Here is a 56,321-nt window from a genome sequence, read left to right on the forward strand (position 1 = left end):
CGATCACCTCGGCGGCCTCTTTCACCGTCGAGCCCCAACCCAACAGAACCCAGAACAGCATCCGCACCTCATGGGTGTACACCGGACGTCCCATCGCAACCATCCCTCAATGATCAGGCACGTTGCGATGACTGCTTGAGACCGCCGTACAGCGGGCTATACATTCGCGCGCACGTGCGGCGAAGCCGCTTATCACCATCTGCGGGTGATGACCCGACCCCCGCTACCAGGCACTCTGGGAAGCGACACTCGAAGTGCGGATCCGAGAAGGAGCGGCACCATGGCGCAGCAGGCCGACGCCTATCCAGGAGGGGTCCGTTACGAATTCGTCGTCGAAGGTTCGTTGTCCGAACGCGCGATGGCCGCGTTCCCGGACCTGGCCGTCTCCTCGATTCCGCAGCCCTACACCCGCCTGTTCGGTCCGTTGGACGACGAGACCGCCCTCCGCGGAATGTTGGCTCGATTCGACGCTCTCGGCCTCACGCTCGTCGAGCTCAGGCGGCTTCCGGACTGATCTGCGAGCCAACCCGACCGTCGAAGGCTTGTGTCCGGTAGTACACTCGCACTCATGCAGCGCGCGCTTCTTCTTGATCGCCGCGACGGGGTCTGATCCAGACTGGCTTCCCGTCGCGGGGTTTCATCGCGCCGGTCGATCATCAAATCAGCTTTGAACCTCGGAGATGAGACCATGTCACCAGCTGACGCATTCACGTCCGGATCGCGCACCATCACCCCGCCGTCGCGCCCCGCGCCCAGCGACCAGCCTGTGTGGAACACACAGAAGAACTCGTCGATGCCGACGTACCGTTACCGCCCGTTCGCGGAAGAGGTAGAGCCCGTCACGCTCCCCGACCGCACGTGGCCCGACAAGGTCACCGACCGTGCACCCCAGTGGTGCGCCGTCGACCTGCGTGACGGCAATCAGGCGCTGATCGACCCGATGAGCCCGGCGCGCAAGCGTCGCATGTTCGATCTGCTCGTCCGCATGGGCTACAAGCAGATCGAGGTCGGATTTCCGTCCGCCAGCCAGACCGACTTCGATTTCGTTCGCGAGATCATCGAAGACGGGGCCATTCCCGACGACGTGACCATCCAGGTCCTGACGCAGTGTCGCCCCGAGCTGATCGAGCGCACCTACCTGGCCTGTGAGGGCGCACGCAACGTCATCGTGCACTTCTACAACTCGACGTCGATCCTGCAGCGTCGCGTCGTGTTCAAGGCCGACCGCGACGTCATCAAGAAGATCGCGACCGACGGCGCACGCAAGTGCCTCGAGGTCGCCGCGAACTACCCCGACACCGATTGGCGCTACGAGTACTCGCCCGAGTCGTACACCGGCACCGAGCTCGCGTACGCCAAGGAGGTGTGCGACGCCGTCGTCGACATCATCGATCCGACGCCCGAGAAGCCGATCATCCTCAACCTGCCCGCCACGGTCGAGATGGCGACGCCGAACGTCTACGCGGACTCCATCGAGTGGATGAGCCGCAATCTGAACCGTCGCGACAGCATCATTCTGTCGCTGCACCCGCACAACGACCGCGGAACCGGTGTCGCCGCAGCCGAACTCGGCTACCAGGCAGGCGCCGACCGTATCGAGGGATGCCTGTTCGGCAACGGTGAGCGCACCGGCAACGTATGCCTGGTGACTCTGGGCCTGAACATGTTCACGCGCGGTATCGACCCGCAGATCGACTTCTCCAACATCGACGAGATCCGCCGCACCGTCGAATACTGCAACCAGCTGCCAGTGCACGAGCGGCACCCCTACGGCGGCGACCTGGTCTACACCGCGTTCTCCGGCAGCCACCAGGACGCCGTCAACAAGGGCCTCGACGCAATGAAAGTTGCTGCGGACGAGCAGGATTCGGACGTCGACGACATTCTGTGGCAGGTTCCGTACCTGCCGATCGACCCGAAGGACGTCGGACGCACGTACGAAGCCGTCATCCGCGTCAACTCGCAGTCGGGCAAGGGCGGCGTCGCCTACATCATGAAGTCCGATCACGGTCTCGCGCTGCCGCGTCGACTGCAGATCGAGTTCTCGCAGGCCGTTCAGCGCATCACCGACGGTGAGGGCGGCGAGGTGTCGCCGAAGGAGATGTGGGACGTCTTCGCCGACGAGTACCTGAGCCCGATCCGACCGCTCGAGCGCATCAAGCAGAAGGTCATCGCCGCCGAAACCGACGGTGGCACCGACCAGATCGTCGCGACGGTGAAGATCGACGGCGTCGAACAGGACATCAACGGCCACGGCAACGGACCGCTCGCTGCCTTCGTCGACGCCCTCTCCACCGTCGGCTACGACATCGGCGTCCTCGACTACTCCGAGCACGCCATGTCGGCGGGCGACGACGCCCAGGCCGCCGCGTACGTCGAAGCCTCGGTCACCGGACCCGACGGCGATGCCGTCACCGTCTGGGGCGTCGGCATCGCGACCTCCATCACGACGGCGTCCCTACGCGCAGTCGTCTCGGCGGTCAACCGCGCGCTGAAGTAAGCACCACCGGAAGGGCCCTGTATCCGCCGAAATCGGCTGATACAGGGCCCTTCCGATTCCACCGCCCCCGGGGTGCTCTAGGTGCCGAGTAGCGAGGCTTTCGCCTTCGCGAATTCGGCGTCGTCGAGAATTCCTTGGTCGCGCAGGTCCGCGAGTTTCTGGATCTTGCCGACGAGGTCGTCTCCCGTATCGGGTGAGGGAGCCTGTCTGGGCGGCTGCTGCGGCTGCTCGCGCTCCTGCCTGCGGCGGTTCATCATGTTGTTGGTCGCGTTGGCGGTTCCCGCGACCACCGCCGTGCGCGCCACCGTTCCGAGGAGTCCCGGCCTGCCCACGCGGCCGCGTCCGAACACCATCGTCTGCCTCCTACACCAGTGCTGCCGCGAGCGCGACTTCGACTGTTTCCCTGGGGATCTGGACGTGAAGCGCCACATCTCCTCCGGCTTCGCGCGACGCATGCGACAGCGTGCGCGCCCATGTCTGCTCGTAGACGAGTATCGCCGCCGACGTGCCCGGCTCGAGCGTGTCCCGCACGACGTCGAGGTCCTCGTCGCTGATGAGAGCTTTCGCTTCGAGCGAGAGAATTTCGAGTCCGACGTCGTCGAGAGCCTCGTCGACATCGACCTGCCGCAGTGATCCGTCGAGACTGCGGCCGATGAACACGAGATCGAGCAGCGTGATCACACGCTGCTCGACGACCTGCGCCAGCGCGGCGACGACGGCGGGGTCGGCTCGATCGCCGGGAAACGTCACCACGAGAACGCCCACCGGACCCACGTCGAACATCGTCTCGTTCATCGTCACGATGCTTCTCCGCGCCCTGCGCCTGCGCATCATCCGGCGCGGGTGAATTCACCTGTTTCGGATGATGATCAAGTTGCGCGTCCGAGCCACGATGAGCTGTCTGGATTCACTATCAGCGGAATGGAGCAGCAAGCCGTGGACTCGTTCTGGGATTTTCTCTGGTTGGTAATCGTGAGTTTCGCGTTCGTGGCCTACCTGATGGTGCTGTTCTCGATCATCGGGGACCTGTTCCGCGACCACAAGACGTCGGGATGGGTCAAGGCGATCTGGATCTTCTTCCTCATCGTTGCGCCCTTCTTGACCGCGCTGATCTACATCATCGTCAAGGGCGGCGACATGACGAAACGGCAGGTGGCCGCCGTCCAGCACGCGAAAGACGAGCAGGACCAATACATCAAGCAGGTGGCAGGCCGTACGTCCGCCGAGGAGATCGCGCACGCGAAGACACTCCTCGACAACGGCACCATCTCGCAGGAGGAGTTCTCACAGCTGAAGGAGAAAGCTCTTCGCTGACGCTCAGAGCATGTGCACGAAAATACATGGACGGCTACGGATTTCCGTGCACACGCGCAGCCTCCGCCTCGAACGCCTCCACCACCGCCCTCACGGCCGGCAGCTCGCGAGCACGGGGTCGCGTCGCGAGTTCGTAGATCCTGCCTGCTCGCACTCCTGACAGTGGAATACGCACGAGCGCAGGATGTACGACGGCATATCGCGGCAGTAGAGCGACCCCGTGGCCTCGCGCCACCAATTCCTCGGTGACCCGGAAGTCGTTGATACGCTGGACCACACGAGGCTGCACCCCGGTTGCCGCGGCGACGGACAGCAACACGTCGTCGACCGGGAAACCGCCACGGACGCTGATCCAGTGCTCGTCGGCGAGTTCGCGCAGATCGACCGACTGCCTCGACGCCAACGAATGACTCGGCGGGAGCACGAGGTCGATCGGCTCACGCATCAGGGATTCCACTTCGATGCGCGCGGCAGCGGTTGCCGGTGCTCGATCGTCGCGATGGGTGAGTACGACGTCGTAGTCGGCAAGCAGCGCCGGCACCGACGAGGCGGGTAGGTCCTCGTCACGCGCAACCACTCGTGTCCCGCTGTCTCGCAGGCGGTCCAGAACCCCCGGCAGCAACAGAGCGGCACCGGACGGAAACAGCGCGACGCGCACGCGCCCTTTCGGTGACGCACTGTACGACTCCATTTCGGCCGTCGCTCGACGCAAGGCCCCGAGGACCTCGTCGGCCCGAAGGACGAGGGCATGGCCGGCGTCGGTGAGGCGGAGTCTGCGCCCGTCGGGTTCCAGCAACGCGACCCCTGCCTCCTTCGAGAGCAGTTTGAGTTGCTGGGACACGGCCGACGGCGTCAAAGACAATGCGACTGCGACGGCACCGACGGTTCCGCGGTCGGCAAGTTCGCGCAGTATTCGCAGGCGCTCGACGTTCATGTAGCGAATCTTAAGTGTCGGTGTCGCAACATTCGATTGTGCTGACACGTGGGTAGACCTGACGATGAACGAGTGAACACCCGCGACCGCTGCCTCGGTATCCTTGTCGCCGTCCTGTGGGGCCTGAATTTCCTGGCCATACGCGTCGGGCTCGATCAGTTCCCTCCATTCTTCTTCAACGCTCTGCGATTCCTCGTCATCGCAGTACCGGTGCTGCTCTTCGTTCGTCCGCCGAAGGTCCCGATCAAGTGGCTGCTGCTCTACGGCGTGGGCTTCGGGGTTCTTCAGTTCGCGTTCCTGTTCAGCGCGATGAACGCGGGGATGCCGACCGGGCTCGCGTCGCTGGTCCTGCAGTCGTCGGCGCCGTTCACGGTCGTCCTCGGCGCCCTTCTCCTGCGCGAACGCATCACCAGGCGCCAGATTCTCGGCATCTCCGTCGCGATAGCGGGGATGGCGCTCATCGGCTACGACCGCGCCCAGGCCGCGACACTGCTTCCCGTCCTGCTGACGCTGCTCGCCGGCCTCAGCTGGGCCTTCGGCAACCTCGGTAACAAGCTGGCTGCCTCGACCTGGTCGGGTCACTCCACCCCCGGGCAAGCGATGCGGCTCATGCTGTGGATGTGCGTTGTACCGCCCGTCCCGATGCTGGCGTTGTCGGCGATCACCGAGGGGCCCACGACGGGCTGGGTCGCGCTTGCGGACGCGTTCAGCCCCGAGGCATGGCAGGCCCTGGCCGGGGTCGGCTACATCGCCGTGTTCGGAACGCTGGCAGGTTCGGGACTGTGGACAATCCTGATCAGCCGCTATCAGGCGGGCGTCGTCGCACCGTTTTCGCTGTTGGTGCCCGTCGTCGGGATCGCGGGTGCCTGGCTGTTCCTGAGCGAGGAACCGAGCCCGTTGTCGTTGATCGGCGGCGCTGTCGTGATCGCCGGATGTCTGGGGGGAGTGCAGAAGGCGACACGGCCGGAGGCTCTTCCGACCAGACGCGCGACGGCCTCCACCTGACTGCGATCGTTTATCCCACCGGCGTGATCTTCCCCTCGTCATCGGCCTGATTCCCCGGCCGAGCCACCTTCCGACGAGAGCTGCCGGACAGGTCTGTGCCAGACTCGGCGCATGGTTCGAACGGGTGAGCGCAAGGCCGCGATAGGCGCGCGCGGCCGGCTGGCTTTGAAGGCCGCGGAGGCCGCCACATGGGCGTCGCGCAAGGCAGGCCGCGGCAAGGGGTCGATGATCGGCGGGCTGGTTGCCCTGAAGATCGATCCCGACATTCTGACGGGGCTCGGCTCCGGCCGTCGCACAGTGGTCGTCACCGGCACGAACGGCAAATCGACGACGACGCGTATGACCGCAGCCGCGCTCTCGACGCTCGGTGAGGTCGCAACGCAGGCCGACGGCGCCAACATGGACGCCGGGATCGTCGCGGCGCTGCACGCGCACATCGACGCGCCGCTCGCGGCTCTCGAGGTCGACGAGCTCCACGTTCCGCACGTGTGCGACGCCGTCTCCCCCGCTGCCGTCGTGCTGCTGAACCTCAGCCGCGACCAGCTCGACCGCGTCGGCGAGATCAACATGATCGAGCGGAAGCTTCGGGCAGGGCTCGCCCGTCATCCGGAGTCCGTCGTGATCGCCAACTGCGACGACGTCCTGGTGACGTCCGCGGCATTCGACGCTCCCAACGTGGTGTGGGTGGCCGCGGGCGGCGGCTGGGCAGGCGACTCGGTCAGTTGCCCGCGCACCGGCGAGCCGATCATCTGGGACGGCGAGCACTGGTACTCGACAGGAAGCGATTTCGCCAGGCCGACTCCCGACTGGTGGCTCGACGACGACAATCTCTACGGGCCCGACGGCCTGAAGATTCCGATGTCGTTGGCACTACCCGGAAAAGCCAACCGCGGCAACGCAGCTCAGGCCGTCGCCGCAGCCGTCACGCTGGGAGCGACTCCGGAGGATGCCGTTCGCGCGGCGTCCACGGTGAACGAAGTTGCCGGACGCTATTCGACGGTGCAGTACGGATCTCATTCCGTCCGAATGCTTCTCGCGAAGAACCCCGCTGGCTGGCAGGAAGCGCTGTCGATGATCGATCCGACGGTCGACGGCCTCGTCATCGCCGTCAACGGGCAGGTACCCGACGGCGAGGACCTGTCGTGGCTGTGGGACGTTCGCTTCGAACATTTCGAGAACGTCGCGGTTGTCGCATCCGGTGAACGGGCCACCGATCTCGGTGTCCGACTGTTGTACGCCGGATCCAAGCACACGACCATCGCAGATCCGTTGAAGGCCATCGCATCCTGTCCGCCCGGGCGCGTCGAGGTGCTCGCCAATTACACCGCGTTCCGTGATCTCGGGCGCGCACTCGCACGCGAGGTGAACGATGTCTGAGTCCGCCGTCCGCATCGGACTCGTACTGCCCGACGTCATGGGCACCTACGGCGACAACGGAAACGCGCTCGTGCTGAAACAACGTTTGCGCATGCGCGACATCGACGCCGAGGTCGTGCACATCACGCTGAACGATCCCGTGCCGGAATCGCTCGACCTGTACACCCTCGGCGGAGCCGAAGATTCGGCGCAACGGCTCGCGACCCGACATCTGACGAAGTACCCCGGACTGCAGAACGCAGCGGCTCGCGGCGTTCCGGTACTGGCGATCTGCGCGGCCATCCAGGTCCTGGGTCACTGGTACGAGACGTCCGCAGGCGAACGCGTCGACGGCATCTCGCTGTTCGACGTGACGACGTCGCCGCAGGACGTACGTTCCATCGGTGAGGTCATCTCCGAGCCGACTCTCGACGGCCTCACCGACAAGCTGACCGGATTCGAGAACCACCGCGGCGGAACGACTCTGGGTCCCGACGCCGGTGCGCTGGCCAAGGTCGTGAGCGGAATCGGCAACGGCGTCGGCGACGGGCGTGAAGGCGTCGTACAGGGGTCGGTGATCGGCACGTACATGCACGGTCCGTTGCTCGCCCGGAATCCGCAGCTGGCGGACTACTTGCTGGAGAAGGCGACGGGGTCGACCTTGGCTCCCCTGGAGCTGGAGGAAGTCACGCAGCTTCGGAGAGAGCGGCTTCGCCGCACGTGAGCGCGAATGTATAGCCCTCTATACATTCGCACTCACGACGCGCACCGCTCACAGGGAAACGACGTGTCGTCCCATCCCTCCCTGACCAGCACCGCCCGCACCTCGGAGTACACCCCGCACGGATCCTTCGTCACCTCGTCCCACCCGTAGACGAGACGAGGTAGGCCTCCGAGTTCTGCGGCATTGTCGCGCCGTCGATCCCGGAAGCGACGCTGTTTCGCCGAATGGAATGCCTGACCGTCCAGCCGGACGATGAGTCCCACTTCCTCGTACAGGACGTCCTCGAAAAGCGTCCGCCCGTCGACGTGATGTGGCGCCTGGCGCGCGCTCGAAGGCAACCCATGCGCCTGTTCGACATCGAGGACGTATCGGTGTTCCAACGCCGAATGCACCCCATTCCGGAGAAGGTCCAGGGTGTCCGCGATCGTCGCGGCGTAGCGTCTCGGCCGTCGATGCTCGATCTTGCGTCGCATGGCGTCGACGGAGATTGCCCCCGCCGACATCGTGGACACCAGCCGAATCGACGCGGCTCGCGACGTAGGTTCTGCGACAGCCAGATCCAGCGCAGTATCCACCTTGCTGGTCCGACGGGGATCGACGTCCACGCCGATGTGCTTCAGTGCTCGCGACCGATGTACGACGACGCCCGGGTGGATCATCGAATTGGACGCCGACGTCGGTCGTGCTGTCGACTGCCTCATCGTCGGAGGTTGACTGACCGCCGACGCTCCGTATCGGACGGTGACGTGAACGGGACCGTCTGCTGGTCTTTGCAATCGCCACTCTTCGGCTGCCGTCTCGTGGCTGAGCAAGGCACTCGGCCCTGCATACAGAAGTGCCGCCGACAACTTCATATCCCGGGTGAGCGGTCCGTTCGTCAGCGAGATGACGCCGCGGAAGATTCGCAGCCACTGTCCGGATTCGACTGCGTGCCTTATGGACTCGGGTCGACATCCCAGATCGTACAGCTGACGTGCTGTCAGCAGCCCGTGCTGCGAATCCAGAAGTTGCTGCCGACTCGCGGTGGTTGCGATTTTCATGCGGCACAGAATGCACGACGCCGTCCTCTCGGACGGTCGAAAAACCGGGGTTATCCACAGCCTGTGGACAACCCACCCGTGCGTGCGAATGTATAGCCCGCTATACATTCGCGCGCACGGGCGGCGAAGCCGCCTACAACGCTCGACGACCCGTCAAAGCGCGCCCCAAGGTGAGCTCGTCCGCGAACTCCAGATCCCCACCCATCGGCAGCCCGGAGGCCAGCCGGGTGATCGCAAGTCCCGGGAAGTCCCGCATCATGCGCACCAGGTACGTCGCCGTCGCCTCACCCTCGGTGTTCGGGTCGGTGGCGATGATGACTTCGGCGACGTCGACGCCGTCGTCCTGATTCCCGACGCGCATCAACAACTCTCGAATGCGCAACTGGTCCGGTCCGACGCCGTTCAACGGGTCGAGTGCGCCGCCGAGGACGTGGTATCGACCCTTGAACTCGCGTGTACGTTCCACTGCCTGAACGTCTTTCGGTTCCTCGACGACGCAGATGATGCTGCGGTCACGTCGCGGATCGGCACAGATGCGGCACAGCTCCTTGTCGGACACCGTGCCGCAGACCGTGCAGAACTGGACGCCGTCACGCACACGTTGCAGGGCCTTGATGAGCCGCTCCACCTCGGGCGGCTCGACGCCCAACAAGTGAAAGGCTATGCGCTGCGCGCTTTTCGGGCCGACGCCCGGCATCTTGCCGAGCTCGTCGATCAGATCCTGAACAGGACCTTCGTACACGTGTCCGTCCTCAGAAGCCGGGAAGGCCGAGCGAACCGCCGCCGAGACCACCCGCGAGAGGGCCGAGCTTCTCCGCCGCAACCGACTGCGCAGCGTTCGACGCGTCGGCCACGGCTCCGATGATCAGATCCTGCAACGTTTCGACGTCGTCGGGATCGACGACCTTCGGATCGATCGTGAGCCCGACGAGTTCGCCGGTGCCCTTCACGGTCGCCCGCACGAGACCCCCGCCGGCCTGTCCGGACACCTCCGCCTGTGAGATCTCCGCCTGCGCGGCCATCAACTGCTGCTGCATCTGCTGCGCCTGCTGCATGATCGACGCGATGTCTGGCTGCTCACCGGGTTGCACTGAAGAATCCTCTCGTCGCACTGTCGCGTTCAGCCTAGTAGGGATCCGGTCCAGCACACCCGCTGCCGCCCCTAGCCGCGGCGACCACGCCTGTCGTCCGACCAGTATCCGAAGATCCTCGTATCGTCCGCGGACAGCCCCGCGTCCTGGCAGACCGCCCGAATGGCGTCCATCCGTGAACGCTCACCGGCCGCCCAGACGGTGGTGGTCGAGTCCATGTCGGAGCGCCTGGCTGCGGTCACCAGCGGGTCGAACCCCATACCGACGTGGAAGCTGACGACGCCGACGCCGTCGACGACGGGTAGTTCCGCGACTGCGGCGGGGTCGGGCGTGTCCAACCACACCGTTCCGGTGGCCGACGCGGGCCACTGTTGCAGTATCGCGCGCACTGCCGGCACGGACGCCTCGTCGGCGAACAGCAGGACGCGTCGACCACTCTCGAAGTTCGGAAGACCTCTGCCTCTGGGCCCGCCGATGGGCGTCGAGGAACCGACCTCGATCGATCCGAGCCAGCGCTGCATGATCGTGTTCTCGAGGCTGGGGCTGAATTCGATGTCCAGGATGCCGCGGTCGGCGTCGAATTGCCGCACCGTGATGTCGAGGGACGGAACGCCGGGGAACTGCAGCCACTCCGTGATGCTGAGCGCGTCCCAGTCGGCGGCATGACGAGTCGGCGTCACCATCGACGTCATGCGCAGCACCCCTGGCCGCGGCCGACTGACAGCAAGCGTCCGCAGAGCCGGCTCGTAGAAGCCTGGTCCCGATTCTGGAACCGTCATGACCCACCTCCCGGAAGTCATCACTACTTGAGTAAGGCTAAACTTCGGCGACGCCCTCGCACCAGCCGGGTTACTCGTATGCTTTGTGTATGCAGGCCGAGATCCGACCCGCCGCCGGACGCCGACGCCGGGTGACCCCGGAGACGATCACGGCGGCAGGCATCGAACTGACGCTGCCGAAGGTGACCGTCAAGACGCTCGCCGAGAAGCTCGGGGTCAGCATCGTCGCGATCTACAACAACATCGACGGCATCGACGCCGTGAAGGATCTCGTCGCGGAAGAGATCCTGCGGCGGTGGGATTTTCCCGCACCCGCGGACGGCGAATCGCTGCACGACGCTCTGATGCGCCTCGCCATCGATCTACGTCGGCTCGTTCACGGGCATCCCGGTATCGCGCACTACCTGGTGAACATCGGCGCCGGGTCGCACCATGCACTCGCGAAGATCGACGCGGTGCAGCAGCGGTACGCGACCCAGTACGACCTGAGCCCCACGCAGGCGGTGTGGGCGGTCGCGACGGTGGCGGAACACGCCATCGCGCTGGCCGAACTCGTCCACACCCCGGACAGGCGGCAGAACCAGCCTGCGATGGTGGCCAGAGACGACCTGAGCGTGATTCCGCTGGGCGTGGATGCGGAGAGTCGAAGTCTGGACTCGGACTTCGAATGGTCGATGCGGGCCGCCGTCGTCGGCGCAGTCGCTGTGATCGGCGACCCGCGGTTCGACGAGCGTTAGCGGGTTTCCTTCTCCAGGTTGGCCAGCGTCTGCGCCTGGATCTTCTTCAGCCCGAGGGGCGCGAACGTCTTCTCGAAGAAGCCGCCGATGCCGCCTGCGCCCTTCCATTCGGTCGTCGTCGTGACCTCGCTACCCGATCCCGACGGCGCAACGGTCCAAGTGGTCACCATCGACGAGTTCGCGTCGCGCTCGGTGATGGTCGAACCGTCGACGCTGACCGTGGCCTTGACGTTCCGCGAACGCTTCGACGTGGCCTGCAGGGTCCACTGAGCAACCGTGCCTGCGCCCTGACCGCCCTCGAGGACGGTGTAGTCGAGGTACTGCTCGGGCAGAATACGAGGTCGAACCGTCTCGTAGTCGGTGAGCGCTGCCAACACCTGATCGGGCGACTGAGCGAGGGTGATGGAACTGCTGGCGCTTACCTGTGCCACGGGCGAATCTCCTTGTGCGTACCGAGCGAACATGTCCGTTTTCCATCCTGCCTTCAGGAGGGGTCGCTCGGCTACGAACGGATACGGCGATGTGAGATGGTTCACGGCACACTTTCTCAGCGCGACAAAAAAGATGTAGAACGCAACCATTTGTCGCTTTTGCACCGTTATCCAGCGCGAACGGAGCAACATTTCAGTGAAATTTGCCCGCGCGCGCAGCAATCGCGGTGGCTCCGAGCGACCCGTGGCGATAGCGTCTTCCTGTGGCTTCAGCGAGAGGGTTCATGAGACGAAGGCCCGAACCGAGGGAAACCGGTTTCGCGGCACATCGGGCGGGGGTCGAGCAGCTACTCGGAAGCTACCGCGCCATTCCTTCCCATGCGACGGTTCGGCTGGCGAAGAAGACGTCGAACCTCTTCCGTACGCGGGCCGTCGCGAACGCGCCCGGCCTCGACGTGTCCGGCCTTTCGCGCGTCATCTCGGTCAACCCTCAGGACAACACCGCAGATGTCGCGGGCATGTGCACCTACGAGGACCTCGTCGACGCGACGCTTCCCTACGGCCTGGCTCCTCTCGTCGTCCCCCAGCTCAAGACGATCACCCTGGGCGGTGCGGTCACCGGCCTCGGCATCGAGAGCACGTCGTTTCGCAGCGGCCTGCCCCACGAATCCGTCCTCGAGATGGACATCCTGACCGGCAGCGGCGAGATCCTCACTGCAACACCAGAAGGCGAGAACTCCGAGCTGTACTGGGGCTTTCCCAACTCGTACGGCACGCTCGGCTATGCCACCAGACTGAAGATTCGCCTCGAACCCGTCCTGCCGTACGTCGCGCTGAGGCACGTGCGTTTCGACGACCTCGAGACGATGCAGGCCACGATGGACCGCATCGCCACCGAGCGTGAGTACGACGGCATCGCAGTCCACTATCTCGACGGCGTCGTCTTCTCCGCGACCGAGAGCTACCTGACGCTCGGCGTGCAGACTGCCGAACCCGGCCCGGTCAGCGATTACCACGCCGGCTCGAAGATCTACTACCGCTCGATTCAACACACGGGCAGCACGCCCAAGTCCGATCGACTCACCATCCACGACTACCTGTGGCGGTGGGACACCGACTGGTTCTGGTGCTCGCGTGCGTTCGGAACGCAGAATCCGAGGATTCGACGTTTCTGGCCGACGAAGTACCGCCGTTCCAGCTTCTACTGGAAGCTCATCGGACTCGACCAGAAGTACGACATCGCCGACCGCCTCGAGGCACGCAAGGGCAACCCACCGCGCGAACGCGTCGTACAGGACATCGAAGTGCCGATCGAGAACACCGCCGCGTTCGTGCACTGGTTCCTGGACGAAATCCCGATCGAGCCGTTGTGGTTGTGCCCGTTACGACTTCGCGAACCCGCCGCACCCGGCGCCGACGCAGCCCGGCCGTGGCCCCTGTACCCCCTCGAACCGAAGCGGACCTACGTCAACGTCGGCTTCTGGTCCTCGGTTCCGATCGTCCCAGGCGAGCCCGAAGGTGCGGCGAACCGCGCGATCGAGAAGAAGGTGACCGAGTTCGGCGGGCACAAATCTCTCTACTCGGAGGCGTTCTACACCGAGGACGAGTTCGCCGCGCTCTACGGCGGCGCGAAATTCAAGGAACTCAAGAAGCGTTACGACCCCACATCACGTCTGTTGGACATGTATTCGAAGGCGGTGCAAAGAAAATGACGACATTCAAAGAGCCCGGTACCCGCGACGCAGCGAGAGCGCACAAGCTCACCATTTCCGAAATTCTCGAACTTCTTTCCGACGGCAACATCCCTCTCCGGTTCACCGCATACGACGGCAGCGCCGCGGGCCCGGAGGATGCTGCGCTCGGCCTCGACCTGAAGAGCCCGCGAGGAACGACGTATCTCGCGACAGCCCCTGGCGATCTCGGTATGGCTCGCGCCTACGTCTCGGGCGACCTGGAGGCGATCGGCGTACATCCGGGCGACCCGTACGACCTCCTGCGCATGATGGGCGACGAACTGCATTTTCGACGCCCGAGCGCACTGACCCTCGCGTCGATCACTCGCTCTCTCGGCTGGGACCTGTTGCGTCCCATCGCACCTCCCCCGCAGGAAGTCGTACCGCGGTGGCGTCGGATCGCAGAAGGGTTGCGTCACTCCAAGACTCGTGACGCCGATTCCATCTCGCATCACTACGACGTGTCGAACACCTTCTACGAGTACGTGCTCGGGCCCTCCATGACGTACACGTGCGCGGCGTACACCTCCTCCGGCGACAGCCTCGAACAGGCGCAGGAGAACAAGTACCGCCTCGTGTTCGACAAGCTCGGACTGAAGGAGGGCGATCGTCTGCTCGACATCGGTTGCGGCTGGGGCGGAATGGTGCGCTACGCCGCCCGCCGTGGCGTCAAGACGATCGGTGCGACCCTGTCGAAGGAACAGGCCGCGTGGGCGCAGAAGGCGATCGCCGACGAGGGTCTGTCCGACCTCGCCGAGGTGCGCTTCTCCGACTACCGCGACATCCCCGAGACCGAGTTCGACGCGGTGTCGTCGATCGGGCTGACCGAGCACATCGGAGTGCACAACTACCCGTCGTACTTCGAGTCGATCAAGTCCAAGCTTCGCGTCGGTGGCCGGGTGCTCAACCACTGCATCACGCGACCGGACAACCGAAGCCACGCTCGCGCAGGCGCTTTCATCGATCGCTACGTCTTCCCGGACGGCGAGCTCACCGGCTCGGGCCGCATCATCACCGAGATGCAGGACGTCGGCCTCGAGGTGCGGCACGAGGAGAACCTACGTGAGCACTACGCGCTGACGCTGAAGGCGTGGTGCCAGAACCTCGTCGACAACTGGGACGCCTGTGTCGCGGAAGCCGGCGTCGGAACGGCACGCGTGTGGGGCCTGTACATGGCCGGATCGCGACTTGGTTTCGAGCGCAACGTCGTTCAGCTGCACCAGGTTCTGGGCGTCAAGCTCGGCCCGAAGGGCGAGGCGGATGTCCCGCTGCGCCCGTGGTGGGAGGGGTAGGCGACTTCGTCGCACGTGAGTGGGAATGTGTAGAGGGCTATACATTCCCACTCACGTGACCGTAGGGCTGTAATGCTTGGGGTCGTCGCGTTCCGACAGCGGCGGCAGATTGCGAGCAGGCGTTTCCGGCAACGGACTGTCCGACGCCACCCTCCCGGTCGCCCGGTCCCATCCGGCCCGGCCGCGCGGATGCATGCGGTAGCGACGCGGCACGAACGCGAACGCCGCGTTCACCGCCTTCCCGACGAGCCGGTGTATCCGCTCGTCACGCTGGTTCCAGCTGTAGCCCAACAGATCTCGCACCGGTTGGTCGTACATCCCGACGGTCAACCAGACGAATCCGCGGGCGATGGGAATGCGCAGCACCGACCACACCGGCCCCGGAATCCACGACGCGAACGGCGGGGGCCCGAGACGCGACAGATCCAGCACGTCACGCGTCGCCTTGTTGTCCTCGAGCACGTCGCAGCACATGTGCTTCCAGTAGACCTGGAAGTCCTCCCACGTCTCGGGCACCGGTCGCATGCTCATTCCGTAGAGGCGATACCACTGGATGTGTTCGGCGAACAGTTGCCGTTTCTGCTCGTCGGTGACGCCGCCCATGAAGTGATCCGCGGTGATGATCGTGCCCATGAAGAAGGTCGCGTGCGCCCAGTAGAAGGTGTCGGGGTCGAGCGCGTGGTAGCGCCTGCCTTGCGCGTCGACCCCCTTGATCTCGGCGTGGTAGCCGCGCACCTGAAGCGCCGTCCGTTCGGCGCGGTCGCCGTCGAACACCACGCCGCCGATCGGATAGAGCGAGCGGAACAGCCGCTCCCACCGCTCGTCGAAGAAGCTCGAGTGCTGCTCGACGCCCGCGCCCAGCCCGGGATGCATGTTCTGCATCGACCCGGCCCACACGCCTTGCAGCATGCCGCGCCAATCGCCGAAGTACCTCCACGTCAGCGAGTCGGGGCCGAGTGGCACCGGTCGCTCCTCACCGGACTGACTACGCATGTTGTCAGACTAGGATCTGACAACATGCGTAGTCAATGGTCGCGGCGATGAGCATCGACGATCGCCGCCGACAGAGATTCACGACGCTTCTCGACGTCGGAACGTCCCTGCTCGGCGCCCCGGAAGGCCCATCGGTCAGCGTGCGGGCGGTCTGTCGGGCCGCGAAGCTCACCGAGCGGTACTTCTACGAGAGCTTCACCGACCGCGACCAGTTCGTCCGCGCCGTCTACGCCCAGGTGGGCGAGCGGGCGCGCGCGGCGATCGAATCAGCCGTCGAACACGCGCAGGGCGACGCGCGAGCCGAAGCACCCGTCCGAGCCTTCGTCGAACTCGTGCTGGACGACCCGGCCGTCGGACGTGTCCTGCTCCTGGCCCCCCTTTCCGAGCCTGCGCTCGGCGGCAGCGGCGCCGCGCTCGTGCCGGGGTTCGTCGAGCTGGTACGCGCGCAACTCACCGATCGAGACGCCGACGACGCACAGCTCGTCGCGGTGGGCGTCGTCGGCGCCCTGACGGCGTTGTTCGCGGGCTATCTCGACGGGACCGTCACCGTGCCACGCGAGAAGTTCGTCGCCCACTGTGTGGAACTCGTGTCCGAAGCGGGCCGGAAAACCGGCTCCTTCATGCCATGATCGAGGCCCGCCGACACCCGAGGAGTCACTCACCATGTCCGATCTCGATGCGTCGTTCCAGCAGGCCCAGATCGACGTCAAGACGCTCACGACCAAGCCGAGCAACGACGACCTGCTGAATCTTTATTCGTTGTACAAACAAGGTTCGAACGGCGACGTCACGGGTAAGCGCCCGGGAAGACTGGACATGGTGAACCGCGCCAAGTACGACGCCTGGGCGAAGCTGGAGGGCACCGACCAGGAGTCGGCGAAGCAGTCCTACGTCGACCTGGTCGACCGCCTCCTCGGACGGTAGCTTCTCGGCGCGGATCCCGACTGCGAGAGGATCCACATGCGCGCCGGCAAACACGACGTACGCGACTACGACGAGGCCGATCTCGACATCGAGAAGCCCAAGACCCATGCCGCCGGAGCGACCGCGGTCGCTGTGTCGATGAAACGCGCGCTGGGCCATATGGGCCCGGTGCGCACCGCGAAGACCCTCCTCGACCTCAATCAGGCCGAGGGCTTCGACTGCATGAGCTGCGCATGGCCGGATCCCGACCCCGGCCATCGCCACGTCGCGGAGTTCTGCGAGAACGGCGCGAAGGCGGTCGCCGAGGAAGGGACGACGACACGCGCGACGCCGGATTTCTTCGCCGCGCACAGCATCGCCGATCTCGATTCGCGCACCGAACACTGGCTCGGCCAACAGGGTCGCATCACGCACCCGATGGTGAAGCTGCCCGGTGCGCGCTATTACGAACCGATCGAGTGGGACGACGCGTTCCGCCTCATCGGCGACCAGCTGATGTCTCTCGCCGATCCGACCGAAGCGATCTTCTACACGTCGGGGCGCGCGTCGAACGAGTCGGCGTTCGTGTACCAGCTGTTCGCCCGAGCCTTCGGCACGAACAATCTGCCCGACTGCTCCAACATGTGCCACGAGTCGACGTCCATCGCGTTGCAGGAGTCGATCGGCATCGGCAAGGCGAGCGTGACGCTCGAGGACGTCTACGCGGCCGAGCTGATCGTCATCGCCGGCCAGAACCCCGGCACCAATCACCCGCGTATGCTCTCGGCGCTCGAGAAGGCCAAGCAGAACGGCGCGAAGATTCTGTCGATCAATCCGCTTCGCGAGGCGGGACTCGTCAACTTCAAGAATCCGCAGACACCACGCGGCATGGTGGGGCCCGGCACCGACATCTCCGACATGCACCTGCCGATCAAGGTCAACGGTGACCTCGCGCTGTTCCAAGCATTCGGCTCGCTGCTCGTCGAATGGGACTGCATCGACCACGATTTCATCGATCGGCACACGAACGGCTACGAGGACTGGAAGGCGCACGTCACCGCCGTCGACTGGGACGTCGTCACGTCGTCGACCGGGTTGACGCGCGAGCAGATCACCGACGCCGCGAAGATGCTGCGTGACTCCAAGGCCACCGTGTTCTGCTGGGCCATGGGCCTGACACAGCACCGCAATGCGGTCGCGACGATCAAGGAAGTCACCAATCTTGCGTTCGCACAGGGCAATATCGGCAAGAAGGGGGCCGGTCTGTTTCCCGTGCGCGGCCATTCCAACGTGCAGGGTGACCGCACGATGGGCATCTGGGAGCGCGTCCCGCAGCACTTCCTGGACTCGATCCAGAAGGAGTTCGGCTTCGACCCGCCGCGCGAGCACGGACACGACACCGTCGACTCGATCCGTGCGATGCGCGACGGCAAGGCACAGTTCTTCCTCGGGCTCGGAGGTAACTTCGTGCAGGCGACGCCGGACACCGACGTCACCGCCCAGGCCATGCGCAATCTCGCGATGACCGTTCACATCTCGACCAAGATCAACCGGTCCCATCTCGTCACCGGCGACACCGCGCTGATCCTTCCGACCCTCGGCCGCACCGAGAAAGACGTACAAGCCACTGGGCCGCAATGGATTTCGGTGGAGGACTCGACCTGCTCGGTCCATTCGTCGCGCGGACCGCTGAAGCCCGCGAGCGAGCACCTGCGCTCCGAGGTCGCGATTCTCACCGGCATCGCCGAGGCCGCCATCGGTGATCGGTACGGCATCGACTGGAAAGGCATGCGCGACGACTACCGCCTCATCCGCGAGCACATCTCACGCGTCGTACCCGGGTGTGCGGGGTACGAAGTGAATGTTCGACGCCCGGGCGGTTTCATCCTTCCCCATCCCCCGCGCGATTCGCGGACGTTCGAAACTGATTCCGGCAAGGGAGAATTCGTCGCGTCGCCGATCGAAGTACTGCACGTACCCGACGGTCACCTGCTGCTGCAGACACTGCGCAGCCACGATCAGTTCAACACGACGATCTACGGGCTGAGCGACCGGTACCGCGGCATCGAGGGAGGCCGACGCGTCGTCTTCCTGCATCGCGACGACATCGCAGCACTCGGGTTCCAGGACGGCGACTTCGTCGATCTGGTCACGCGCTGGGAGGACGACGACATCGAGCGGTGCGCGTCGAACTTCCGGATCGTCGAGTACGACACCCCGCGCGGATGCGCGGCGGCGTACTACCCGGAGACCAATCCGCTCGTGCCACTGGACTCGACGGCGATGGAAAGCAACTGTCCGACGTCGAAGTCCGTCGTGATCCAGGTCGTTCGGGCGGGAACAGCGTGCGAGCCCGTCGGTCACGGCCACCAGGACGACACGGGGTCCGACTGGTCGCACAAGACGCACCCGCAGCCGCATCATCTGAGTTAGGCGCCGTGCGCGCGAATGTATACCCCTCTATACATTCGCGCGCACGTGGCGCGTAGCGCCCTATACCAACTTCCGCCCCGACCGCATTCGCCGTCGCACGTCCCAGAGCAGGGCGTTGAACGGAAACTGGCGCACGACGACGGGAGTCATCCGGTTTCCCAGGGCCAGGACTCGCAGCAGAAGCGCGAACCGCCGCTCCTTCACCGGGTCCCACGGCAGCTCCATCTCGTCGCGAAATCGTTGCGGCAGAAAGCCTGTGGTGACGAAACGCATGAACGGTCCGATCAACGGATGCAGCACAGCAGGCTTGACGAAGGTGGCGGACGCGATGCCGTACAGATACCGCCGAACCGTCGCGTCGATGTGCACGTCGTCGAGTGCGGCGTCCCAGTACTTGTCGAACGCGGCACGGTCCGCGGGCCACATGTCCTGCGGCATCTGCAGCGTCGACCCCAGAACATGGCTGCGGCTGTACATTTCGTCGATGAAGCCCGGCTCGGGCGCGTCGTACAGCGCGAGATAGACGTCCTCGAATCCCCGATACAGGCACGCTGCGACCCACAGCTGGAGCTTCGGATCGAACGCGTTGTATTTCACCGGACTGTCGGCGGTCGACCTCACCGCAGCGTGAGATCTGTCGGTGGCTCTCCGATAGGCCGTCTTCACGTCGTCGTCGGCCATACCGGCAACCGCGAGATACGACAGTGTCGTTCGAGTGCGTTTCATCGGATGCCGGTTGATCTGACCGCTTTCGACGCGGCTCTCGACGACGCCGTAGCCGACGCTGGGATGAGCCAACTGCATGATCACGTTGGCGCCTCCGGCGAGCAGGCCGACGCCCGTCATGGACTTGCGGAGTAGTTCGTTGTCGGCAGTCATCGCTCTCCCCAATGGCGGAATCTGCATACGGGTGTGTTCAGATGACGCTAGGCGCACACGACACGGGGTGTCAAGATGTGCACATGTCCCCGACACCGCGAACCTACGGCGGAGTCGACGGGTCGGCGCGCGTCGCCGAGCGTCGGCGCGTGCTGATCGAGGCGGGCCTCGACCTGCTCGGAACGACCGAGCCCGAACTCAGCGTCCGCGGCGTCTGCCGTACCGCGGGAGTGGCGTCGCGGTACTTCTACGAGAGCTTCGCGGACAAGAACGCCTTGATGGACGCCGTCTACGACCGAGTCGTCGGCGAACTGACGACAGCCACTCTCGCCGCCGTCGCCGCGTCACCGATGACCGAAGAAGAACGAGTCCATGCTGCCGTGGCGACCGTGGTCCGCATGGTCGCCGAGGATCCCCGACGCGGCCGCCTCCTCTTCTCGGCCACACTGAGCAACGACGTTCTCGCCGCCAAGCGAGCCGAGTCGACTCGCATGTTCGCCGGACTTCTCGCAGCACAGGCGTCGGAGTTCTACGGCACCACAGGCGATCGAAGCCTGGACCTGACGACGCAGTACGTCGTCGGCGGCTTCGCCCAGGTGCTCACGGCATGGCTCGGCGGTGAACTGGACCTCGACGAGGACGCCGTCGTCGCACAGTGTTCGGACCTGCTGCTCGCGGCGGCACCCGAGCGCTAGCCCCACACCCCCACGCGTTCGAGGTGCGCGATCAGACGCTCTGCGCCATCCACGAACTGTCGACGCATCAGCTCACCGACCGATTCGAGGTCCCGCCGGGTAAATGCCGCGATCAACGCCTCGTGGCTGCGCACCGCTTCCTCACCCCAGGAACGGTCCGACGCGTACAGCCGGGCCGGGGTGTAGCGAATCGCACCGAACAGGAACCACGCGAGCTTCACGCCACCCGCGACCTTGTTGACCGTTCGATGGAACTCGAATTCGCAGCGCTCGACCGACTCCGCGTCGGCACGCCCGACGGCATCTCGCAGACAGCCGTTCAACCCCGTCAGCTGCACTATCTGCTCGGCGGTGATCACCCGCGCCGCACGACGCGCCAGCTTGCTCGCGATCGTGCCCTGCAGCCAGAAGATGTCCTCGATGTCGTCCCGGGACAGCTCGCCGACGCGATAGCCGCGGTGCGGAACCTGCTCGACCAGCCCTTCGCCCCGCAGACACACCAGCGCTTCGCGGACGGGTGTCGCGCTGACGCCCAGTTCGACCGCCGTCTCGTCGATCCGCACGAACGAACCGGGTCGGATGGCTCCGGACATGATCTGCCCCCGGAGGTGGCCGGCAACCTCTTCCGACAGTTGGGGTCTACGTCGCAGAGCGGGTGCGGACATCAGAGCCCGTAGGTCTTTCCGATGATGTCGCGCTGAATTTCGTTGGTACCGCCGTAAATCGACGACACCAGCGTCGTTCGCACGTGCTTCTCCATGTCGAACTCCGTTGCGTAGCCGTACCCGCCCATCATCTGCATGCCCTCGAGCGCAACCTTCTTCGCCGTCTCGGTCAGTTTCAACTTCGCCATCGACGCCTCCCGCGGAAACAGCTTCTGCGGGTTCTCGTCCACGAGTCGAGCGACGTGGTAGACCAGCAGCCGACCGCACTCGATCTCCGTCGCGAGATCCGCAATCCGATGCCGTAGAGCCTGGAACGTGCCGACGGGTCGTCCGAACTGCTTCCGCTGCGTGATGAACTCGAGAGTGTCGTCGAACGCCCGCTGTGCGGTACCGAGCATCATCGCCGCCAGGATCAGACGCTCGATGTTCAGACCTGTCATCAGCTGCGACCACCCCTGGCCCTCGACGCCGACGACCGCGTCCGCGGGCAACGCACAGTCGGTGAAGTACAGATCGTTGACTTCCTTCCCGCCCATCGTCTCGATCCCCACGATGGACAGGCCGTCCGCGTCGGCGGGCACATCGAACATCGTGAGCCCCTCATGCTTCCCGCCTCCACGCCCCGTTCGCGCGACGAGCAGAATCCGATCCGCGAAATGCGCGTTCGAACACCATGTCTTCTGTCCGTCGATCACCCAACCGTCGCCCGTCTTCTCCGCACGACAACTCAGATTCCCGACGTCCGATCCCGCCTCCGGTTCCGACATCGAGATCGAGTAGCTGCGACCCGCCACGATGCCGCCGAGCACGGTCTCCTTCTGCGACGCGGTGCCGAACTTCTCGTACGCGGCGCCGGTGATCAGGGTCGGTCCGATGCCCCCGATCGGGGCCATGGCCTTGGCTGCCTGCTCGAGCAGGATGCACATGTCGACGGTGCTGCCGTCGGCGCCCCCGTACTCTTCCGGGATCGTTGCACCGAGCCAGCCGAGCGCGGCCATCTTCTCGTACAGCGCCTGGTTGTGGGTGTGCTTGCCGTGGTCGGTGAGGGCATCGCGCTGACCTCGCGTCCCTGCCTCCTTGGCGCAGAAATCTGCGACGGCGCGAGCGAACGACTGCTGTTCCTGCGTGAAATCCGTGCTCATCTTGGCTCCTGAAGAAGGACGATTGGGGGTTGTCTCAGGCCGGATACGGCGCATAGTGTGAGCTCGACAACAGTAAATCACATCAAATATATGTGATGTGACAAGCAGATCGCCCCCAGCCCGCGGAGGAAATCGCCCATGACGGACCAGGCCGAACGCACCCCGACTCGTACGTTCGACAGCCTCGACCCACGAACGTCGAACGTCCTCGCCAGCTACCCGGTAGCTGGAGTGAACGAGGTGGACGACGCCGTCGACCGGGCTCGTTCCGCCGCGCGATGGTGGGACGTCCAAGGCTTCACGGGACGCAAGCGTTGGCTTCTCGAATACAAGAAAGCCATCGCCAAGGACGCACAGAGCCTCGCCGACGTCATCGCCGCCGAAACCGGCAAGCCCGACGAGGACTCGCTTCTCGAAGTGATGATGGGCGTCGAACACATCGACTGGGCAGCCCGCAACGCCGAGACGACGTTGAAGCAGCGCAAGGTCTCGTCCGGACTGATCAGTGCGAACCAGCAGGCGTACGTCGGCTACCGACCGTTCGGGGTCGTCGGCGTGATCGGGCCGTGGAACTATCCGCTCTACACCCCGATGGGCTCCATCGCGTACGCCCTCGCCGCAGGCAACGCCGTCGTGTTCAAGCCCAGCGAATTGACGCCGGGTGTCGGCGAATGGCTTGCGCAGAAATGGAATTCGTTGGCCGCGCCGCATCCCGTGTTCCAGACCGTCACCGGCGACGGATCCACCGGCACCGCGCTCTGCCGGTCGGCGGTGAACAAGATCGCGTTCACCGGATCCACCGCCACCGCCAAGAAGGTCATGGCCACCTGCGCCGAATCACTCACCCCTCTCGTCGCCGAGTGCGGCGGCAAGGACGCGATGATCGTCGACGCCGACGCGAACCTCGATGCGGCAGTGGAGTTCGCGACGTTCGGCGCGATGGGCAACGCAGGACAGACGTGCGCGGGCGTCGAACGCATCTACGTCGCGGCGCCCGTCTACGAGAAGTTCGTCGACAAGCTCGCCGCGTCGGTCACCGCGCTGAAACCGGGTGGAGCGTCGACGTCGTCGTACGGTCCGATGACGCTCGGCAAGCAGAGCGACATCGTGCGCGCACAGATCCAGGACGCACTGTCGAAGGGCGGACACGCCGTCGTCGGTGGCCTCGATTCGCTGCACGGGCCGTACATCGATCCGGTCGTTCTCACCGACGTTCCCGAAACGTCCACGGCGATCACCGAAGAGACGTTCGGACCGACTGTCGTCGTCAACAAGGTCCGCGACCTCGACGAGGGCATCGACCGCGCGAACGCGTCGTCCTACGGCCTCGGGGCGTCGGTGTTCACGAAGGACCCCGCCGCCGGCCGTCGGGCAGCCGAGAGGCTCGATTGTGGTGTCGTGACGGTCAATTCGGTCCTCGGCTTCGCCGGAATACCTGCACTTCCCTTCGGAGGAACCGGGGATTCCGGTTTCGGCCGTATTCACGGGGCCGACGGTCTTCGCGAGTTCAGCACCGTGAAATCGCTTGCCGTCCAGAAGTTCGCTGCTCCGCTGAACCTGCTGACCATGCAGCGCAAGGCGCGTGATCTGAAGATCTCGGCGCTCATGCTGAAACTTCGCCACGGACGGGGATGACCCCATGGACCTCACGCCGGCGCGGGGCCGCTACGGCTGGCTTCGACGTATCGAACAACTCGACCCTGTCGACGACTGCCACACCATCCATCGCATCACCGCGGGATACGAATTCCCGTGGGACTACCAACGAGCGCTCGAATTCGCCCTGTTCCGAACGTATTGCGTGCCGACCATCTCCGCGCTGCTCGAGAAGACCGGCGAGTTCGCGAACCGGCCCCAGAAGCGGTACGACGACACCTCGCTGTTGATGGGAGAGATGGTCGAGCACGGGTACGATTCCGCGCGCGGTCGCGAGGCACTGCGCATGGTCAACCGCATGCACGGGCAGTACCACATCGACAACGACGACATGCTGTACGTGCTCACCACCTTCATCTACGAGCCGATCGAATGGATCGACACGTACGGGTGGCGTCGGCTGCATCCCACGGAGCGGCTCGCGACGTTCCACTTCTACCGCAACGTCGGAATGCGCATGGGGATCAAGAACATTCCCGAGTCGTACACCGATTTCGCACGGTTCAAGCTCGACTACGAGGAACGCACCTTCCGTTACACCGACGACAACCACAAGGTCGGCACCTACACACTCGACCTGTTCTGCTCCTGGTTCCCGGCGCTTCTTCGCCCTGCTGTCGAACAGGGCGTCTTCGCGCTGATGGACGACCGGATGGCGAGCGCGTTCGGTTTCCCGGCCGGCTCACCCGTCGTCAAGCGCGCAGCCGTCGCTAGCCTGCGCGCCAAGGCCCGCGCCGAACGCTTCCTCCCGACTCGCAAGAGGCCCCGCACCACCGACGATCCGAAGAACAAGACCTATCCCGGCTACCCGGGGAACTACACCCCGAAGGATCTCGGCGCCATCACGTGTCCCTACTCAAGCGAACGCGCGGTCCACCCACGCGTCGAGAGCGCCGCGGAACTCCGATGACTGCGGCAGCGGTGCGTACATGTCGAAGCCCGTCGTCGGCAACGGACCCAGTTCGGCAAGCATGTGCGAGGCGTTCGTGAAACGCGCGTAGTCGACGTCGGTCCCCTGCAGCGCGTCGAACAGCACGTCCGTCTGCCCGCAGGACACGTTGAGATCCTTGTCCGAGCACGTCAGAAGAACATCGGTGCCCGACGGCAACCTACCGGCCAGCACGGCCGGGTCCAACGCGTCGGCCTCGGTCAGGAACGTGGCGCTCTCCTCGTCGAATCCGATCGGCGCGAGCACCTCGTCGTCCGGGTACGGCAGCGGCTCACCCGCCCGCAACGCCGCGATGGTCTCGTCGAGACGGCCTCGCCACACGTCCGCGTCGGCAGGCGTGGCCTGACCCGACGAGACCGCAAGGTCGAAGTTGCGGTTCAACTGCGCATGCAACAGATCGAAATAGCGAATGGACAGCGGCGCGAGCAGACCGAGCTTGCCGACGGCCACTCCGCGGTCGGCCAGCGCCAACGCCGTCAACCCGCCCTCGCTGTGTCCGAGCACCGCGAAGTCGTCGCCGCTGATTCCGGTGCGCTCGGACAACACTGCGGCCGCTGCCTCGGCCGCGTCGACTTGGTCCGTGAAGCCGGGGGGATCCGCTGGGTCGAGTCCGTCGGTTCCGGTGCGGCCTGCCCCGATCTTGTCGAACCGCAGCGTCGTGATGCCTCGTTGCGCCAACGCGTCGGCAATGTAGGCGATGGTGCTCGGCGAGATGTTCGCGGCCTGCACGTTCCCGTTGCGGTCTATCGGTCCACTACCCGGGAGAAGCAGTGCGGCGCCCCGTGTTTCGCCGACCGAGGGTCGCAGACTGCCGTAGTAGGTGATGCCGTCGGACACGAATTCGACCTCGGTGTCGACGGCAGTGTCGGGCGACCACGGCACGTCGATCGGCGCAGCGGTCGCGGTGGCACCTCCCGCGCAGAGCATCAGAGAAGCGGTCAATCCGACGAGTACACGCGTGGTCACCGACATGGAAGGCATGCTAACAACCTTTCTTGACGAAGTCTTTACCCACAATGTGGGCGGGTATCGTTCGGTGGTATCGCTTCGCACTCTTCACAGGAGGCTCCACGATGGCCGGTGGACTCGTTGCACTGCTGGACGACGTAGCCGCGCTCGCGCGTCTGGCTGCGGCCTCGATCGACGACGTCGGCGCTGCGACCGGACGAGCGACCGCGAAAGCTGCCGGTGTCGTGATCGACGACGCGGCCGTGACGCCCCAGTACGTCCGCGGTCTCGCCGCCGAGCGCGAGTTGCCGATCATCAAGAAGATCGCCATCGGTTCGCTGCGGAACAAGCTGCTGATCATCCTGCCGATCGCGTTGATACTGAGCCAGTTCCTTCCGTGGCTCCTGACGCCGATCCTGATGCTCGGTGGCTGTTACCTCGCCTACGAAGCAGTGCACAAGATCTGGGGTGCACTGTTCGGGCACGGTGACCACCACGCCGAGGACGACGGACCTCGCGACGAGGACAGCGTCGTGTCCGGTGCCGTCCGCACCGACCTCATCCTCTCGGCCGAGATCATGGTCATCGCACTCGACACCATTGCCTCCGAAGGCTTCTGGAGCCGATTGATCATTCTCGCCGTCGTCGCGGTGGTCATCACCGTCGTCGTCTACGGTGTCGTCGGGCTCATCGTGAAGATGGACGACATCGGCCTGCGTCTGGCCGAGAAGTCGTCCGGATTCGTCGAGAAGTTCGGACGCGGCCTCGTCAAGGCCATGCCGAAGGTCATGTCGTTCCTCGGCGTCGTCGGCACCGCGGCCATGCTCTGGGTCGGCGGGCACATCCTGCTCGTCGGGATCGACGAACTCGGCTTCCACCCGCTGTACGAGCTCGTTCATCACGGCGAGGACGCTGTTCACGACATCGCCGGCATCGGACCGGTGCTCGCGTGGATCGTCAACACGCTGGCCTCGGCGCTGCTGGGCCTGATCGTCGGAACGATCGTCGTCGTCGCGCAGCTGGGCGTCTCACGCCTTCTTGCGCGCCGCAGGTCCGCCGAGAGCGCGCACTAGGTTCGCACGCGCAGCTCTCACTCCCACAGCAACACGGGCTTCACCGTTTTCCCGTCACGGTGGTCGTCGACGGCTGCGTCGATGTCTCGCCAGTGGTAGGACGACACCAGTCGGTCGACGGGTAGTCGGCCGTCTCGGAGCAGTGCAGTCAGAACCGGAACGAACTGTTCCGGTATCGAGTCCCCTTCGAGGCATCCGCGAACGGTCTTGCCCGCGATCACGGTGTCGAGCAGGTCGAGTCGTACCGTCCCTTTTCCGAGTCCGACGGTGACGAGCGTTCCCCCGAAACCCAGTGCGGCGATCGCGTCGGCGACGACGTCGGCCACACCCGTGGTGTCCAACGCGTGTGTGACACCTCCGCCGGTGACGTCACGCAGCGCCTCGACCACGTCGACATCTGCCGGATCGAACACGTGGGTAGCACCGAGGTCGAGGGCCAGTGCACGTCGCGCACCGGATGTCTCGACGACGCAGATCGTCCCGACCCCTGTCGCAACCGCAGCGAGCACCGCTGCCATCCCTACACCGCCCGCGCCGTGGACGACGAACGAGTCCGAGGGTTCGGGGCGCAGCACGTTCATCACCGCACCCGCTCCCGTCTGCACGCTGCAGCCGAGGGGCGCCGCCACGGCGAGATCGACGTCTCGGTCGACGACGATCGTGTTGTCCTGCGTCGTCAGTGCCATCTCGGCGAACGACGACTGTCCGAAGAATCCGTCGGCAACGGGTCCGCTGCCGCTCGTCACCCGAGGCGAGCCGTCTGCCCGCGTCCCGAACTGGTTGAGGACGCCGCCGCGGTGGCAGTACGCGGGTCGTCCCTGTGCGCAGTTCGCACACGCGCCGCACCGGCGATACGTGAGAACGACGTGGTCGCCGGGTCGGATTCCTGTCACCCGACTACCGACGGTCTCGACCACTCCTGCACCTTCGTGCCCGAGCAGAACGGGACGCGTGCGCGAACCCGCCGCGCGTGCAACGAGATCGGTGTGGCATATGCCGGTCGCGCGCATTCGAACGAGAATCTCGTCGCTTCGCGGGTCGTCGATCTGCACGCTTTCGATCGAGAACGGCGACAACGGGTCTCGCGAGATCAGCGCCCTGGCAGTCACCATCAGCTGCGCTCGAGCACGAAGTAGAAGTACTTGCCGCGGGAGAGCACGAGGTCGGGCTTGCCGTTCATGATCCCCATCAGGGTGCGGTCGTCGACACGTTTGAAGTGGTCGAACACGGCCTTGCCGTCGTACACCATCGTCGCGGTGACCTCGCCTCGGAACTCGATGTTCCAGAGCGACGCCTCGCCCGCACCGAGCTCGACATTCGAGTACAGCGACCCGTCGTCGGCGCGGCAGATGAGAGGTTTCGCGTCGGTCAGCGAATGGAAAGTCTTGCCGTGCCATCTACTTGCGGGCAGCGCGGCGCACAGCGCGTGGCCGGTTCGGAAGGCCGCGCCGGTCCACGACCCCAGGATGTCCTCCGCACGCACCGTGTCGAGCGTCGCCCAGACCTCGTCGAGTTCGTCCGTAGAAACGTCGGACTGCTCCAGTAGTTCCCGTACCCTCATCGGTCGCTCCTCCCCATCAGTACCGCCACCATCACCGTGTGCACCCGAGCCACCGTCGCGTCCGAGCGATCGAATCGCACCGCGCGACCGACGTCGAACACGACGCCCAGCGCAGCATGCACGAGGAATCGGGACGCGACGACCGACAGCTCCGGCCGCGCATCTCGCAGCAGCTGCGCCCATCGTTCGATGTTCTGCCGCTGCACGTTTCGTAGTCCCGAGCGCTGTTCCGCGGGCAGATTGCCGATTTCGGCGAAGTAGACCGCGACGAGTTCGCTCTGCCCGAACGTCAGTTCCGTGTACAACCGGCACAGCGTGGCGATGGCCGTGACCGGATCGGTCGAGCGTGCGAGCGACTTCTGCAGCGTGTCCGTCAACTTCTCGTTGGCGCGATGGAACGCCGCCGCGAGCAGCTCGGCCTTGCTGGGAAAGTATCGGTACACGCTCGATGCGTTGATGCCGACGGCCGCGCCGATGTCCTCGATACTCACGTCGTGGAAACCGTGCTCGTAGAACAGCAGAATCGACTCGTGCAGCAACAGTTCGCGTTTCGAATCCGGCGTCGCCACGTCACGAGACGCGGAGTCCGCCGAGCCCGGAGGCAGATCAGCCTGCAGAACCGACCAAGCCGCGTCGAGGATCATCGTCTCGATCTGTTTGGCGGACAACGCAGTACGATGCGCGGTGATACTCGCGACGACACTGATCGCGGCGGTGGCGAGCAACGCCGCGTCGGCGTCGGGCAACTCGGGACGCAGCGTCTTCAACGGATCTTCGACGCGCCCATGCAGCGTGTACAGGGCGTCGCGTAGCGCCACTTTGTCGTCGCCGACGAGGTAGCGGCCTTCCCAGCGATACAACCCACCGGTGCGCCTGTTGTCGATGGTGGTGCGGATGACCGCCGTGAGCACCGCGTTCATGCGCGCTTCCGCGTCGAGTCCGTCGACGACCGTAGGGTCCGTCGCGGCCAGCAACAGGTCCGCGAGCCGCATGACGGTGTGCACGAACAAGGCGTACTTGGTGGGAAAGTGCCGATACAGTGCCGGCCCGGAGATTCCGACCGTCGCGGCGATGTCGTCGATCCCGACGGGATGGTAGCCACGCTCGCTGAACGCCTCCGCCGCAGCCGAGAGAATCTGCGCTTTGCGGTTTCTCGGCCGTCGACGACGCGGCGCCTCGGTGTCCGTCATCCGCTTCCATTCCCGTCCTCGTGTGCTACCCCGGTCGATCCTCATCCTAGTAGTCGATTTCGTCAACCCCTGACAGCCAGCAGAATTAACGCGTTAAGTTAGCGGCAATTCGCACGGCCGACCCCATGGCAGGAGCATTCGATGGCCACTGGTCTGCACTCGGTGTCGGACGCGGGAGTCCTGACTCTGCGCATCGACCGACAGGACCGCATGAACGCACTCGACGGACCCACCGCCGCTGCGCTCGTCGACGCCCTGTCTGCCGTCACCCCCGACGGTGACGTCCGCGTCGTGGTCCTCACGGGCACCGGACACGCATTCAGCACGGGCGCGGACATCGCCGAGATGGCCGCGTCGACTCCGACGTCTCCGGACGACATGCGGCGCGCTGCGGAGGACACGATGGCGACGGCGACGGCGCTCGTCCGCGCGGTCATCGATGCCCCTGTTCCGGTGATTGCGCAGGTGAACGGCGTCGCGGCGGGCATCGGAGCATCACTGGCACTCGCGTCGGATCTCGTCTTCGCGGCCGAGGAGGCATCGTTTCTCCTGGCGTTCACCACGGTCGCGCTGATGCCCGACGGCGCCGGCAGCCTCCTCGTTCCGGCGGCGATCGGTCGCGTCCGCGCGGCAGCGATGGCGCTGTTGGCGGAGCCGATGACGGCGCCCGACGCAGCCGCGGCGGGACTGATCAACAAGGTCCTGCCCGCGAACGAACTCGAGAACCACGTGCAGAAGATCGCCCGACGCCTGGCCCGCGGGCCACGGCGTGCACTCGAGCTCACCAAGCGCGCCTTGACGGCGTCGACGCTCGCTCTTCTCGACGACGCACTGGAACGCGAACGTGAGGGCCAGATCGAACTCTTGACCGCCCCGGAGTTCCGCGAAGGCATCGCTGCCGTGCTCGAGCATCGCCGACCCGATTTCGAACGCGAATCACCGCAAACTTAGAGGCACCGCACGGTGCAGAAATACCGTTGTCGATTTGCCCTCGGCCCATCCCGGCCAGAGGTACGCTCGTCACCACATCCACCCTCGACGGAGAGGAAGCGCGATGGCCGCCCATTCGGACGAACCCCATCGATCCATTCGCAACAACTGGAACAATCAGGTCCGACGCCACGCGCTCATGCAGCCCGACGCCGTCGCACTCCGGTTCCGAGGTGCATCGATCACCTGGTCCACCCTGGATGATCGCGTCGCACGGTTCGCTCGGGTGTTGGCCGACAACGACATCGAGTACGGCGATCGCGTCTTGATCCTCATGCTCAACCGCCCCGAGTATCTGGAGACGGTTCTCGCCGTCAATGCTCTGGGCGCTCTCGCGGTGCCGGTCAATTTCCGCATGACACCGCCCGAGGTCGCCTTCCTCGCGCAGAACAGCGGCGCGAAGGTTCTCGTCACCGACGACACGTTGTCGTCGCTGTCCGATGCCGTTCTCGTACAGGTCGATTCGCTGAACACGAAGATCACTACGGGCACGGAGTACGAGACACTGCTGTCCGACGCCACGCCCGCCGAACCCGTCGACGTACCCGACGACGCACCCGCCCTGATCATGTACACCTCGGGTACGACCGGTCGCCCCAAAGGCGCCGTGTTGACCCACTCGAACATGCAGGCACAGGCGCTTACATGTATTCGCGCGCTCCGAATGCACGGCGTCGACGAGGTCGGATTCTGCGCGTCACCGATGTTCCACATCGCCGCGCTCGGCAGCCTGGCACCGAGCCTGCAACTCGGTGTTCCGACCGTGATCTATCCCGTGGGCGCGTTCGACCCGTCGGCTCTTCTCGACGTGCTCGCCGCCGAGGGTGTCACGACGCTGTTCCTCGTGCCAGTGCAGTGGCAGGCCATGTGCGCCGAGCAGTCGCGCAACCCCAGATCGCTGAAACTGCGGGTCATTTCGTGGGGAGCCGCGCCTGCATCGGACACGATCCTGAAGGCCATGGCAGCGACCTTCCCCGACGCACTCAACGTCGCGGTGTTCGGGCAGACCGAGATGTCACCCATCACCTGCGTCCTCGACGGCGAGGACGCCTTACGCAAGCTGGGCTCGGTGGGCCGCGTGATCCCGACCATCGCCGCCCGTGTGGTCGACGACGACATGAACGACGTCGAGCCAGGGTCCGTCGGCGAAATCGTCTATCGTGGGCCGACTTTGATGCGTGAGTACTGGCAGAACCCCGACGCCACCGCCGACGCGTTCCACGGCGGCTGGTTCCACTCGGGTGATCTCGTGCGTCAGGACGACGAAGGATTCGTGTTCGTCGTCGACCGCAAGAAGGACATGATCATCTCGGGCGGCGAGAACATCTACTGCGCCGAGGTCGAGAACGTTCTGTTCGGCCATCCACGCATCCTGGAGGCGGCCGTCATCGGGCGCCCCGACGACAAGTGGGGTGAGGTGCCGGTCGCTATCGTCGCGCTGAACGACGAAGGCCCCGACCTGGGCCTGGACGAGTTGTCGTCGTGGCTCGGCGACCACCTCGCGCGCTACAAGCATCCGAAGGAGCTCGTGACAGTCGATGCATTGCCACGCAACGCGAGCGGCAAGGTCGTGAAAGTTGCTCTGCGCAACACGTATTCGCCGACGCCCGCATAACCGGTGAGTTTCGAACTCCCCGTCGCGCGGGGTCCGGGACGCGACCTGGCGAACCAGATCGGCGGCCTCGTCGCGTTCTCGGTCACGGCGATCCAGCGCACGATCACGACCGTCGTTCGAGGACGGCTGTCGCTCGAGGAAACGATCACGCAGGCTCTCTTCGTCGCGCGGGTCTGCACCGTTCCCGCGTTGCTGCTGATGCTGCCCATCGGCGTACTGATCGCGGTATCGGTCGGCTCGTTGGCCGGAAGGCTCGGCGCCGGAGCGTATTCCGGCGCCGTCGTCGCATTCGTCGTGGTCGGTCAAGCAGCAGCGCTGGTCTGCGCGTTGATGCTGGCGGGGGTCGCCGGGTCGGCGATCTGCGCCGACCTCGGATCCCGGACCATCCGCGAGGAGATCGCGGCGATGGAGGTGATGGGTCTCGACGTCGTCGAACGGCTGGTCGTACCGCGGTTGATCGCGTCGGCTGTCGTGTCACTCGCGATCTGCGCCATGGTCACGGCCGTCGGCGTCGGTGCCTGCTTCTTCTATCAGGTGTTCGTCGCCGATCAATCGGCAGGCGCGTTCCTCGCGACGTTCAGCGAGTACGGTCGCGTATCGGATTTCACGATGGCAATGATCAAGTCGGTCTGCTTCGCGGTGACGTCGACCCTCGTCGCGTCGTTCAAGGGTCTGCACGCCAAGGGTGGCCCGAGCGGTGTCGCCGATGCCGTCAACGAGGCCGTCGTGCTCGCGTTCGTCCTCGCCTTCGTCGTCAATACCGTGTTGTCCCAGCTCTATTCGGTCGCGGTTCCGGCAGTGGGGACGTACTGATGCCGTACGACGGTGTGGTCCGACTCCGCCGGCAAGGACATCGCGCCACCGGCGCACTCGTCGTTCTCGGTCAGCACGTCACGTTCTACACCGAGACCGTCGCCGCGATACCGTTCACGCTCCGCCGCTACTACCGGCACGTCGCTCAGCACATCGGCGAAGTGAGTTTCGGATACGCGTCGCTTCTCGCGGGCGGCGGAACGATCGGCATCGTGTTCGCCATGTCCGCCGTCGCGGCGATGATGGTCGGCGTCGAGACGTACCGCGGTCTCGACCTGATCGGCCTGACATCGTTGTCCGGCTTGCTGTCCGCCATCGCGAACACTCGAGAGCTGGCGCCGGTCATCGCCAGTATCGCGCTGGCGGCGAAGGTCGGAACAGGCTTCACCGCTCAGCTGGGCGCCATGAGGATCTCGGACGAGATCGACGCACTCGATTCGATGGCCGTCCGACCGATTCCCTTCCTCGCGACGACGCGCCTGCTCGCGGCCGTCGTGTGCATCGTTCCGATCTATCTGGTCGGGCTCATCGCGACGTTCGTCGCCACGCGCCTTGTCGTCGTGACGTTCGGCAGCAGTTCGGCCGGGACGTACGACTACTACTTCCATCTCGCGATGACACCCGCCGACATGGTCGGTTCGGTCGTCAAGGCCGTGGTCTTCGCGATCGTGGTCGCACTCGTCCACTGCGCCTACGGTTTCCACGCGTCCGGCGGCCCGGAGGGCGTCGGGCGCGCAGCCGGGCGCGCGTTGCGCACCTCCATTCTCGCCATCGGCATCACCGACGTGTTCCTGACGTTCGTACTGTGGGGAATCGCGCCCACCGTGCCCGGGCTCGGTGTCTCGTGACCGCAGCGCTGCCGAGACGTCTCGGGCCGAGCCGTACCGGGCTTGCGATGCGGGGCGTCGCGGCTGCGGCGGCCCTGACGACCGCGGCGGTCGCGTCCGTCGCATACGCCGACGGCGGGTTCGAGCGCGCACCGGAGGTATACGCCGATGTTCCGGCATCTGCCGGTCTGTTGATCGGGGAGATCGGCGTCGTGTACCGCGGTGTACAGGTCGGCAGAGTCGTCGGCATCGACAGCGGCACCGACCGTTCTCGCGTCACGATGCGCATCGACCCCGACGAGATCGACACCGTCCCGGCATCGGCGCTCGTCCGTATCGCGCCGCGAACCCTGTTCGGTGACGTCTACGTCGATCTCGTCGACACCGGCACGGCGTCACGGCCTCTCACCGGTGGCACGACCCTGAACGTCGACACATCCGCCGAAGCAGTACAACTCGCCGACGTCTATCGCACCGTCACCAGCTTGCTGAACCGAGTGGAGCCGGCCAGGGCGCAGACTGCGCTCACCGCCATCGGTACGGCTCTCGACGGAAGGGGCAGGAGTCTGGGCGAGACGATCGACCGCGTCGCGTCCATCGAGGCGCAGCTTCAGCCGCAGATCGCCGCAGCGCTCGATCACACCACGTCGGTTCGGCACGTGGCCGAAGCCCTCGCCGATGCCACACCCGACGTACTGGCGACGATCGACGCAGCCACCGCGTTGTCGCAGACGACGCTGGACCGTGCCGACGGATTCGACGCTCTGCTGACCAATGCCGCCGGCCTGGCCGCGTCGGCCGATGCCGTGGCACGGGACAACACATCCACCACGATCACCGTGGTCCAGCGCGGTGCAACGGTTCTGAAGACGTTGTCGGACAACGCCGATGGGCTCGCGGCGACACTCGACATGCTCGAGCCGTTCGGCGCAGCAGGAGCCCGAATCTTCGCGAGCGGTCGATTCGACATCACCGCGGTGCCCGACTTCTCCGATCCCCTGCCGTACACGGCGGCCGACTGCCCTCGTTATCCCGGACTCGACAGCCGCGCGTGCGCACTCTCCACGGTGCAGGACGCAGCAGTCGGCGCTTCCCTCCCGTTGAACCCTGCCAGCACGATGCTGCTCGCACCGGTCCTGCAGGGCACCAAGGTGACGATTCGATGACCTCCGTTCGCACACCGCTGGTGCAGCTCGCCGCTTTCGCCGTGGCGGGTGTGGTGTCGGCGATCGTCGTCGTCGACACGCTCAGTGTTCCCGTGCCCGGCGACACCGTCTCGTACACAGCCGAATTCAGCGGAGTCGAAGGTTTACGAGACGGCAACGACGTCACCCTGGCAGGAGTACGCGTCGGACGCGTCGACGACGTCGATTTCACGACCGCCGCGGACCGCAGCACCGCAGTCGTGCGTTTCTCGGTGCAGAAGGCAGTGGCGGTACCGCAGAACATCACCGCGGCCATTCGATACGGCGACATGCTGGGCGCCCGATATCTCGCACTCGACCCACCTACCGAACCGTCCGGCGCCTTGCCGGACGGCGGAACCATCCCTCTCGAACGTACGACGCCCCCGGTGGACCTCACGGCTCTGGTGAACGGATTCGAGCCGTTGTTCGCCGCGGTCGATCCCGACCAGGTCAACGCGCTGGCGCGTTCGATCATCGACGCGTTCGAAGGTGAAGCGGGAACCATCGACTCCCTGCTGCGGCATGTCGCGTCGGTCACCCGGGGATTGGCGAACAACGAGCAGGTGCTGACCGACCTGATCGCCGATCTGAGTTCCGTTGTCACGACGATGGATTCGCATCGTGACGACATCACTCGGGTGATCGGAGGCCTGACCGACATGAGCAGCACCGTCGCACAGCAGGGAGACCAGCTCGAGACGCTTCTCGACGACGGATCGGACGCGGTGCGGTCGCTGTCGATCTTGACGACTCACGCTGTCGACCCTCTCGACGCTGCTCTGTCGGACGCGAACGCCACGACCGATTCGTGGATTCCGAACACCGCGAACTTCGACCGCACGATGACCCTGTTGCCGGAACTGGCGTCGGCGATCAATCATCTCGGCGACTACGGCGGCTGGCTCAACCTGTACACCTGCAACTTCATTCTGAAGGCCGGGGACGCCGAGGCGAACATCTTCGGGGGAACACACACGGAGATTTGCCGATGACGACGGTGAGACTAGGGGTCACCGGCATCGCACTCGTAGCGCTGTTGTTGATCGCCGCCATCGTGATTCCGCACGGCTGGTACGTCTTTCGCACCACCGGTTACAGCGCTCAGTTCGAGAACGCGGGCGGTCTCACCGAATCGGACCCTGTCTACGTGGCGGGCGTTCCCGCCGGACGCGTCGACAGCGTCGACATCGCAGGTGACCACGTGGAGGTGCACTTCAGGCTCGACCGCGGCCGACCATTGGGTGATCGCACTCAGGCGGCGATCAAGCTGCGCACCATTCTCGGTAAGCGGTATCTCGAGATCATCCCCGACGGAACAGGTTCCATCGACACCATCCCGTTGGCGCGAACCATCGTGCCGTATTCGCTCGACGAGATCGGGACCGCCACCACGAACGCCGCCGACGAACTGGACGTCCCGGCCCTGGAGCAGATGGTGGCGACGCTGCGGGACGTCACCCCGACCGACACGACGATCGTCGCCGACGCGTTGACCGGGGTCAGCACCGCGTCGGCCATGTTGGCCAGGAACGACGAGCAGATCGCAGGGCTTCTCGATGCGTCGCAGTCCCTGTCGACGGCCGTGGCCGCGGAAAGCGATTCGCTCGCAGTGCTTCTCGGAAACGCACAGACCGTTCTCGGCATTCTGTCGGACCGTCGAGCGGCGGTGAGCCAGTTGGTGACGGACCTGCGTACGCTCACCGCGTCGGCCGAGGCGTTCCTGAACGACAACACCGCCGAACTCGACGATGTGCTGATCGACATGCGCTCCGTGACCGACACGCTCGAGCGCAACGGACAGAACATCGACGCCCTCATGTCCACACTGCCCGCGGGTCTCCGTGCGGTCACCGACGCCACCGGCAATGGCAACTGGGTCGACGTGTCCGCCCCCGCCGGCCCGGTACCGGACAATCTGCTGTGTGCGCTGGGTGTGATGACGGGGTGCACCGGATGAGGTACGTGGCTCTGTTCGTGCTCCTGGCCGTCGTGGCCTGCGGCGGCTGGTTCGTGATATCGACGGACGATTCCACCACCGTCACAGCCGATTTCGCCTACATCGACGGAATCTATCCCGGAAGCCCGGTACAGGTGCTCGGCGTTCCCGTCGGGACGGTCGACGCCGTCGAGCCGCAGGGCACGAGTGTGCGGGTCACCATGTCGGTGTCGGGCGTCGACACCCCGGCCGACGCGCGGGCCTACGTCATGAACCCGTCCGTCGTGAGCGACCGCTTCGTCGAACTGGGACCGGCATACCGAGGCGGACCGACGCTGGGCGACACCATCATTCCTGTCGAACGGAGCCACTCGCCCATCAACTGGGATCAGCTGATGGCGAGCGTCACGACACTCGCAGGCGCGCTCGGCCCCGACGGCGGCGACGTCGGGTCCGCGCTCGACATCGTCGCCGGCGGAACGGCAGGCCTCGGTCCTGCGATCAACGACGCGATACGCGACATCTCTCAGGCGACCGCGGTCGTCGGAGGAAACAGCGATCAGATCGGTGCGCTCATCGAGAATCTGAACACTCTCGTCACCGCGCTTGCATCACGCGAGGGTGCCCTGACCTCTGTTACCGACTCGCTCGATCTGCTCGGACGCCAGCTCGCGTCCGAGGACATCGACATCGGCACGCCGATTGCCCAGTTGCGCAGCATGTTCGACCGACTCGACGTCCTCCTCGCCGACCGCGGACAAGACCTTCGAGCGGTCCTCGCGAACACTCGCGACCTCACCGGCCGGTTCTCGGCGCACCAAGCGCAGTTCGCCGAATTCCTCGACTTGCTGCCACTGACGATGCAGAACATCGGCAACACCATCGGCGACGACGAACGCGCCCGCATCCGCCTGAACATCTCCACCGATCTGGACCAGTTCGCCGCGGCGGCGCCGCTCTGCAGAGATCTCGCGTTGCCGATCTGCACCGGCGCCGGACTGACCAACCCGGTTCCGGTGCCCATCAGCACGTCCGATCCGCTCGGCCTCGCCCAGTTGATGACGGGAGGACGATGACGCGCCTCGTACTGCTCTGCTGCACTGCCCTTCTGCTGTCGGGCTGCAGCCTCGGGCTCGGTGAGCTTCCGATCGGCCGCTCCGCCGACGGCGACGACTACCTCGTGACGGCCGAATTCCCTCGCGCCGACCGCATCCGACTCGGGACCGAGGTGCGCGTCGAACAGCATCTCGTCGGACGCGTCCACGACCTGACGACGGACGGGCGCGGCGCCCAGGTCGGACTCAGCCTCGAGGCGTCGACTCCGCTGCCTGCCGACGTCACCGCGTCGCTGGAGCTTCCGTCCGCATTGGGTGAGCCGTACGTCCGCTTGGAGGTGCCTGCCGATCCGTCGTCCACGATCCTGGTCGACGGCGACGTCATCGCGAACACCGGAATCGGCCCGGAGCTCGAGAATTCGCTGGCCACACTGGGATTGGTGCTGAACGGCAGCGGCATCGACCAACTGCAGGGCATCGTGACCGAGATGAACGACGCGTTCGGCGGACGTGGCCCCGAGATCCGCGAACTGATGCACAGCGCCGACGCACTCCTCGCGAAGGCCGATGCGCAGCAAGCCGAATTCGATCGAGTGCTGATCGCTGCCGGTGCGGTGTCCGCCGCGCTCGCCGACAATCGCGCCACCCTCGATGCAGGTCTGGCCGTCGCCGCGCCGACGATGGACCTGCTCGTCCGTCAACGAGACCGGATATCGTCACTGATCGCCACGACGTCGTCGCTCGCGGAGAATGCACGAAAACTGCTCGGCGACAACACCGATCGATTGGCCTCGGGCGTCGACGATCTCGCGGTTCTTCTCGCATCGATCCAAGGATTCAACGACTCGGTCACGCCGACGCTCGACAACATGAACCAGTTCATCGAGGGGTTCGACGGCGCGGTACACGGCGACTACCTCGTTTTCGACGGTGCTCTGGACCTTCCGGAGACGGTCGGCGAACTGATGACGGGCGGACGCGTCGCCGATGTGCCGGCGACGCTCGAACAACTACTCGTTCCGGAGGGTCCTCGATGAGGCGTACGGTGCGCATTCAATTGGTGCTCTTCGCTGTCACCTCGGTCGTCGCGGTACTGGTCGGCACCCACTACGTGGTGGGGTCCCAACTCCTCCGGAGTTCGATCGCGGTGACCGCGACGATGCCCGACGCCATGAACCTCGGTGTCGGAGCGGGCGTGACGTACCGGGGTGTCGCGGTAGGCGAGATCACCGACATCACCGTCACCGACGCCGGCGTCGAGCTCGCGATCGGACTCGATCCGGACACGCGGGTTCCCGTCGGATCGACCGCGAAGGTGACCGACGCCAGTGCACTCGGCATCCGGACCCTCGACATCGTCCCGACGACGGACGCCGGACCGTACCTGGCCGACGGCGGCGCTCTCGTGGTGCGACCCGAGGACCAGCCGAGGGAGCTCGGCGACCTGCTCGTGGAGATGTCGAGTCTCGTCGAATCCATCGATCCCGACTCGATCACGACACTCGGCGAGACGTTCGGCGCCGCGCTCGACGGGACCGGTCCTGCACTGCGTCGACTGCTCGACGACGTCGACACTCTGTCCCGCATGCTCGAGGAACAGGCGCCTGCCCTGGCGAACATCGTGGACGCCGGACTTCCGATGCTCGACGCCGTCGCCTCCCGGGCGGACGGTCTGCCCGGATCCGCCGCGGCCGTGCGGGACATCACCGGACAACTGCGCGCCCAGGAGCCGTCGTTGATCTACCTCCTGGACCGGTCGCCGGACGCGCTGGCCAGGACGCAGGTGCTGCTCGACGACACGAGGGGGACCTTCGGCGCCCTGCTCACGAACCTCGTCTCCGTGACAGGCGTGCTCGCCGATCGCACACCCGCGACGACGGCACTGCTCGACGCGATGCCGACGACGCTCGGCAAGTTGACGTCCATCGTGCACGGCGACCGCGGGGACTTCACGCTCGTCGCCACCCAGGGGCCGGTCTGCTGGTACGACACCCCGCGCCGCAGCGTCGGCGACGAGTCACCACGCGAGCCGAACCTGAACCTCTACTGCCCACCCGGTCCCGACCTTGCGCAACGCGGCTCTGCGAACGCACCCCGACCGAACGACCTCGGCGCAGGCGACGCCACGCAGCCCGGCAACGTCACCGGCCCACCGATGGCCGACGACCCACTGCTGATCCCGACGGGCGTCGAGGCGCTCGACTATTGGAAGAGACTTCTGGAAGGAGTGTCCGAATGACGCTGCGAAGGATCGTCGCCGCGATGATCGCCACGACGCTCGTTGCGGCCGTCGCCGTGCTGGGCTACCTCGTCGTGCAGAACCGCACGATGGACGAGCTGCGGTCGACGGCCGTGGCGTCGGCGACGCAGTACACCGAGCAACTCGCCACGTACGACTACACGGATCCGACGGCGAATCTGGACGCGGTGACGTCGTCGTCGACCGCCGATTTCGCCAGTTCCTACCGGAACGTGTCCGACAAACTGACGGGGTTGCTCAGCCAAGGCCAAGGACAGGCCACAGGGCATGTGACCAGCGCTGGAGTCGTCGAACTGAGTTCCGAGCACGCCGTCGTCGCCCTCTTTCTCGACCAGTCGGTGCGCAATCTCACCGCGCCCGACGGCCGCACCGATTCGTCACGCATGCTGGTGAGGCTCGAGCGTGACGGAGACCGATGGCTGTTGGCCTCCGCGGAACCGCGATGACATGATGGCAGGCCCATCGGGCCGTGCACCCGGGTCGTGCCGCGGGCTGCACTCCCGGCTCGATCGGGTCGTTCCGCGGGCTGCACTCCCGGTCCAACTGCTGGTCGGGGCACACCCCGAAACGCAGAGCACGTAGCCTGACGGGGAAGGAACGGTGGCTCACGGGGAATGACACGCGTGTTGTTCCGATACATTGTCGGAGCCACCAGGCACGATGCAAGAAGGTCGTAGACCATGTCAGCGAGCGACGGGTCACCACTATCGAGGAGATAAGGCCATGGCTTTACCAGTATTGACACCGGAACAGCGCACTGCGGCTCTGGCCAAGGCGGCCGAGGCACGCACTGCCCGGTCGAAGCTGCTGGCCGCCGTCAAGTCCGGCGAGCTCAGCGTTGCTGACGTTCTCGCGAAGGCCGAGAACGACGAAATCGTCAAGAAGACCAAGGTGTCGGCCCTGATCAAGGCCCTGCCGGGTGTCGGTTCGGTGCGCGCCGCACAGCTGCTCGAGCAGCTGGCGATCGCAGACACCCGCCGCATCGGCGGCCTCGGCGCCAACCAGCGTGAAGCGCTGCTGGCTGCCGTCGCATCCTGATCGACACACGAGGAGGCGCAGGTCACATTCCGCGGGGTTAGCATTTGCCCATGAACGTCGAAGTGACTCTGCTGCCCGGGATCGGGGTGCGGAAAGATTTCGCCCTCGCATCCGGGCGCCGCATCGGGGTCATCACCCGTAAGGACGGCGCGAACGAACTCATCGTCTCGCGCAAGGATGACCCCGACGCAACACAGGCGTCCATCACCTTGAGCAATGAGGAAGCGGCGGCGCTGGGCAATCTGCTCGGCACGCCGCAACTCATTGCCCAGCTCGGGGAAGACCATCGAGACCTTCCCGGCATCAACACGCGGCAGCTACCCATTCGGGAAGGCTCGCGATTCGACGGCCGAACCCTCGGCGACACGATGATGCGCACCAAGACTGGTGTGTCGGTCGTCGCGGTCATGCGCGCAGGTCAAGTGCAGCCGTCGCCCACTCCTGAATTCACGCTCACCTCCGGAGATCTGCTCGTCGCCGTCGGTACCGCCGACGGACTCGACGCTGCATCCAGGCTTCTCGGCAAAGCCTGAGAGACGACGGGCTGAGCCGATGGCCGAGAGCGCGCTCGCCCTCACCGAACTCGGCGCGGTGTTCTTCGCGCTCGGCCTCCTCGCGCGACTCTCAGGCAAGATCGGCGTGTCTCCGATCCCGTTCTACCTGCTCGGTGGGCTGTGCTTCGGCAACGGCGGATTCGTCAACCTCGCGGGCATCGACGAGTTCAGCGAAATCGCCAGCGAGATCGGCGTCATCCTGCTGCTCCTGCTGCTCGGGCTCGAATACACCGCCACCGAACTCGTCACCGGTCTGCGCAGATCCTGGTTGGCCGGTCTCGTCGACCTGGTTCTCAATTTCGTGCCGGGAGCTGTCGCGGCCCTGCTGCTCGGGTGGGGAGGCGTCGGCGCGCTCGTGCTCGGTGGCGTCACGTACATCTCGTCGTCGGGAATCGTCGCGAAAGTACTGACCGACCTGGGCAGGCTCGGCAACCGCGAGACACCCGTCGTGCTGTCGATTCTCGTGTTCGAGGACCTCGCGATGGCCGTCTACCTGCCGATTCTGACTGCCGTCCTCAGCGGTGTCAGCTTCCTCGGTGGTCTCGAAGCGCTCGGCGTATCGCTGCTCGTCATCACGATCGTCCTGGTCGTCGCGCTGCGGTACGGCAGCATCGTCTCGGCGATCGTCGACAGTCCCGACCGTGAGGTCGTACTTCTCAAAGTCCTCGGGTCCGCGTTGCTCGTCGCGGGCATCGCGTCGGAACTGCAGGTGTCGGCCGCCGTCGGCGCGTTCCTGCTGGGAATCGCAATTTCAGGGTCGACGGCCGACAACGCGACCCGCGTCCTCGAGCCGCTGCGAGACCTGTTCGCCGCGATGTTCTTCGTCGTCTTCGGGCTGAGCACCGACCCGGCGACCGTTCCCCCGGTCCTGGGCTGGGCCATCCTGCTGGCCGCCGTGACGACGGCGACGAAGATGATCACCGGCGCGTGGGCGGCCGGGCGTCAGGGCATCGGGAGGCCTGGACGTCTTCGCGCGGGCGCGGCGCTGGTCGCGCGCGGTGAGTTCTCGATCGTCATCGCAGGTCTCGCGGTGTCCGCGGGAGCCGTAGAAGGCGAACTGGCCGCGCTGGCTACCGCATATGTGCTGCTCATGGCGGTTCTGGGTCCGGTTGCTGCGCGAGTCGTCGAGCCGATCGCGCGGACCCTCGTTCGTTCCAAGCCCGCGATGTGATTGGCTAGCCCGATGGCCGAGAGACGTCGAACTGCGACTTCAGGCGTGTCCGCGCTGCGTCGACGACCGCAGCTGTCCGAGGACGTCGCCAACCATGTTCGGCATGTCGTCATGTCGGGCGAGATCCGGCCCGGTGACTTCATTCGGCTCGACGAGACAGCCGCGGAGCTGGGCGTGAGCGTCACGCCGGTGCGCGAAGCACTGCTGACGCTGCGCGGCGAAGGCATGGTCGAACTGGTACCGCATCGTGGCTACGTCGTGTCGCCGTTGACGCCCGACGACATCGTCGACATCTTCTGGTTGCAGGGCCAGATCGCCGTCGAGTTGGTCCGACGCGCGGCTCCCCGGATCACGCCCGATGTGATCGCCGAGCTGGAGAAATTCAACGCCGAGCTGTCCGACGCGGTCGAGAAGAGTCAGCCGAACGAGGTCGAGATCGCCGAATTCGAATTTCACCGCGTGCTCAACCGGCTCGCCGAGGCCAGCAAGCTCGCGTGGTTCCTGAACAACGCGACGCGCTACACCCCGACCAGGCTGTACGCCGTCGACCTGGACTGGGGACGCGAAGCGGTCCGCAGTCACGAGCAACTGATCGCGGCGCTGAAGGCGTCCGACGTCGACGAGGCATGCCGGTTGATGCAGCAGCAGTTCACCGATTGTGCGGAGCGGTTGGTCGCGTACCGCGACTCGTGAGTGCGAATGTACAGCGGGCTGTACATTCGCACTCACGTGCGGCGTCAGCCGCCTACGACCGTAGGGAGTTCGGCGCCTGGAACCGCGGGCCGTACTTCGCCGCGAGCTCGTCCGCACGCTCGACGAAGCCGGCCTGGCCACCCTTGTAGCCGACGATGTACTGGTGCACGCCACCGGTCCACGCCGGGTAGCCGATGCCGAAGATCGAGCCGATGTTGGCGTCGGCCGTCGTCGTCAGGACACCTTCGTCGAAGCACTTCTGAGTCTCGATGGCCTCGATGAACAGCATGCGCTCGATGAGGTCCTCGAACGGGATCTCCGCCGTGCCGGACTTGAACGCGTCACGCAGTCCGGGCCACAGGCCGGTGCGCTTGCCGTCGGCGTACTCGTAGAACCCGGCGCCCTTGGCCTTCGACGGCCGCTCGAACTCGTCGACCATCTTGTCGATGACGGCACCCGCAGGATCCTCGGGCGGCGTCTGACCTGCTGCGACGAGCGCGTCGTACGTCTCCTTGCGGATCTTCTGCATGAGCGTCAGCGTCAACTCGTCGGACAGCTGCAGCGGCGCAGCCGGGTAGCCGGCCTGCAGACCCGCCTGCTCGATGGTCGACGGCTCGACGCCCTCACCGAGCATCGCGATGGCCTCGTTGATGAAGGTTCCGATGACGCGCGAGGTGAAGAATCCGCGGCTGTCGTTGACGACGATCGGCGTCTTCTTGATGGCCTGGACCAGGTCGAAGGCCTTCGCCAACGCCGCATCCGACGTCTTCTCACCGCGAATGATCTCCACCAGCGGCATCTTGTCGACGGGCGAGAAGAAGTGGATACCGATGAAGTCTTCCTGGCGCTTCACACCCGTCGCGAGCGACGTGATCGGCAGCGTCGAGGTGTTGGATCCGAGCAACGCCGTCGGTTCGACGATGTCCTCGATCTCCTGGAACACCTTCTGCTTCAGTTCCTCGGACTCGAAGACAGCTTCGATGACGAGGTCGGCACCCGCGGTGTCCTGCGGATCGGCCGTCGGATGGATGCGCGCGAGCAGCGCGTCGGACTTCTCCTGCGTCGTCTTGCCACGCGAGAGGGCCTTGGCCTCGATGCCCTCGGAGTAGGCCTTGCCCTTCTGTGCGGCCTCGATGCTGACGTCCTTGAGCACGACGTCGATCCCGGCCTTGGCGCACACGTAGGCGATGCCGGCGCCCATCATGCCTGCGCCCAGCACGGCGACCTTGGAGAACGTCGTCTTCTCGATGCCGTCCGGACGGGACTTGCCCGAGTTGATGGCCTGCAGATCGAAGAAGAACGCCTGGATCATGTTCTTCGAGACCTGCCCGGTCACGAGCTCGGTGAAGTAGCGGGACTCGATGGTCGACGCGTTGTCGAAGTCCACCTGAGAGCCTTCGACGGCAGCCGCGAGGATCGCGCGCGGCGCGGGCATCGGCGCACCCTTGATCTGCTTGCGCAGGTTCGACGGGAACGCGGGCAGCACCGCGGCGAGCTTCGGGTTCGACGGCGTTCCACCCGGGATCTTGTAGCCCTTGACGTCCCACGGCGCGACGCCGCCCTCGGGGTTGGCCTTGATCCACGCCTTCGCTGCGGGGACCAACTCGTCGATGGTGTCGACGAGCTCGTGGACGAGCCCGATTTCCAATGCCTTCTCCGGACGGAACCGTGTGCCCTGCGCGAGGACGGTCATGAATCCGTTCTGGATGCCGAGCAGACGGGTGATGCGTGTGACGCCACCGCCGCCGGGAAGCAGGCCGAGCGACACCTCGGGCAGACCGAGCTGCACACCCGACACCTTCGCCGCGATGCGGTGATGCGTCGCGAGCGCGATCTCGAGACCGCCGCCGAGCGCGGCGCCGTTGATCGCCGAGACGACGGGCTTGCCGAGCTTCTCGAGCCGACGCAGCTGCGCCTTGATGCCCTGCACCTCGTCGAACACCTGCTGGGCGTCTTCGGGCTTCGCCTGGATCAGGTTGTTCAGGTCACCGCCGGCGAAGAACGTCTTCTTGGCGGACGTGATGACGACGCCGGTGATCGAGTCGACTTCCTTCTCCAGCCGATCGACGGTGGCTCCCATCGAATCCTTGTACAGCTGGTTCATCGTGTTGGCGCCCTGATTGGGGTCGTCCATCGTGAGCACGACGATGCCGTCGGAGTCCTGTTCCCACTGAATCATGTTCTCGCTCATGGTATTTACCTCAGACTCGCTCGATGATGGTTGCGACGCCCATGCCGCCGCCGATGCACAGGGTGATGAGGGCGTACCGACCGCCGCGGCGCTCGAGCTCGTCGAGCACGGTTCCGGTGATCATGGCGCCCGTCGCGCCGAGCGGGTGGCCCATCGCGATGGCGCCACCGTTGACGTTGAGCTTTTCGTTCGGGATCTGCAGATCCTTCTGGAAGCGCAGAACGACGGACGCGAACGCCTCGTTCAGCTCGAACAGGTCGATGTCGTCGACGGTCAATCCCGCGGTCGCGAGAACCTTCTTCGACGCGGGGGTCGGGCCGGTCAGCATGATCGTCGTGTCGGCTCCGGACGTGGCGGTCGCGACGACGCGCGCACGCGGGACCATGTTCAGATCCTTGCCTGCCTGCTCGCTTCCGACGAGCACGAGTGCTGCCCCGTCGACGATGCCCGAGCTGTTACCGCCGGTGTGGACATGGTTGATCTTCTCGACCCAGTGATACTTCTGCAGCGCGACGTCGTCGAAGCCGCCCATCTGGGCGACGCCGGTGAACGCCGGGTTGAGCTTGCCGAGCGATTCGAGGGTCGTACCGGGACGCATGTGCTCGTCCTGATCGAGGATCAGCAGGCCGTTCTGGTCCTTGACCGGGACGACCGACTTGGCGAAGTAGCCACCCGACCATGCCGCAGCGGCGCGTTCCTGCGACTGCACGGCGTAGGCGTCGACGTCTTCGCGGCTGAACCCCTCGATCGTCGCGATCAGATCGGCACCGATGCCCTGCGGTACGAAGTACGTGTCGTAGTTGGTGGCCGGGTCCATCGCCCAGGCGCCGCCGTCACTACCCATCGGAACGCGGGACATCGACTCGACGCCACCGGCGATGACGACCTCGTCCCAGCCGGATCGCACCTTCTGAGCAGCCAGGTTGACCGCTTCGAGGCCCGACGCGCAGAAACGGTTGAGCTGGAATCCGCCGACGGTGTCCGGCATCTTCGCTTCGAGGACAGCGGTCCGCGCGATGTCGGCGCCCTGATCGCCGACGGGCGAGACGACTCCGAGGATGAGATCGGAGATGCGGTTCTCGTCGAGGTCCGGGAACCGGCGACGTAGTTCGTCGATCAGGCCGGTGACCAGCGAGATCGGCTTGACCGAATGCAGTGATCCGTTCTTCCCCTTACCGCGTGGGGTGCGGATGGCTTCGTAAATGAACGCCTCTGTGGACACAGCGTGCGCTTCCTTTCACCTGCTCGACTCGGCGGCACCGGGGCACCGCAGGACACGAGGAATACACCTCGGCTGCTACCACAGTAGAACGGGTTTCAAGCACTGATGAAGGACCGAAACGAGCGTTGTCCGTGACCGGTGCAATCGTTTGAGTTCGCGCGTGGGAGGGTAGACGACAGGTTCGACGCGGGGGGCATCGAGAAAGCAGGAGATGATGTCCATGGACACCCAGCAGCCGTTCGCGGTCGGCTCGCGCGTCAAGGTGCGCTACAGCGCCGATTCGAAGGCGCCGCGCGACCAGCGGCCCATGGAATCGGGTGTCGTCAAGGAGGACTTCGGCGACCTGTCCGCGGTCGCGGGTCTGAGGACGTGGGCCGTCGCGCATCGATACGCCGTCGCACTCGACGACGGTCGCCTCGTGTTCGTCGATCCCGACGACATCGAACCGGCGTGAATGCGCGTTCTCGTGTTGGGTCCGCGAGCATCCTTGTGCTGTGCTAGGACCCATTTCGGGGAGCCAGCACCCATATTGCAGAGCTAGCACCCCTGATCAGGTCCGAACAGGGGTGGTAGGTCGCCAGAAGGGGTGCCAGCTCGAGCGCCTGGGCATCACTACTCCTTCAGAGGTGTGGCACCCAGTTCGGCCTGCAGCAATTCCATCGCGACGGTCTCGGGGTCACGTCGGATCGTCGGGTCGGCGGGTTCGGCTGCGGCCTTGAGCAGCTCTTCCTCGTCCTCGGGTGTCTCCGGCGGCGGAGGCCCCGGCGGTTCGGGGTCGTCCGGGTAGTCCGGCGCCTCGGGCGGGGGAATGTCGTCGTAGTCGCCACCACCCGAACCGGACCGTGCATCATCGGACGCGGGCCTGCTCTGGCTCGGCCGCGAGAACTTGGTGGGCGCGGACTTCGGCGGCTCGGGTGCCGCTTTCGCAACGGGTGCTTCCTCCACCGGAACCGCAGCTCCGACGACGCACGTCACCGTCCAGTCGACGCCGAAGACGTCACGTAGCGCGTCGCGGATGACGTCGGCGTTGCGCGGCTCCTGCAGTCGCTTCGCGAGCGGCGCGGAGTCGTGGCCGAGCGTGATGGAATCCGCCTCGACCGCACGCACCGATGCACCGGACAGCATGACCTCGACGGTGCGGCTGCGTTCGCGCACCTTGGCTCGCACCTCGGACCACACCGCACGTACTGCGGCGGCGTCGGGAGCGGTCGACCCGACGGGGGCAGGCTCGGGCTCCGGTTCGGGTTCAGGCTCCGGTTCGTACGCCGGCTCCTGCGTCGACAGCGGTGGCGGAACGGGATCCGGTTGCGGCTGCGGCGTCGGCTCGGGTTCGGGCTGCGGTTCGGGCTCCGGCGTCGGCTCGGGTTGCGGAGTGGGTCGCGGCACGGGTGCCGGTTCCGGCGTCGGCTCCGGTTCGGGCGTCGGCTCCGGTTGGGGCGTCGGCTCCGGTTCGGGGACGGGCGCGGGCTCAGGGGTGGGCACTGTGACTGCAGGAGTGACTGCAGCCGGGGCCGCGGGCTCTGGAGGGGTTACGGGTACTGGAGGGGCGGCGGGTGCTACGGCGGCAGCCTCGGCAGCCGCACGTTGCGATGGCCGAACGAACTTCGGCGCGACCTCGTCGGCCGGGGCAGCAGCAGGTGCGGGTGCCGATTCGACCGGGCGACGCGGCGTCGCCTGCTGTACGGCTGCCTGCTCACCGGCGGGCAGAGTCACGTCGAGACGACGCTCGAGACGTTCCAACCGTTGCAGCACAGCCGATTCCGCGTCGGACGCCGACGGCAGAAGCATGCGCGCACACATGACTTCGAGCAGAAGCCGTGGAGCCGTGGCGCCGCGCATCTCGCCGAGTCCGGCGTGCACGATCTCCGCGTAGCGGGCGAGGGTCGCCGAACCGATGCGTTCGGACTCGTCCCTCAGACGTTCCAACACGTCGCCGGGGACGTCGACGAGACCACGCTCCCCCGCGTCGGGAACCGCGCGCATGAGAATCAGGTCGCGGAGACGCTCGAGAAGATCGGTCGCGAACCGTCGCGGATCGTGCCCCGCGTCGACGACCTTGTCGATCGTGCCGAACAGCGACGCACCGTCACCGACGGCCAGGGCGTCGACGGCTTCGTCGATCAGTGCGACGTCGGTGACGCCGAGCAGCGACAGCGCGCGCGAGTACGTGACGCCCTCGGGCCCGGCGCCTGCCAGCAGCTGATCGAGCACGCTGAGCGAGTCACGCGGCGAGCCACCGCCGGCACGAATGACCAGCGGATACACCGGATCCTCGACCGGAACGGACTCCTGCGTCGTGATCTTCTCGAGCAAACCGCGCATGGTCGACGGCGGCAGCAACCGGAACGGGTAGTGGTGGGTCCTCGACCGAATGGTCGGCAGCACCTTCTCCGGCTCGGTGGTCGCGAAGATGAAGACCAGATGCTCCGGCGGCTCCTCGACGACCTTCAGCAGGGCGTTGAAGCCAGCCGTCGTGACCATGTGCGCCTCGTCGATGATGAAGATGACGTAGCGCGACTCGGCCGGGGCGTACACGGCCTTGTCTCGGAGATCACGAGCGTCGTCGACGCCTCCGTGGCTGGCCGCGTCCATCTCGACGACGTCGAGGTTGCCCGGCCCACCCGGGGCGAGAGCGACACACGAACTGCAGACGCCGCACGGCGTCGACGTGGGCCCTTCGGCGCAGTTGAGAGACCGCGCGAGAATACGGGCGGACGACGTCTTACCGCAGCCACGAGGGCCCGAGAAGAGGTATGCGTGGTTGATCCGACCTGCGTTGAGTGCGACGCTCAACGGCTCGGTGACGTGCTCCTGCCCGACGACCTCGGCGAACGTCGCTGGACGGTACTTCCGGTAGAGAGCCACGCACAGAAGGGTACCGGCGAGCACCGACACCGGCACTCATGGCCCACGCGCCCCTGCGCGACTCACTTCTTCTTCGCGGCCGCCTTCGCTGCCTTCTTGAACTCCCTGACTTCGAGGAGCGATTTCTCGTCCACGACGTCCGCGATCGACCGACGCGACCCGTCGTCGCCGTACGCGCCCGCGGCCGTGCGCCAGCCGTCGGGGGTGACGCCCATCTGCTTGCCGAGAAGCGCCAGGAAGATCCGCGCCTTCTGATCGCCGTAGCCGGGTAGCGCCTTCAGTCGCTTCAGCACCTCGGCGCCGTCGGGATTTTCGCGTCGCCAGATCTCGTCGGGCTTGCCGTCGTAATTCTCCACGATGTACTCCGCCAACCCCTGGATCCGCTTGGCCATCGAACCCGGAAACCTGTGTACTGCAGGAGTTTCCGCGCACACCGCCGCGAACTCGTCGGGATCGGCGGCTGCGATGGAGTCGACCTTCAGATCACCGAGACGGTCGACGAGCTTCTTCGGACCGGCGAAGGCGGACTCCATCGGCACCTGCTGGTCGAGAAGCATGCCGATGAGCAACGCGAACGGATCCTCGGCCAGCAACGCATCGGCTTCGACATCGCCGGTCAGGTGCAACGTGGGAGACATGGCCCCGATCTTCTCACGCAGCGCTAGGTGATCGAGACCATCTGCGTGATGTCGTCGAACGGCAACGGACCGTCGACGACCGCTCGGACGATCGTGTTGTTCAACGTGATCGCGCCGCCGTGGTTGTCGAGGAACGCCGTGTCGGCGGCGTCGCGCCCCGTCGCGATCCGGACCAGCGTCGACCTCGGTGCCAGGCAGGTGGCGTCGACCACCCGCCATGTGCCGTCGACGAACGCTTCGGCGACCGCGTGGAAGTCCATCGGATCACATCCCGGCGCGTAGACCGCGACGAGCCGCGCGGGCACGCCCACCGCGCGCAGCAACGCCACGACGAGATGCGTGTAGTCGCGGCAGACGCCTGCACCCGCCAGCAACGTGTCGACGGCACCGTCGATCGGGTCACTGCTGCCCGGTACGTAGTTCAGGCGGGCACCGACCCACGACGACACTTCGGCGAGAAGCTTCTCCGACGGCTCGTAGTTACCGAATTCCGTTGCGGCGAAGCCGAAGAACTTGTCGGTCTCGGCATAGCGACTGGGTCGGAGGTAGAGCGACAGATCGTAGTCGGACACCGGCGCCGGCTCGGCGTGGCCGAGAACCGTCGCCGAATACGACACCTCGAGCTTCCCGACGCCCGCGCGCAGCGTGTGGATGCGGGTGCCGTGCGCACCTTCGATCTCGCGGACCCGAACGGGAGCGCCGTCGAGCGTGAAGGACAACTCCTCGGTGACGTCGGCGCCGGGGTGCGGCGCGACGGCAATCTGGAACTCGAGAACGCTGGCCTCGGTGACATCCACGTCGAGGTAGGCGGACACGTCACGTTTCATCGTGCCGATCCTGCCACTGCCGACGGAATTCCGCTGTTCAAGCGTCGTCGGGACGAAGTTCACCGGTGACGAGGAAGGTGACTCGCCTGGCCACTTCGACGGTGTGGTCGGAGTACCGCTCGTAGAACCGGCCCAACAAAGTGATGTCGACGGCAGCAGGGACGCCGTGCGGCCACTCGGGCGACGACGTCAGCTCGAACAGGCTGCGGTGCAGATCGTCCATCGCCTCGTCCTTGACGCGAAGCTGTTTCGCCAGGTCGGCATCACGGGTCAGCAACACCTCACGTGCCGCGTCCGCCTGCTCGACGGCGACGCGTCCCATGTCGGCGAACACGGCCTCCACCTCGTCGGGCAGCACGTGAGCCGGGTGGCGCCTGCGCACGAGTTCCGCGATGTGAATCGCGAGCCCACCCATCCGCTGGAGGTCCGCGACAATGTGGATGCCACTGACCATGATTCGAAGGTCGAGGGCCACCGGCGACTGCAACGCGAGCACCGAGAACGCATCCTGTTCCCACTGCGCGGCGAGCACGTCGATCTGTTCTTTGCTGCTGATGGTCGTCTCGGCCAACCCGAGATCCGCCGTCAGGAGAGCCTTCGTCGCCGACGCCATCGCGTCTTCCGCGAGCGTGCACATCTCGGCGAGATCAGCCGAGAGCGCGTCGAGCCGGCTGTTGTAGTTCTCACGCACCGCGGACCACCGTCCTGTGCCCCGAAATCGAATTCATGCCCCATGTCCTCACCGTCGCGCCGCCGATTACGCCCTCTTCTGGACGGAACGATCTGCCTACAGACTGGCACATCATGGTAAGTGCCGGTTGCGCGACGGTGAGTTCGGCGTCAGCAGTTGGTCGGAGCAGGCACGCCGTAGAAGCGGTCCTTCATCCAGTTCTGCGCTTCGCCGAGGCCCAGGATGTCCGGAATCAGATGTCCCGCACCGGATCCCGGAACGATGGCGGGAAGCTGCGCGCTGCTGAGCTGAACCGTCGCGCCCTTGCCGCACCACGCACCGCCGAGTTCGACGGCCTGGCCATGAGGCACGATGTCGTCGGACGTGCCGGACTGGATGAGAACGGGCGCGTTCGGTGTCCGTTCGCCGATCTTGTTCTTGGCCAGGATCTCCTGCGCGACGGGAAGACGGTCGAGCACCACGGACATCGGTTCACCGGTCGTCGTGTACTCCTGGGTCCGATGCAACCCCACGGTCAGAATCGTCTCTCCGACACATTGATTCGCAACGAGGTTCAGCATCGCCTTGCCCGCGTCGTTGATGTTCTCGTCGATGATCGGACGCAGCCCGGGATCCGATTCGAGCAAGCCGTTCAAGGTGTAGCCGATGACGCCGGTGAGAATCGTGCCGTCGACCTGGTCGAGCGTCTGCTTCAGATCCGCCGGGGGTGCACCCGCGTACGTTCCGGCGATCTCGAGTTCGGGAGCATATTCACCGGCCAGTTCCGCTGCAGCCGCCGTCGCGCCACCTCCCTGCGAGTAGCCGTACAGACCGAGGGGTCCGCCACCGGACACCTTGGTGCCCTCGATCTTTCGCGCCGCGCGCGCCGCGTCGAGCACCGCATGAGCCTCGGCCGCCCTGTTGACGTACGTGTGTGCACCGGGAGTACCGAGGCCTTCGTAGTCGGTGATGACGACGCCGTAGCCCTGCGACAACATCGAGTACGCCGCGAGCACCTCGTACTCGACCATGAAGCCGAGCGGCGGCGTGTACGTGATGACGTTGTTGAGCATCTTCGACGGCGCGCACTGATCACCCTGTCCCTGGGTGCCGGGGGCCAGTACGACGAGCGGACGTTCGCCGGGCCCGGTCCAGTTCGCGGCCGGGTCGATGTAGGTGCCCGTCACCACATTGGCATCGCCGTTGGAATCGGTGCTGCGGTACATGATTCGCGTGGCCTCGCCGGGAAGGGTGCCGCCGATACCCGGGACCGACAACGCGAGGTGCGACGGTTCGGTGCGGATCAGGTCACCCGGGGACCCCGCGGGAAGCGGGTTGGGCGGAACGTAGAAATCGGATTCGACGGTCGACCCGGTCGAGGGCGCCGCCGTCGCCATCGGCGTCAACGCCGTGGCGGCGATGACCGCGAGGCCCACAGCCGATCCGAACACCCGTGACACACGCATGCAACAACCCCCGTCGTCTTCGAGACTCCGCTTTCTTACTCAGCGGTAGCAACACTCTCGACGGACCCTACGTGATGGGAGCCACAAATCGGAAGCGTGTGTTTCACCCACCACGACGACTAGTGAGATCTCACAAGACCCACACGGTTCGACGTCGAGCTCCATCCGACGCTTCTCGTGCCACCTGACAATCAGCGCTTGCGACGGTGCAAAGCCGTCTTGGCGACGAGAATTTCCTCGGACGTGAAAGCGCGGCCAGGAAGGTCGCTCGCAGCTCCCGGTTCGGCGCGCAGGCCGTCGAGCACGAGAGTGAAGTATCGCTTCCAATTCGCCGGCTCGACACTGCACGTGAATTCCGATGCTGCCCCGACCATTCCGATCAACGGAAAGAAATCGTTGACCTCGACGTCGGCGCGGAGCTGACCCGACTCGCGTGCCCGTCGGACGATCTTCTCGACGAACGGATCGATCTTCTCGCGCACCTGGGCGATGCCGTGACACCCCTCGTCGGTACCCATGACGACGTCGTTCAGCCCTCGGTCCGCCGAGATCCCCTGACACAGACTCTCGAGGAACATCACAAGACCGTCCCAGGCGTCGTCGGCCTGCAGGGCCTTCTCCGCGTGGGCGAGCATTTCCTCCAGCCGCTGCTCGAAGACGCCGTCGATCAACTCTTCCTTACAGGAGAACCGTCGATAGACAGTGCCGACTCCGACCTTCGCATGGGCCGCCACGTCGTCGAGGGTGATGTCGATACCGCGCGACGCGAACAGTTCGCGCGCCGCATCCACGATGCGTCTGCGGTTGCGCTCCGCGTCGGCGCGCAACGGCTTTCGGCCTGCGCCTGCGCCGGCTGTGTCGGCTCTCACACTCATTCGATGTCCGTTTCACCCGATAAGCGGAGGACAGTCCTCCGCTTAGCTGCTACCTTGTCCAATAACCGGAGGATACACCTCCGCATAGTCGATCAGAGGAAACCATGACCGCACTGTCTTCGGACGACGTCACGTCGTCAGGGCCGGCAACGGAGGAAGTCGCCGATGCCAGAGCCCATCGCAATCGCTGGCTGATTCTGGCCACGCTGGGGCTTGCCCAGCTCATGGTGGTGCTCGACGCCACCGTCGTGAACATCGCGCTTCCCGCCGCCCAGCTCGACCTCGGCTTCGACAACGCGGATCGCTCGTGGGTCGTCACGTCGTACGCTCTCGCCTTCGGCAGTCTGTTGCTGCTCGGCGGTCGCCTCAGTGACTTGTTCGGACGACGCAACACGTTCCTGATCGGGCTCGTCGGATTCGCCGTCATGTCGGCCGTCGGAGGGGCTGCTGTCAACTTCGGCATGCTGGTCGCCGCACGCGCCGGCCAGGGTGTGTTCGGCGCTCTGCTCGCACCCGCCGCTCTGTCGCTGCTCGCGACCACCTTCACCGACGCGAAGGAACGGGCCAAGGCATTCGGCATCTTCGGTGCGATCGCCGGTGGCGGCGGTGCACTCGGCCTGCTGCTCGGCGGTGTGTTGACCGAGTGGGCAAACTGGCGATGGAGCCTCTACATCAACCTCGTGTTCGCCGCGCTGGCCTTCGTCGCCGGTTTCGTCCTGCTGGCGAAGCACAAGTCCGACCACCGTCCTCGCCTCGACATCCCCGGCACGCTGACTGTGTCGGCTGCGCTGTTCGCCATCGTCTACGGCTTCGCCCACGCCGAGTCCGACGGCTGGGGTAACACCGTCACCATCGCGTTCCTGGTGACAGGCGTCGGCCTGCTCGGTGTGTTCTTCAGCATTCAGCAGCGCGTCGCGCACCCGTTGCTGCCGCTGCGCATCATCCTCGACCGCACACGTGCCGGATCGTTCCTCGCAGTGTTCGTCACCGGTGCCGGCATGTTCGCGGTGTTCCTGTTCCTCACCTACTACCTGCAGAACACGCTGGGATTCACCCCGATCACCACCGGCTTCGCGTTCATGCCGATGATCTTCTCGCTCATCGTCACCGCAACGCTGTCGACGGCCATCGTGCTGCCGCGCTTCGGTCCGCGCGTCCTGATGACGACCGGCCTGTTCGTCGCCGCGCTCGGCATGGGACTGCTGACGCAGATCGACGTCGACTCCAGCTACGTGACGCACATCCTGCCCGGCTTGATCGTCATGGGTCTCGGCCTGGGCGCGACGATGGCTCCGGCGATGCAGGGTGCGATCTCGGGCGTCGACCCCGACGACTCGGGTGTCGCGTCGGCGACGGTCAACACGATGCAGCAGGTCGGCGGTTCGATCGGTACCGCTCTGCTGAG

General features: G+C 65.6%; 57 protein-coding genes (1 of these 57 running past the window's edge). 33 read left to right on the forward strand and 24 right to left on the reverse strand.

Annotated features, from left to right (window positions below):
• The first annotated feature begins 280 nt into the window (after positions 1-280).
• The gene (locus A3K89_RS06565; RefSeq protein WP_068423492.1) at positions 281-514 is read left to right on the forward strand and encodes a hypothetical protein; all 234 of its coding nucleotides are present in this window, start codon (positions 281-283) and stop codon (positions 512-514) included.
• Positions 515-688: 174 nt separating this feature from the next.
• Positions 689-2,500: a 2-isopropylmalate synthase gene (gene leuA, locus A3K89_RS06570; RefSeq protein ID WP_068423641.1), complete on the forward strand. Its 1,812-nt coding sequence runs from the start codon at positions 689-691 to the stop codon at positions 2,498-2,500.
• Positions 2,501-2,577: 77 nt separating this feature from the next.
• Here leuA and A3K89_RS06575 read toward each other — a convergent pair whose 3' ends face one another.
• Positions 2,578-2,853 (reverse strand): SHOCT domain-containing protein, encoded by a 276-nt coding sequence (locus tag A3K89_RS06575; protein ID WP_068423494.1) that lies wholly within the window; start codon positions 2,851-2,853, stop codon positions 2,578-2,580.
• Between the two features lie 10 nt (positions 2,854-2,863).
• On the reverse strand, positions 2,864-3,295 hold the full coding sequence (locus A3K89_RS06580; RefSeq protein ID WP_068423642.1) for a DUF6325 family protein: 432 nt from the start codon (positions 3,293-3,295) through the stop codon (positions 2,864-2,866).
• A 126-nt stretch (positions 3,296-3,421) separates the two neighbouring features.
• Between A3K89_RS06580 and A3K89_RS06585 the strand changes: the two genes are divergently transcribed.
• Entirely contained in the window at positions 3,422-3,814 is a 393-nt protein-coding gene (locus A3K89_RS06585) for an SHOCT domain-containing protein (RefSeq protein WP_068423496.1), read from the forward strand.
• 34 nt (positions 3,815-3,848) lie between these two features.
• Here A3K89_RS06585 and A3K89_RS06590 read toward each other — a convergent pair whose 3' ends face one another.
• Positions 3,849-4,748, reverse strand: coding sequence for a LysR family transcriptional regulator (locus A3K89_RS06590; RefSeq protein ID WP_068423498.1), 900 nt, complete (start codon positions 4,746-4,748; stop codon positions 3,849-3,851).
• A gap of 72 nt (positions 4,749-4,820) precedes the next feature.
• Between A3K89_RS06590 and A3K89_RS06595 the strand changes: the two genes are divergently transcribed.
• From A3K89_RS06595 to A3K89_RS06605, 3 genes are all read left to right on the forward strand, one after another.
• Positions 4,821-5,753, forward strand: coding sequence for an EamA family transporter (locus A3K89_RS06595; RefSeq protein WP_068423499.1), 933 nt, complete (start codon positions 4,821-4,823; stop codon positions 5,751-5,753).
• 111 nt (positions 5,754-5,864) lie between these two features.
• A complete protein-coding gene (locus A3K89_RS06600) occupies positions 5,865-7,130 on the forward strand; it encodes a Mur ligase family protein (protein ID WP_068423500.1) in 1,266 nt (421 codons plus the stop codon).
• Positions 7,123-7,833, forward strand: a complete 711-nt coding sequence (locus A3K89_RS06605; protein ID WP_068423501.1) for a type 1 glutamine amidotransferase — start codon at positions 7,123-7,125, stop codon at positions 7,831-7,833. Before A3K89_RS06600 ends, A3K89_RS06605 begins: the two co-directional genes overlap by 8 nt.
• Positions 7,834-7,865: 32 nt before the next feature.
• Here A3K89_RS06605 and A3K89_RS06610 read toward each other — a convergent pair whose 3' ends face one another.
• The 4 genes from A3K89_RS06610 to A3K89_RS06625 all read right to left on the reverse strand — a co-directional run bounded on the left by A3K89_RS06610 (position 7,866) and on the right by A3K89_RS06625 (position 10,743).
• Entirely contained in the window at positions 7,866-8,873 is a 1,008-nt protein-coding gene (locus tag A3K89_RS06610) for a type IV toxin-antitoxin system AbiEi family antitoxin domain-containing protein (RefSeq protein ID WP_068423502.1), read from the reverse strand.
• 133 nt (positions 8,874-9,006) lie between these two features.
• On the reverse strand, positions 9,007-9,615 hold the full coding sequence (gene recR / locus A3K89_RS06615) for a recombination mediator RecR (protein WP_068423503.1): 609 nt from the start codon (positions 9,613-9,615) through the stop codon (positions 9,007-9,009).
• 10 nt (positions 9,616-9,625) lie between these two features.
• Positions 9,626-9,964 carry a YbaB/EbfC family nucleoid-associated protein gene (locus A3K89_RS06620; protein ID WP_068423505.1) on the reverse strand — a complete coding sequence of 113 codons (339 nt, stop codon included), beginning with the start codon at positions 9,962-9,964 and terminating at the stop codon, positions 9,626-9,628.
• 71 nt (positions 9,965-10,035) lie between these two features.
• Positions 10,036-10,743, reverse strand: coding sequence for a siderophore-interacting protein (locus tag A3K89_RS06625; RefSeq protein ID WP_068423644.1), 708 nt, complete (start codon positions 10,741-10,743; stop codon positions 10,036-10,038).
• Positions 10,744-10,832: 89 nt separating this feature from the next.
• On the opposite strand from A3K89_RS06625, the gene A3K89_RS06630 reads away from it, so the two are divergent.
• Positions 10,833-11,480, forward strand: coding sequence for an HTH domain-containing protein (locus A3K89_RS06630; RefSeq protein WP_157105256.1), 648 nt, complete (start codon positions 10,833-10,835; stop codon positions 11,478-11,480).
• Here A3K89_RS06630 and A3K89_RS06635 read toward each other — a convergent pair.
• Positions 11,477-11,911, reverse strand: coding sequence for an SRPBCC family protein (locus A3K89_RS06635; RefSeq protein ID WP_068423646.1), 435 nt, complete (start codon positions 11,909-11,911; stop codon positions 11,477-11,479). The two genes, A3K89_RS06630 and A3K89_RS06635, sit on opposite strands and share 4 nt — an antisense overlap.
• A 284-nt stretch (positions 11,912-12,195) precedes the next feature.
• Between A3K89_RS06635 and A3K89_RS06640 the strand changes: the two genes are divergently transcribed.
• Positions 12,196-13,623, forward strand: coding sequence for an FAD-binding oxidoreductase (locus A3K89_RS06640; RefSeq protein WP_068423508.1), 1,428 nt, complete (start codon positions 12,196-12,198; stop codon positions 13,621-13,623).
• Positions 13,620-14,936 (forward strand): class I SAM-dependent methyltransferase, encoded by a 1,317-nt coding sequence (locus tag A3K89_RS06645; protein WP_068423510.1) that lies wholly within the window; start codon positions 13,620-13,622, stop codon positions 14,934-14,936. The genes A3K89_RS06640 and A3K89_RS06645 overlap by 4 nt, the downstream gene beginning before the upstream one ends.
• Positions 14,937-14,987: 51 nt before the next feature.
• On the opposite strand, the gene A3K89_RS06650 is transcribed toward A3K89_RS06645, so the two are convergent.
• Complete coding sequence (locus A3K89_RS06650) at positions 14,988-15,929, reverse strand: oxygenase MpaB family protein (protein WP_068423512.1); 942 nt, start codon at positions 15,927-15,929, stop codon at positions 14,988-14,990.
• Positions 15,930-15,976: 47 nt separating this feature from the next.
• Between A3K89_RS06650 and A3K89_RS06655 the strand changes: the two genes are divergently transcribed.
• Genes A3K89_RS06655 through A3K89_RS06665 form a run of 3 tightly spaced genes read left to right on the forward strand, consistent with a single transcriptional unit; the run spans position 15,977 to position 19,265 of the window.
• Entirely contained in the window at positions 15,977-16,558 is a 582-nt protein-coding gene (locus tag A3K89_RS06655) for a TetR/AcrR family transcriptional regulator (protein ID WP_068423653.1), read from the forward strand.
• Between the two features lie 34 nt (positions 16,559-16,592).
• Positions 16,593-16,853 carry an acyl-CoA-binding protein gene (locus A3K89_RS06660; RefSeq protein ID WP_068423517.1) on the forward strand — a complete coding sequence of 87 codons (261 nt, stop codon included), beginning with the start codon at positions 16,593-16,595 and terminating at the stop codon, positions 16,851-16,853.
• A 36-nt stretch (positions 16,854-16,889) separates the two neighbouring features.
• A complete protein-coding gene (locus A3K89_RS06665; protein WP_068423519.1) occupies positions 16,890-19,265 on the forward strand; it encodes an FdhF/YdeP family oxidoreductase in 2,376 nt (791 codons plus the stop codon).
• Positions 19,266-19,325: 60 nt separating this feature from the next.
• Here A3K89_RS06665 and A3K89_RS06670 read toward each other — a convergent pair whose 3' ends face one another.
• Positions 19,326-20,144 carry an oxygenase MpaB family protein gene (locus A3K89_RS06670; RefSeq protein ID WP_068423520.1) on the reverse strand — a complete coding sequence of 273 codons (819 nt, stop codon included), beginning with the start codon at positions 20,142-20,144 and terminating at the stop codon, positions 19,326-19,328.
• 83 nt (positions 20,145-20,227) lie between these two features.
• Here A3K89_RS06670 and A3K89_RS06675 point away from each other — a divergent pair, with 83 nt between their 5' ends.
• On the forward strand, positions 20,228-20,839 hold the full coding sequence (locus tag A3K89_RS06675; RefSeq protein WP_068423521.1) for a TetR/AcrR family transcriptional regulator: 612 nt from the start codon (positions 20,228-20,230) through the stop codon (positions 20,837-20,839).
• On the opposite strand, the gene A3K89_RS06680 is transcribed toward A3K89_RS06675, so the two are convergent.
• Both A3K89_RS06680 and A3K89_RS06685 read right to left on the reverse strand, forming a co-directional pair.
• Entirely contained in the window at positions 20,836-21,504 is a 669-nt protein-coding gene (locus tag A3K89_RS06680) for a GntR family transcriptional regulator (RefSeq protein ID WP_068423522.1), read from the reverse strand. The two genes, A3K89_RS06675 and A3K89_RS06680, sit on opposite strands and share 4 nt — an antisense overlap.
• A complete protein-coding gene (locus A3K89_RS06685; RefSeq protein WP_068423523.1) occupies positions 21,504-22,646 on the reverse strand; it encodes an acyl-CoA dehydrogenase family protein in 1,143 nt (380 codons plus the stop codon). Before A3K89_RS06685 ends, A3K89_RS06680 begins: the two co-directional genes overlap by 1 nt.
• A 138-nt stretch (positions 22,647-22,784) precedes the next feature.
• Here A3K89_RS06685 and A3K89_RS06690 point away from each other — a divergent pair, with 138 nt between their 5' ends.
• Both A3K89_RS06690 and A3K89_RS06695 read left to right on the forward strand, forming a co-directional pair.
• Complete coding sequence (locus A3K89_RS06690) at positions 22,785-24,281, forward strand: aldehyde dehydrogenase family protein (protein WP_068423524.1); 1,497 nt, start codon at positions 22,785-22,787, stop codon at positions 24,279-24,281.
• A 4-nt stretch (positions 24,282-24,285) separates the two neighbouring features.
• Complete coding sequence (locus A3K89_RS06695) at positions 24,286-25,212, forward strand: oxygenase MpaB family protein (protein ID WP_068423525.1); 927 nt, start codon at positions 24,286-24,288, stop codon at positions 25,210-25,212.
• On the opposite strand, the gene A3K89_RS06700 is transcribed toward A3K89_RS06695, so the two are convergent.
• Positions 25,159-26,223: an alpha/beta hydrolase family protein gene (locus A3K89_RS06700; RefSeq protein ID WP_084423632.1), complete on the reverse strand. Its 1,065-nt coding sequence runs from the start codon at positions 26,221-26,223 to the stop codon at positions 25,159-25,161. The two genes, A3K89_RS06695 and A3K89_RS06700, sit on opposite strands and share 54 nt — an antisense overlap.
• A 101-nt stretch (positions 26,224-26,324) precedes the next feature.
• Between A3K89_RS06700 and A3K89_RS06705 the strand changes: the two genes are divergently transcribed.
• Positions 26,325-27,272: a DUF808 domain-containing protein gene (locus A3K89_RS06705; protein ID WP_068423657.1), complete on the forward strand. Its 948-nt coding sequence runs from the start codon at positions 26,325-26,327 to the stop codon at positions 27,270-27,272.
• 17 nt (positions 27,273-27,289) lie between these two features.
• On the opposite strand, the gene A3K89_RS06710 is transcribed toward A3K89_RS06705, so the two are convergent.
• From A3K89_RS06710 to A3K89_RS06720, 3 genes are read right to left on the reverse strand one after another with little or no spacing between them, the layout of a single operon-like run.
• On the reverse strand, positions 27,290-28,381 hold the full coding sequence (locus tag A3K89_RS06710) for an NAD(P)-dependent alcohol dehydrogenase (protein ID WP_174551378.1): 1,092 nt from the start codon (positions 28,379-28,381) through the stop codon (positions 27,290-27,292).
• A 2-nt stretch (positions 28,382-28,383) separates the two neighbouring features.
• The gene (locus tag A3K89_RS06715) at positions 28,384-28,833 is read right to left on the reverse strand and encodes a DUF4334 domain-containing protein (protein ID WP_068423528.1); all 450 of its coding nucleotides are present in this window, start codon (positions 28,831-28,833) and stop codon (positions 28,384-28,386) included.
• Positions 28,830-30,023, reverse strand: coding sequence for a TetR/AcrR family transcriptional regulator (locus A3K89_RS06720; RefSeq protein WP_068423529.1), 1,194 nt, complete (start codon positions 30,021-30,023; stop codon positions 28,830-28,832). The genes A3K89_RS06715 and A3K89_RS06720 overlap by 4 nt, the downstream gene beginning before the upstream one ends.
• A 141-nt stretch (positions 30,024-30,164) precedes the next feature.
• On the opposite strand from A3K89_RS06720, the gene A3K89_RS06725 reads away from it, so the two are divergent.
• The 15 genes from A3K89_RS06725 to A3K89_RS06795 all read left to right on the forward strand — a co-directional run bounded on the left by A3K89_RS06725 (position 30,165) and on the right by A3K89_RS06795 (position 44,162).
• Complete coding sequence (locus tag A3K89_RS06725; protein ID WP_068423530.1) at positions 30,165-30,974, forward strand: enoyl-CoA hydratase; 810 nt, start codon at positions 30,165-30,167, stop codon at positions 30,972-30,974.
• A 103-nt stretch (positions 30,975-31,077) separates the two neighbouring features.
• On the forward strand, positions 31,078-32,628 hold the full coding sequence (gene fadD5, locus A3K89_RS06730; protein WP_068423531.1) for a fatty-acid--CoA ligase FadD5: 1,551 nt from the start codon (positions 31,078-31,080) through the stop codon (positions 32,626-32,628).
• A gap of 3 nt (positions 32,629-32,631) precedes the next feature.
• Positions 32,632-33,441 (forward strand): MlaE family ABC transporter permease, encoded by an 810-nt coding sequence (locus A3K89_RS06735; RefSeq protein WP_068423533.1) that lies wholly within the window; start codon positions 32,632-32,634, stop codon positions 33,439-33,441.
• On the forward strand, positions 33,441-34,289 hold the full coding sequence (locus tag A3K89_RS06740) for an MlaE family ABC transporter permease (RefSeq protein WP_068423534.1): 849 nt from the start codon (positions 33,441-33,443) through the stop codon (positions 34,287-34,289). Before A3K89_RS06735 ends, A3K89_RS06740 begins: the two co-directional genes overlap by 1 nt.
• Positions 34,286-35,434: an MCE family protein gene (locus A3K89_RS06745; protein WP_254303458.1), complete on the forward strand. Its 1,149-nt coding sequence runs from the start codon at positions 34,286-34,288 to the stop codon at positions 35,432-35,434. The genes A3K89_RS06740 and A3K89_RS06745 overlap by 4 nt, the downstream gene beginning before the upstream one ends.
• On the forward strand, positions 35,431-36,447 hold the full coding sequence (locus A3K89_RS06750; protein WP_068423540.1) for an MCE family protein: 1,017 nt from the start codon (positions 35,431-35,433) through the stop codon (positions 36,445-36,447). Before A3K89_RS06745 ends, A3K89_RS06750 begins: the two co-directional genes overlap by 4 nt.
• Positions 36,444-37,412, forward strand: coding sequence for an MCE family protein (locus A3K89_RS06755; RefSeq protein WP_068423542.1), 969 nt, complete (start codon positions 36,444-36,446; stop codon positions 37,410-37,412). The genes A3K89_RS06750 and A3K89_RS06755 overlap by 4 nt, the downstream gene beginning before the upstream one ends.
• Entirely contained in the window at positions 37,409-38,467 is a 1,059-nt protein-coding gene (locus A3K89_RS06760; protein ID WP_068423658.1) for an MCE family protein, read from the forward strand. The genes A3K89_RS06755 and A3K89_RS06760 overlap by 4 nt, the downstream gene beginning before the upstream one ends.
• Positions 38,464-39,483 (forward strand): MCE family protein, encoded by a 1,020-nt coding sequence (locus A3K89_RS06765; RefSeq protein WP_068423543.1) that lies wholly within the window; start codon positions 38,464-38,466, stop codon positions 39,481-39,483. Before A3K89_RS06760 ends, A3K89_RS06765 begins: the two co-directional genes overlap by 4 nt.
• Positions 39,480-40,685, forward strand: coding sequence for an MlaD family protein (locus A3K89_RS06770; protein ID WP_068423545.1), 1,206 nt, complete (start codon positions 39,480-39,482; stop codon positions 40,683-40,685). Before A3K89_RS06765 ends, A3K89_RS06770 begins: the two co-directional genes overlap by 4 nt.
• Positions 40,682-41,152: a hypothetical protein gene (locus A3K89_RS06775; protein ID WP_068423546.1), complete on the forward strand. Its 471-nt coding sequence runs from the start codon at positions 40,682-40,684 to the stop codon at positions 41,150-41,152. The genes A3K89_RS06770 and A3K89_RS06775 overlap by 4 nt, the downstream gene beginning before the upstream one ends.
• Before the next feature lie 277 nt (positions 41,153-41,429).
• Positions 41,430-41,744 (forward strand): integration host factor, actinobacterial type, encoded by a 315-nt coding sequence (gene mihF, locus A3K89_RS06780; RefSeq protein ID WP_068423548.1) that lies wholly within the window; start codon positions 41,430-41,432, stop codon positions 41,742-41,744.
• A gap of 50 nt (positions 41,745-41,794) precedes the next feature.
• On the forward strand, positions 41,795-42,277 hold the full coding sequence (locus A3K89_RS06785) for a cation:proton antiporter regulatory subunit (protein WP_068423551.1): 483 nt from the start codon (positions 41,795-41,797) through the stop codon (positions 42,275-42,277).
• Positions 42,278-42,296: 19 nt separating this feature from the next.
• Complete coding sequence (locus A3K89_RS06790) at positions 42,297-43,469, forward strand: cation:proton antiporter (protein WP_068423553.1); 1,173 nt, start codon at positions 42,297-42,299, stop codon at positions 43,467-43,469.
• A gap of 12 nt (positions 43,470-43,481) precedes the next feature.
• Complete coding sequence (locus A3K89_RS06795) at positions 43,482-44,162, forward strand: GntR family transcriptional regulator (RefSeq protein ID WP_068423554.1); 681 nt, start codon at positions 43,482-43,484, stop codon at positions 44,160-44,162.
• A gap of 52 nt (positions 44,163-44,214) precedes the next feature.
• Here the strand turns inward: A3K89_RS06795 and A3K89_RS06800 are convergent, their stop codons facing one another.
• Complete coding sequence (locus A3K89_RS06800) at positions 44,215-46,353, reverse strand: 3-hydroxyacyl-CoA dehydrogenase NAD-binding domain-containing protein (RefSeq protein WP_068423556.1); 2,139 nt, start codon at positions 46,351-46,353, stop codon at positions 44,215-44,217.
• A gap of 10 nt (positions 46,354-46,363) precedes the next feature.
• A complete protein-coding gene (locus A3K89_RS06805) occupies positions 46,364-47,575 on the reverse strand; it encodes an acetyl-CoA C-acetyltransferase (RefSeq protein ID WP_068423558.1) in 1,212 nt (403 codons plus the stop codon).
• Positions 47,576-47,786: 211 nt separating this feature from the next.
• On the opposite strand from A3K89_RS06805, the gene A3K89_RS06810 reads away from it, so the two are divergent.
• Positions 47,787-48,029, forward strand: coding sequence for a hypothetical protein (locus tag A3K89_RS06810; RefSeq protein ID WP_068423559.1), 243 nt, complete (start codon positions 47,787-47,789; stop codon positions 48,027-48,029).
• A 158-nt stretch (positions 48,030-48,187) separates the two neighbouring features.
• On the opposite strand, the gene A3K89_RS06815 is transcribed toward A3K89_RS06810, so the two are convergent.
• The 6 genes from A3K89_RS06815 to A3K89_RS06840 all read right to left on the reverse strand — a co-directional run bounded on the left by A3K89_RS06815 (position 48,188) and on the right by A3K89_RS06840 (position 54,916).
• Complete coding sequence (locus tag A3K89_RS06815; protein WP_068423660.1) at positions 48,188-50,440, reverse strand: DNA polymerase III subunit gamma and tau; 2,253 nt, start codon at positions 50,438-50,440, stop codon at positions 48,188-48,190.
• Positions 50,441-50,502: 62 nt separating this feature from the next.
• A complete protein-coding gene (locus A3K89_RS06820) occupies positions 50,503-51,078 on the reverse strand; it encodes an HhH-GPD-type base excision DNA repair protein (protein ID WP_068423560.1) in 576 nt (191 codons plus the stop codon).
• 23 nt (positions 51,079-51,101) lie between these two features.
• A complete protein-coding gene (locus A3K89_RS06825; protein WP_068423662.1) occupies positions 51,102-51,905 on the reverse strand; it encodes a transglutaminase-like domain-containing protein in 804 nt (267 codons plus the stop codon).
• A gap of 37 nt (positions 51,906-51,942) precedes the next feature.
• Positions 51,943-52,596, reverse strand: a complete 654-nt coding sequence (gene phoU, locus A3K89_RS06830; protein WP_068423561.1) for a phosphate signaling complex protein PhoU — start codon at positions 52,594-52,596, stop codon at positions 51,943-51,945.
• Between the two features lie 149 nt (positions 52,597-52,745).
• Complete coding sequence (locus tag A3K89_RS06835) at positions 52,746-54,041, reverse strand: lipase family protein (RefSeq protein ID WP_254303459.1); 1,296 nt, start codon at positions 54,039-54,041, stop codon at positions 52,746-52,748.
• Between the two features lie 191 nt (positions 54,042-54,232).
• Entirely contained in the window at positions 54,233-54,916 is a 684-nt protein-coding gene (locus tag A3K89_RS06840) for a TetR/AcrR family transcriptional regulator (RefSeq protein WP_068423562.1), read from the reverse strand.
• Positions 54,917-55,020: 104 nt separating this feature from the next.
• Between A3K89_RS06840 and A3K89_RS06845 the strand changes: the two genes are divergently transcribed.
• Positions 55,021-56,321, forward strand: the 5' portion of a protein-coding gene (locus tag A3K89_RS06845) for an MFS transporter (protein WP_068423565.1). Its footprint extends 220 nt past the window's final position; only the first 1,301 of its 1,521 coding nucleotides appear in the window; it begins with the start codon at positions 55,021-55,023; its stop codon lies beyond the right edge, outside the window.

It is taken from the genome of Rhodococcoides kyotonense (genome assembly GCF_001645385.1).
GTDB classification, from domain to species: Bacteria; Actinomycetota; Actinomycetes; order Mycobacteriales; family Mycobacteriaceae; genus Rhodococcoides; species Rhodococcoides kyotonensis_B.

Bases quoted from the DNA above. Each gene is read 5' to 3' on its own strand.
- A3K89_RS06565 (WP_068423492.1), top strand. From the start codon at position 281: ATGGCGCAGCAGGCCGACGCCTATCCAGGAGGGGTCCGTTACGAATTC.
- leuA (WP_068423641.1), top strand. From the start codon at position 689: ATGTCACCAGCTGACGCATTCACGTCCGGATCGCGCACCATCACCCCG.
- A3K89_RS06575 (WP_068423494.1), bottom strand. From the start codon at position 2,853: ATGGTGTTCGGACGCGGCCGCGTGGGCAGGCCGGGACTCCTCGGAACG.
- A3K89_RS06580 (WP_068423642.1), bottom strand. From the start codon at position 3,295: ATGAACGAGACGATGTTCGACGTGGGTCCGGTGGGCGTTCTCGTGGTG.
- A3K89_RS06585 (WP_068423496.1), top strand. From the start codon at position 3,422: ATGGAGCAGCAAGCCGTGGACTCGTTCTGGGATTTTCTCTGGTTGGTA.
- A3K89_RS06590 (WP_068423498.1), bottom strand. From the start codon at position 4,748: ATGAACGTCGAGCGCCTGCGAATACTGCGCGAACTTGCCGACCGCGGA.
- A3K89_RS06600 (WP_068423500.1), top strand. From the start codon at position 5,865: ATGGTTCGAACGGGTGAGCGCAAGGCCGCGATAGGCGCGCGCGGCCGG.
- A3K89_RS06605 (WP_068423501.1), top strand. From the start codon at position 7,123: ATGTCTGAGTCCGCCGTCCGCATCGGACTCGTACTGCCCGACGTCATG.
- A3K89_RS06610 (WP_068423502.1), bottom strand. From the start codon at position 8,873: ATGAAAATCGCAACCACCGCGAGTCGGCAGCAACTTCTGGATTCGCAG.
- A3K89_RS06625 (WP_068423644.1), bottom strand. From the start codon at position 10,743: ATGACGGTTCCAGAATCGGGACCAGGCTTCTACGAGCCGGCTCTGCGG.
- A3K89_RS06630 (WP_157105256.1), top strand. From the start codon at position 10,833: ATGCAGGCCGAGATCCGACCCGCCGCCGGACGCCGACGCCGGGTGACC.
- A3K89_RS06640 (WP_068423508.1), top strand. From the start codon at position 12,196: ATGAGACGAAGGCCCGAACCGAGGGAAACCGGTTTCGCGGCACATCGG.
- A3K89_RS06645 (WP_068423510.1), top strand. From the start codon at position 13,620: ATGACGACATTCAAAGAGCCCGGTACCCGCGACGCAGCGAGAGCGCAC.
- A3K89_RS06650 (WP_068423512.1), bottom strand. From the start codon at position 15,929: ATGCGTAGTCAGTCCGGTGAGGAGCGACCGGTGCCACTCGGCCCCGAC.
- A3K89_RS06655 (WP_068423653.1), top strand. From the start codon at position 15,977: ATGAGCATCGACGATCGCCGCCGACAGAGATTCACGACGCTTCTCGAC.
- A3K89_RS06660 (WP_068423517.1), top strand. From the start codon at position 16,593: ATGTCCGATCTCGATGCGTCGTTCCAGCAGGCCCAGATCGACGTCAAG.
- A3K89_RS06665 (WP_068423519.1), top strand. From the start codon at position 16,890: ATGCGCGCCGGCAAACACGACGTACGCGACTACGACGAGGCCGATCTC.
- A3K89_RS06670 (WP_068423520.1), bottom strand. From the start codon at position 20,144: ATGACTGCCGACAACGAACTACTCCGCAAGTCCATGACGGGCGTCGGC.
- A3K89_RS06675 (WP_068423521.1), top strand. From the start codon at position 20,228: ATGTCCCCGACACCGCGAACCTACGGCGGAGTCGACGGGTCGGCGCGC.
- A3K89_RS06680 (WP_068423522.1), bottom strand. From the start codon at position 21,504: ATGTCCGCACCCGCTCTGCGACGTAGACCCCAACTGTCGGAAGAGGTT.
- A3K89_RS06685 (WP_068423523.1), bottom strand. From the start codon at position 22,646: ATGAGCACGGATTTCACGCAGGAACAGCAGTCGTTCGCTCGCGCCGTC.
- A3K89_RS06690 (WP_068423524.1), top strand. From the start codon at position 22,785: ATGACGGACCAGGCCGAACGCACCCCGACTCGTACGTTCGACAGCCTC.
- A3K89_RS06695 (WP_068423525.1), top strand. From the start codon at position 24,286: ATGGACCTCACGCCGGCGCGGGGCCGCTACGGCTGGCTTCGACGTATC.
- A3K89_RS06700 (WP_084423632.1), bottom strand. From the start codon at position 26,223: ATGTCGGTGACCACGCGTGTACTCGTCGGATTGACCGCTTCTCTGATG.
- A3K89_RS06705 (WP_068423657.1), top strand. From the start codon at position 26,325: ATGGCCGGTGGACTCGTTGCACTGCTGGACGACGTAGCCGCGCTCGCG.
- A3K89_RS06715 (WP_068423528.1), bottom strand. From the start codon at position 28,833: ATGAGGGTACGGGAACTACTGGAGCAGTCCGACGTTTCTACGGACGAA.
- A3K89_RS06720 (WP_068423529.1), bottom strand. From the start codon at position 30,023: ATGACGGACACCGAGGCGCCGCGTCGTCGACGGCCGAGAAACCGCAAA.
- A3K89_RS06725 (WP_068423530.1), top strand. From the start codon at position 30,165: ATGGCCACTGGTCTGCACTCGGTGTCGGACGCGGGAGTCCTGACTCTG.
- fadD5 (WP_068423531.1), top strand. From the start codon at position 31,078: ATGGCCGCCCATTCGGACGAACCCCATCGATCCATTCGCAACAACTGG.
- A3K89_RS06740 (WP_068423534.1), top strand. From the start codon at position 33,441: ATGCCGTACGACGGTGTGGTCCGACTCCGCCGGCAAGGACATCGCGCC.
- A3K89_RS06750 (WP_068423540.1), top strand. From the start codon at position 35,431: ATGACCTCCGTTCGCACACCGCTGGTGCAGCTCGCCGCTTTCGCCGTG.
- A3K89_RS06755 (WP_068423542.1), top strand. From the start codon at position 36,444: ATGACGACGGTGAGACTAGGGGTCACCGGCATCGCACTCGTAGCGCTG.
- A3K89_RS06760 (WP_068423658.1), top strand. From the start codon at position 37,409: ATGAGGTACGTGGCTCTGTTCGTGCTCCTGGCCGTCGTGGCCTGCGGC.
- A3K89_RS06765 (WP_068423543.1), top strand. From the start codon at position 38,464: ATGACGCGCCTCGTACTGCTCTGCTGCACTGCCCTTCTGCTGTCGGGC.
- A3K89_RS06770 (WP_068423545.1), top strand. From the start codon at position 39,480: ATGAGGCGTACGGTGCGCATTCAATTGGTGCTCTTCGCTGTCACCTCG.
- A3K89_RS06775 (WP_068423546.1), top strand. From the start codon at position 40,682: ATGACGCTGCGAAGGATCGTCGCCGCGATGATCGCCACGACGCTCGTT.
- mihF (WP_068423548.1), top strand. From the start codon at position 41,430: ATGGCTTTACCAGTATTGACACCGGAACAGCGCACTGCGGCTCTGGCC.
- A3K89_RS06785 (WP_068423551.1), top strand. From the start codon at position 41,795: ATGAACGTCGAAGTGACTCTGCTGCCCGGGATCGGGGTGCGGAAAGAT.
- A3K89_RS06790 (WP_068423553.1), top strand. From the start codon at position 42,297: ATGGCCGAGAGCGCGCTCGCCCTCACCGAACTCGGCGCGGTGTTCTTC.
- A3K89_RS06795 (WP_068423554.1), top strand. From the start codon at position 43,482: ATGGCCGAGAGACGTCGAACTGCGACTTCAGGCGTGTCCGCGCTGCGT.
- A3K89_RS06800 (WP_068423556.1), bottom strand. From the start codon at position 46,353: ATGAGCGAGAACATGATTCAGTGGGAACAGGACTCCGACGGCATCGTC.
- A3K89_RS06810 (WP_068423559.1), top strand. From the start codon at position 47,787: ATGATGTCCATGGACACCCAGCAGCCGTTCGCGGTCGGCTCGCGCGTC.
- A3K89_RS06820 (WP_068423560.1), bottom strand. From the start codon at position 51,078: ATGTCTCCCACGTTGCACCTGACCGGCGATGTCGAAGCCGATGCGTTG.
- A3K89_RS06825 (WP_068423662.1), bottom strand. From the start codon at position 51,905: ATGAAACGTGACGTGTCCGCCTACCTCGACGTGGATGTCACCGAGGCC.
- A3K89_RS06835 (WP_254303459.1), bottom strand. From the start codon at position 54,041: ATGCGTGTGTCACGGGTGTTCGGATCGGCTGTGGGCCTCGCGGTCATC.
- A3K89_RS06840 (WP_068423562.1), bottom strand. From the start codon at position 54,916: ATGAGTGTGAGAGCCGACACAGCCGGCGCAGGCGCAGGCCGAAAGCCG.